Source organism: Candidatus Binataceae bacterium (genome assembly GCA_035294265.1).
Lineage (GTDB): Bacteria > Desulfobacterota > Binatia > Binatales > Binataceae > DATGLK01.
The window spans coordinates 1-57671 of record DATGLK010000103.1 but is presented as its reverse complement, the minus strand read 5'-3'; the positions used below and the strand labels follow the sequence as shown (position 1 = coordinate 57671).

The following is a 57671-nucleotide window of genomic DNA, read 5'->3' as shown; positions in this document are numbered from 1 at the left end:
GCGATCGGCAGTCGCGGACCGGGCGAGACCCAGCTGGAAATAGATCGACGCCGGTTGAGCGAGCGGCTGGTGCGCTTGCGCCGACGACTGAAGGAAGTAGCGCGGACCCGTGCCTTGCAGCGTCAACGCCGCCTGGATGTGCCCTATCCCGCAGTGGCCCTGGTGGGTTACACCAACTCGGGCAAATCTACCTTGATGAATGCGCTTACGAGCGCGCAGGTCGAGGTCGCCAATCGGCCGTTCTCGACACTGGATCCGACCATTCGGCGTCTGAAACTCCCCGGCGGTAGCAGCGTGATGCTCAGCGATACCGTGGGCTTTGTCGATCGCCTGCCCCATCTGCTGATCGAGGCCTTCAAGGCCACCCTGGAAGAAGTGCGCACGGCCAATCTGCTGCTTCACGTGGTGGATGGCAATTCGCCGCGCCTAAGCGAGCAGATTGAGGTGGTCGAAGGGGTGCTCGATGAGATCGGGGCGGGTACGACCCCGCGTCTGATGGTTTTCAACAAGGCCGACTTGGGAGCGGTTACGACGCCGTGGCTGTACCGGGAGCAGGCGGTTTCGATCAGCGCGCTGAGCGGGCAGGGGATTGACGATCTGCGAGCGTTGGTGGCGAGATTCTTCACCCGCTTGAGCGAGGAAGTAGAGGTGACGCTACCTGTCAGTCGAGGCGATCTGGTGGCGGCAGCACGCCGTGAAGGCAAGGTGCTGAGCGAAGAGTATGACGCCACGGGAGTGCGGATGCGGGCGCTGGTCACCCATTCGATGGCCGGGCGGCTGCGCAAGGCGGCGGGTCAGGCGGCAAGCTAGGAGGAGCGTGACTTCCAAGGCTCCATTGGTGCGCGCACAAGCCACGGCCGGCGGAGTAGCGCTAAGCCGCAAGTTGCTGAATCTACCCAACTTCCTGACCTTTTGCAGGATTCTGGCTATTCCCTTCTTCCTGGCTCTGTTGGAAAAGCGACGCTTGGAAGCGGCACTGATCCTGTTTCTGGCAGCTGCACTGACCGATGGCCTAGACGGGACCCTGGCGCGTTGGGGCGGCTCGCGTACCGAGCTGGGTGCCTTTCTTGATCCCTTTGCAGACAAGCTCCTACTCCTCAGCTCCTTTGTGGTACTGGCGATCGAACGGTTGATTCCGGGCTGGTTGCTTGGTGCCGTGGTCTTGCGCGACGTTGTGGTGGTCTTCGGCTATCTGATGGTCGCGTTTTTCATTGGAGAGCGCATTCCGGTACGGCCCAGCTATGCGGGCAAAATATGCACGGTGCTGGAATTGGGTTGTATCGTGGCGGCTCTGCTAGAATGGCCGCTGAGTGCACATCACCGGGTGCCCTGGCATGTTTTGATTTATGCCACGGTCTGCATGACCGCGCTCTCGGGCTTGCAGTACGTCTATCGCGGGCTGAGTATCCTTAACAGCCGCGAGCCGCAGATGTTTTCCTAACGCCGGCCGCCGAAAAAATCTTCACAAGCAGTTGTGAAAACTGCGGTTGGCTTAGATCGGACGCCGCTTGACGTAATCGATTGGCGTCGAAGATTTTGTATTCCTAGCCCACTCTAGTGCAGAGCGGGCAATCGCCGCTCGCTGAATTTGGCAACCGGCGTGACGCGTAAGCAACAAGGATGCCGCCGCTGCGCTTGGCGCCGCGCTTGTCGGGGCCACATTCAGTCCTGACGGAGCAAAAGAGCGCGGATAAAGCGTGGGTCTGGCGGCGTGGCGGCGGGTAATTCGGTTAACTCGTCCTCGAGCAGGCTCAAACAGGAATTGATGTAGGGTGCGCTGCGCTTAGCGGTGGCGGCGTCGAGATGGGCGGTCACACTTTCGTTAACCAGGGCGCGAAAGCCGGCTGCCAGGTGGGCGGGCTGATCACCGGTCATAATCCGGTTACGCACCACACCCAAGCGGGAGGCGAGGATGGGTTGGGGTGACAGGCGGCCGTCCAAGGCCTGATTGACCAAGGCGGTGAGCAGGAGTTGGCTCAGCCGGATGTCGCGGCCGGCGGTTTGAGCGCGAAAATTGGCCGCGGCGAGGTCGACCGCGAGCAGCCGGGAGAAGAGCGCGGGGAGCTGTTCGAGCTGTTCCAGGATACCGTGAGCAGTATGTAGATCGCGCATGTCGCGGAAGTCGCGCAGCACGACCGCGCCCTCGCCGTCGAGCCCCGAGAAGTAGAGCGGAGCAGGCCGCAGAAAACCTTCCAGCGCCTCGCGGTAGGGGGAATCCAGATACGGCACGCTGGTGATTTTGCCGGGAGTCAGGCCCAAGGCGCGCAGCAAAGCCTCGGCACGCTTGCGCAGGTCGATAGTAAGGCTGAGCCCCAGGCGGAAGAGCAGATGGAGATGGGTATTGCGCAGGTAGTCGATCGCGGTGCGCAAATCACCGCCGGCTAGGTGTTCGAGGCTGAGATTGAGATAATGGTGAGTGGATTCGACTGCCAGGCGCACCGCCTCGGCGTCGCCGAAGTCGATATTGCGGGCGACCAGCACCTGGTTGGTGACCAGCGCGATTTCGGTGCGGATCTGGCGCTTGCCCTGAGCGGCGAAGCCAGCCGTCAGAGCGGCGTTGAAGAGCGACCCATCGGCAGTGCCGGGCGCCACCATCGCGGTGTCCAAGGCCTCGGACTCCAAGGTGTCGCCCTCGCGATCGGGTGGGGCGTAGTCATGTCGTAAGCGCTCGAACTGGGCCGGGTCGATGTAGGCGAAGACGCGCTGGGCCTCGAAAAAATCGGGAAAGCCGCGGTCGTTGAGGCGGGCGCGGCGGAACTGATAGGCCTGTTCTTCCAGTTCGGCGTCAATACCCCAGTAAACTTCGTCCAACAGATTGCTGAAGTAATCGTAGTCGCGCTCGAAGGCCTCTTCGAGAAATTCCTGAAGCAGAGGTAGGATGTTGTCGTGGCGGATAAATTCCACCGCGTATTGCTCGTCGAAGCGTACTACTTGCTCAGAGGGAAGATCGAATTCGCTACGGTTTTCGTCGAGGCGATGGACCCGCAAATAGCGGCGCAGAAGCAGTGCCACCAGCTCCAGATCCAGTTCCATCACGGCTTCGGCCAGATGACGGCGGCCGCCCTCGGCCATCGCTTCGATCCATTCGCGCATGCGGGCGAAATTAACCCGGTCCTTGTTCCAGCAGTCGAGATCGAACAGGCCTTTGACCTGCTCGGGCGCGGCCAAGCCAAGCAGATCGCCGGCATCGGCGCTGCCAATTTCCTTGAGCGTATAGAAAAGCGTTTCGGGGGCGAAGGAGCGCACCAGCTGCTCGGCTTCGGGCGCTGACAGAATGAGGTCGCGCTTGTGGCGAGCGGGCAAGCCGTAGAGAAAATCCAGCTTGTCCTGGAAGGGCAGGTGAAGAAATTCCGATTCGCCGCGTATCGACATAAACCATCCACACCGCGCCCGCGGTAGGCCAGTTGGTAGCAGCCAAACTCTTCGTGGCCCGCATTCCTCCTAATCCACCCCGGTCAGGGCAAAAAGATAAGGAGGAAGAAGCCATTTTGCAGGTCGAGAGCCCCACGCCAAGGGGCGCTTTCAAGCGTACGGTCGCCCCGGACGGGGTTTCTCGGCATCCTGTGAGGGCAAGATACGCTCGCGCTCCGAACCTGATCAAGTCAACCTTGCAACTTCTCAAGACATCAAAACACTTGACAGCCGCATCGGCAATCAGACGCACCGAGCGGGAAAACATGATAAATTTACGTGATGACGCCTTGGGAAAAATGTCGCCGATGAGCGCCAGCCCGACCCGCCTGCCTCGAACTTGCGTACTTAGTATCGCCGGAAGCGATCCGAGCGCGGGGGGCGGCGCCCAGGCGGATCTAAAAACCCTGAGCTCGCTTGCAGTCTATGGCTTGTCGGTAATTACTCTGATCACAGCCCAGGATAGTGATCGGGTCTATACTTGGGCATCGGTTGAGCCGCAGTTGGTTAGGGCTCAGATAGAAGCCGCGGTTGGACAGTGTGCCGTGAGTGCAGTCAAACTCGGTGCCTTGGGTAATGCGGCGGTAGTCGAGGTGGTGGCGCGCGCGCTGGAGGAACAAGCGCTGGGGCCGATCGTCCTAGATCCGGTGCTGGTCTCGAGCAGCGGGATGCGGCTTAGCGAACCCGCAGGCGAAACCATTATGCGCGAGCGCCTGCTGCCACTGACGACGATCCTTACGCCCAATCTCGCCGAAGCCGAGTTGCTCAGCGCAGTGCCGGTGAGTGACATGGCAGGAATGCGCCGGGCGGCGCGGGTGCTTCATGAGATGGGGCCACACGCAATCGTGATCAAGGGGGGCCATCTGGGGGGCGAGCAGCCTGCGCTTGACCTGTACTTCGATGGCAAAAGCTTTCACGAGCTGAGTGCACTGCGGGTGCCAGGAGTCGATCCTCACGGTACGGGCTGCGCGTTTTCAGCGGCAATTGCGGCCTACCTGGCGCGCGGCGCGGATGGGTTGGAAGCGGTGCAGCAAGCTAAACAGTATATCAGTCGCGCGATCGCCTACAGCTTCTCCCTGGGCGGGCGGCGCGCGATGCTGGACCACGAGCGGGCCGGGCGCGAGCGGAGCTGAAGATCCGGCTCGGCGGACTGCGCCACGGCTAGCGGGCGTGATAGCCTGCAGGTATGGCCATCCGAGAGGAAGCTCTTATTGTCGGAGCGGGAATTATCGGCAGCGCGTTGGCGATGGCCTTGGGCGAACGGGGGATGAGCTGCTTGGTAATCGACGTCGATTTGGCGGGGCGGCTGAGCTCGAGCGAAAAAAACGCCGGTGGGGTGCGCGCGACTTGGTGGCAACCGGTCAATATCGCGCTGTGCCGGGCGTCGATCGAGTATTACGAAAAAATCGCGAGTGAGGTAGGTTTCCGGCAAAGGGGCTACCTGTGGCTGTACGACGAGCGGACCTTTAGCAAGGCGTGTGCGCATCTGACGCTACAGCGCGAGCTGGGCCATCCGATCCAGACCCTGACCGCGGCGCAGGTGACGCAGCGGGTACCGGAAATCGATCGAGTGGAGGGGATCGCGGGCGCGACCTTCTCGCCGCGTGACGGACTGATCAATTCCAACCTGTTGAAGGAGCATTACCGCGCGCGCTCGCGGGCTTTGGGAGCGCGCTACCTGGATCGGATGTTCGTGGAGAACATCGCGCTTGAAGGCGACGAGGTACGGGTTGAATGCTGGCAGGCAGCGCAGCCGCTGTCCGACGCTGATCTGAGTCGCTTGCTGGCGCCCCAGGGCAGGCCGCAGGAGCCGGCGGGGCGCAAAATTGAGTTGCGCGCCGAGCGGCTGATTATCGCAGCGGGTGCGTGGTCGCCCCAGCTTTTGAAGTTGTTGGGTGTGGAGACTCCCAGCGAAGCGGTGCGCCGCCAAGTCTGCCTGATTGATAATCGACTCACCGATTTGGCGGCGTACGGCATGATCGTGGATACCTCGGGCCTGTATTTTCACAACGAAGGAACCCATATTCTGGCCGGCTACTCGCCGCCTGAGGAACCGGCGGGCTACTCCTTTCGCTACGATGGCGAGGAGTTTTTTATGGGCGAGATCTGGCCGCGGCTGTACGCCCGCATGAGTTGCTGCGAACGGCTACGACATGTAGGCGGGTGGGCGGGCCTGTACGCCGTCAGTCCCGACCGCAGTGCGATTGTCGGCCCGGTCTGCGCACGGGTCTATGAGGCGCACTCGTTCAGCGGGCGCGGCGTGATGCAATCCTGGGGCGCGGCACAGGCGATAGCCGAACTAATCGTGCGTGGCAGTTACGGGGCGCTGGACGCAAGCGCGCTGACGCGTGCGCGCTTCACTTTAGGCCACTTGGTACCGGAGGAGCTCCACATATAGAATCGATGAGCCAGCCGGTCGGTTTACGCCAGGGAGCTGGGAGGGGCGATGTTCGGTTCCATCCAAGAAGTTATTGAACGCTTTGCCGGCGCCGGCTATATCGCCAGCGCTCGTTTGGCCACCGTGGTCTATTTGGCGGCAGGCTTGGAAAAACCGATTTTGGTCGAAGGTCCGGCCGGAGTAGGCAAGACCGAATTGGCCAAAGTGCTGGCGCGCGCGTTGGCCCGCCCGCTAATACGCCTGCAATGTTACGAGGGGCTGGATGAAAGCAAGGCTTTGTACGAATGGGAATACGCCAAGCAACTGCTCTACACTCAGATTCTTAAGGACAAGACCGGCGAGATTGTGGCCGGTGCGAGCGGGCTGGCCGAGGCGGTAGAGCGGATCGCGGCCCAGGACGAAGTATTCTTCTCCCCACACTTCATTGTGCCACGACCGCTTTTGCGGGCGGTGCGCTCTGAGCAGCCGGTGGTGCTGCTGATCGACGAGATTGACAAAGCCGACAGCGAGTTCGAGGCTTTTTTGCTCGAGCTACTGTCCGATTTTCAAGTCACCATACCAGAGCTGGGCACTCTGCGAGCGCGCCATATCCCCTTGGTGGTGCTGACTTCCAACAACGCGCGCGAAATGTCCGACGCGCTCAAGCGCCGCTGCCTGCACCTATATATCGACTTTCCCAGCGCCGAGCTGGAATTGCGCATCGTCAAGCTCAAGGCGCCGGGCGCGGCGGAGGGTTTGAGCCGGCAGGTGGTTCAGATGGTGCAGGGGCTACGTAAGCTGGAGCTCAAGAAGCTGCCGGGTATCAGCGAGACCCTGGATTGGATTCGCGCGCTGACCCTGCTCAATGTGAACTCTCTAGACGAAGGGCTGGTAGCGGAGACCCTCGATACGATCGTCAAGTACGAGGGGGACGTGCGCAAGGCCCAGCATGAACTCAAGTCTTACTTGGAGCGGGCGCGAGCGGGACGCAGCGAAGGTAGCGACGACAAGGATTTGCTCAACTAGAGGCCACGGAAAAAAAGTCCTCGCAGTCGGGTGCCCCTCTTATCTCCCTTTACGAAAGCAGAATGGGGAAAGCGGCCAGGTTTTATGCAAAGAGCTGTTTTAAGCAGCGTGACAATCCCGCCCAGAATGGCTGTTTCGACACCCTGTTGCTAGAGCGGCGGCGCTGCCATGGAAGACAAACTGGTTGAGTTTGCCGGTCTGCTGCGTCGCAATGGTGTCCGCGTCTCGGTGAGCGAGCTTATCGAAGCGGTCCGCGCTTGTGCGCTGGTGGGAGTTGGAGAGCGAGAGCTGTTCCGGGAGGCGCTGCGCGCCACGATGGTCAAGCGCGCGATTGATGAACCGCTATTCGACCAATTCTTTGAACTGTATTTTGGCGGGTTGGGTGGAGTCATCAAAAGTGCCGCGGAGGCGGCGCGGCCAGCTACGGCCCAAGGCGAGCGCGAGTTTCAGGAATTCCTGGAGCAGATTGAGCAACTGCTGGCTCGGTACCGCGCGGACCTGCCGGAGTTGGGATGGGCACTGTTGCGCGACGATAGCGGGCGGGTGGAAAAGCTGCTGCGCCAAGCAGTCACCCGCATCGCGCTGGAGCGCGCGGAAGGAGCGGATCAATTAGCGCATCTAGGGGCGGCGTTGTCCGGGGCGTTGGGAATCGAGCAGTTGCGTCTGGCGTTGGCGAGAATGGTGGCACGGTTGGAAGGGGTGGATGGGCGGGCGCAGTGGGAGGAATATGTCGGCCGGCGAATGCGGGCGCTAGAGGAAATAATCGGTCGCTACGTCAGCGGCGAATGGGCGCGGCGCGAGCCCCACGGCAGCGAGCGCTTGCGGCTACGGCAATTGGCCGAGAAAAGTTTCGCCTATCTGACCGACGAGGAGTTGGCGGAGATGAATGCCGCGGTTACCCGTCTGGCCCAACGCCTACGCAATGTGGTGGCGCTACGGCGACGGCGGGCGCGGCGAACACGTTTTGACAGTCAGCGCACCTTGCGGCGCAACCTAAGCCGGGGTGGGGTTCCTTTTGAGTTAGTGTTCAGCCGGCGTCGGCGCGAGCGGCCACAAATCGTGGTGCTGTGCGATATTTCGGACTCGGTGCGCAATGTCTCCCGTTTCATGTTGCATTTTGTCCACGCTCTGCAGGATCTCTATTCGCGGGTGCGTAGCTTTGTGTTTGTCGCGGAAATCGGCGAAGTCACCGCCTACTTTCGCGATCACCAACCGCAAGAGGCAATGGCGGCGGCGCTGAGCGGCGAGATCATCAATGTATACGCCCATTCCAACTTCGGGCGCGCATTCAAGCTCTTCGTGGAAGGGCATCTGGAGGCGATTACTCGCAAGACCACGGTGATCGTGCTGGGCGATGCGCGCAACAATTACAATGCCGTCAACGATTGGTGTTTGCGCGAGGTGCGCCGGCGCGCCCGCCAACTCATCTGGCTCAACCCGGAGAGCCACCATACCTGGGGCTTTGGCGACAGCGAGATGGCGCGCTATGGGCAATGGTGCGACGTGGTTCAGGAATGTCGTAATCTCAACCAGCTGTACCGCGTGGTCGACCGTTTAGTGGCCGCCTGAGCGCCGTTGGCACGTCCGCTTGGTTGACGGTCGGCGGAGGTTTGGTCCACAATGACGCTAGACTGGGAAGAGTGCTCAGGTTGTCGCAGGTTAGATCATGGCCGGCCATAGAGAAGATTTCATTTTAATGACGGTTGGCGCCTTGACGCTGGATCCGACCACCAAGACGCCCATCGTGGTCCTCAAGGATCCGGACAACAAGCTGAACCTGCCGATTTGGATTGGCTTGTTGGAAGCAGCGTCGATGGCCACCGAGCTGGAAGGAATCAAGCCGCAGCGCCCGATGACTCACGACCTGCTGCGCAATCTGCTCAGCGAACTTGGGGGCAGCGTGGACGCAGTGGAGGTCACCGAGCTGCGCGATAACACCTATTTCGCGCACATCCTGATCAAGACTCGCGAGGGGCGGGTCGTAGAAGTGGATTCGCGTCCCAGCGATGCGATTTCCCTGGCCCTGCGCACCAAGTCTCCGATCTATGTAGCCAAAAAGGTGCTCGAGGTATCCAGCGAGCTGCAGCAACCCAATGTCGAGGGCGACTCCAAAGATCGCAATCTGGCCGGAGTGGCACGTGACAAGTGGGCGGAGATTCTGGAAAAGATGTCGCCCGAGGACTTCAAGTATAAGATGTAGCTTACTGGCGCCGGTGCCGCAGCGGCCCGGCGGCTAACCTCATGCCGTCAAGCAGCAAAACTCAACGCCACCACATCAGTCGCAAAGAACTCAAGCAGCCCGACGAATTCATGGTGTTTGCCAGCGAGGTCCAGGACTTCGTGGCGCGCCATATCCAAAAAGTAGCATTGGGAGCGGCCGTGCTGGCGGTTCTGGCGGCGAGCGGGTTTGCGGTTTACCATTATCAGCAAGTACGCACGGCGCGCGCGGCACAGCTGTTTTACGCCGGTTTCCATGCTTTGGATGGGAAGCAGTATAGCCAAGCCGAAGCGATTTTCTCGCAACTTGCGGCGCAGCGCTCCCACAGCGAGATCGGTCGACTGGCCAACTTGTACCTGGGGCTGACCTATTTAAAAGCAGGAAAATTGGCCCAGGCACGCGATAAGCTCGTCAATTATGCTGACCAAGGGACGATATCTTCTTTCCGCCAGCTCGCGTTGCTCAACCTGGGCGTAGTGTACGAGCAGATGGGGAACCTATCCGGCGCACAGCAGGCTTATAGCGCCGCGGCCAATCTTAGCGGCCCGGCCGCCGTCGATGCGCGGTTAGCGCAAGCCCGCGTGCTGGCGGCGCAGGGTAAGAGACAGGCTGCAATCGGCGCCTACGACGCCTTCTTAGCCAGCTCGCCCGAGCCCAGCCAACGCCAGCAAGCGGTTGCCGGTTTGGCGCAACTGGGCGCGCAGGCTCCGGCGCCGTTTCCACCGCAGCCTTTTCCCTCCGCGCCCTGAACGCGTTAACCGCGCCGATTCAGGAGCCCTTGGTGCCAAGGGCGGAATCAATCACGAAATCGAAGGTCGCGGCGTCGCGGTCGCCAATTACCGGGATGCCGTTGACGAAGAAGCTTGGGGTGGAAGCAATGTGGATTCGCTGCCCGTCGGCGACGTCCTGCTCGACCTGGTTTTCGGCCTGAGCGCCCATGACGCAGGCGTGCATGATCTGGGGATCGAGCTGATGGTCGCTGACGAAACGATCGAGGTGCTGGGAAAAATTATCGGCGTTAATGGAGGATTGATCACGGTAAATGTCGTGGACGTAGTCCCAAAAGGCCGCAGGATTTTGTTCGCGCACGCATTCTCCCGCGATCGCCGCAGGCTGGGCCCAGGCGTGGCCGCGCAGCGGAAAATTCTTGAAGATCAAGCGGACTTTGCCGCTATAGGTGTTCTGCACGGCGTTTTCGACAGTTTGGATCGCGTGCGCGCAGTAGGGACATTCGAAATCACCGAATTCGATGACAGTGACCGGCGCGTCAGCCGGCCCCAGCGTTGCGCGGTCGGTCAAGTGAAGGGTGGAGAGATCAACCTTGTTCCAGGGGTCGCCGTCGAGATCTATGAGCTGGCCGGCCACGGCGTAGGTCTGGGCCGGGTTGATGTAAATGTCCATGTGCCCTTGCTGTCCGGGCGCGCTGGCCTGACGGCGATCGAGACCGCCAAAATCGGCGGGAACAGCGGGGGTGAAATCAACCTGGGTGGCGGCGGGTAGATGGAATTTGTCGCGCAGCGCGGCAAGTAGGCGTTGGTCCTCGCTGCCGTTCTTGCCCAGCTCGAGCAATTGCCCCATCAGGACCTTGCTGGAGGCAGGTAGGGTGAACAGGTCGAACCGGACTTGCTTGCCGCGATCGCCAACCATCGTGACCGGGCGCATCGTGAGCTTGGGAAAGGGCGAGGGTTGCGCTCCGTCAAGCTTAATCCGATCGGGACTAGCGATAAGAAAGCGTTCCTGAATAAACGAGACCAAGCGATGGTCCAAGGCGTTGCCCCCCTTGTCGATGGTGGAAGCCAGGAGCGATGTTCCACCACTCGCAACTGCCAAAATTAGAGTGACGATGGCAATCAGGGGAGCATAAGGGTTTATTTGCTCTGTCATAAATATACTATTGAAAATCTTCGAAGTTGGCGGCCGGTAAGTTCTCACCGATAGGCACGAAGTCTAGCCGCGCGGGCGGCTAAAAAGAAGAGGCAGCCCTACGCGGGCGGTAGGAGATTTTGATGTTTGATTTGGAGCCGACGTTTTCGCCATGCCTGAGAACCGCAACCATCTAGTAGAGCTAGGCCGCGCCTGGGCCGGAGCGAAGCGACGGCCGCGCGGCTTTCTGGCACCGGTGGCGCAAGCCAGCTAACCTGCCAGAAGCACATCGATCGACGCGACGCTTTAGCGAAATGAACCAGATCAGGTTGCTCCTTGCCAATTGCGCTTCAGGTTATAGGCACCTGCTCGCAGCGGTCTTGGTCGCGCTGGCGCTTCCAGTGGCGAATGGGTGGGCTGCGACGGCTTCGACGAGCGGCTCCGCAAGCGCGCCTGGGATACTGGCTGGGCTGGTGCTGGTAGGGTTGGTGCTATATTGCCTGTGGATTTACAGCAGGCCGCTGATGCGCGCCGGCGACTCCAGTCTAGGATGGGCTCTGCTGCTGTTGGCAGGGCTGGGGGTGCTCAAATTCGCCACTTTGCCCATCTTTCCAGGCTTGGGCATCGACGTGGGCAGCTATCAGGCGTGGGCGCTACGGATGGCCGACGGCGGCCCGGCGCGAATGTATCAACCGGGTTACTTTTTGGACTATCCACCGGGTTACCTGTACGGCTTGTGGGCGGCGGGAGCGTTGGTTCGCGAGCTGGGGATTTCGGGCGACTTGGCGCGTTGGATAATCGAAACTCCCGCCCTGATTGGCGACTTGGTCCTGGGCTGGCTGGTATTCGTTATCGTCCGCCGCCGCCAGCCAGCGATGGCATGGCTGGGGCTGATCTTGTTCGCGCTTAACCCGGCCCTGCTGTTTGACACCGTCGTCTGGGGACAGAGCGATTCGGTGTTCACTTTGATGATGCTGCTGGCGACGGTGCTGGCGATCGATGGTGAATTCGAGCTGAGCTGGGGCATGGCGGCGTTGGCGGTGCTGACCAAGCCGCAGGCCTTGGCGTTGCTGCCGATTTTGGCGTTATGGACGCTGATACGGGCGCGCCCGGCGACTTGGGGGACTTCGGTGTTGGGGTTTGCCGCGGTGGGTGTGATTGGAGCCGGGCCATTTCAGAGCGGGCGGCCGTGGAGCTGGCTGGTGTCGTTGTACGGATCGACCGCGGCCTATTATCACGAGACCTCGGTCAATGCGTTTAACTTCATGGGCTTGCTTGGCGGTTTGCGCCAGGCGGATGCCAACCGAGTGGCGGGGCTGTCGTACTTTACAATCGGGATGGGGCTGTTGGCGCTGATGTATCTGGGGCTGGCGTTGCTACTATGGCGCCGACGCTCGGCGGAAAACATGCTGGCGGTATGCTTCCTGGCCGTGTTCGGCTTCTTCATGTTCGCGCCGCGAATGCATGAGCGCTACCTATACCCGGCGTTGGTGTTCGCGGTGCCGCTAGCGGTGGAATCGGGCTGGATGCTGGCGGTGCTGGCGGTGCTTAGCGCCACCTTCCTGTTCAATCTGGCGGATGTGAAGAGTGCCCTGGAGCACAACTATTTTTTTCCAAGCCACGATCCGCTGGCGATGTTCACCGCGGTGATCAACACGGCGGCGCTAGGTGCCGCGGCGTACTGGAGCTGGATGGCGGCGCGAGCAGGGGCAGGGCCGCCCAGGGTGCCAGCTTTGTGGCAGCAGGTCCAGGCCGCAACGGGGGCGCGCCTACGTGCCGCTGAACACTCGGTGACGGGAGGCAAGTCGGCGGCGGTCGATGAGGGGCGATGTCCGCGGTGGCAGCGGCTTGATGGCTATATCGTGCTGGTGTTGGTGGTGGCGGCGGCGGTGCTGCACTTCTGGCATCTGGGGCGACCCAACGAGATCGTTTTTGATGAAGTTCACTTTGTTGGACAGGCGCGCCATTATCTGCATGGCGAACAATTCCTGGATCCCCATCCGCCGCTAGCCAAGCTGCTGATCGCGTTGGGTATCTGGCTGTTTGGCGATCACCCCTGGGCTTGGCGGCTGGGCAACGCCAGCGTGGGGACGGCCCTGGTGGCGATCACCTACCTGTTGGGCCGGCGGATGTTCAACTCCCGCATGACTGGCACTTTGGCGGCGGCGTTTGTCCTGTGCGACGGAATGTTTATCGTCGATTCCCGCATCGCCGTAGTCGATATCGTCTATCTGACCTTCGCGGCATGGTCCTACCTGCTGCTGTTTCGTTTTATCCAGACCACGGATCTGCGCGCGCGCCGATGGACCCTGCTGGCGATGGCGGTGACGTTGGGCTTGTGTCTGGGGTCCAAGCTGTACGTGCCTGCGATCACCTATTTGCTGGTGGTCGGGTTTATGACTTATGTACTGCTGAGCGAGGGACGGTCGCCTGCCGGTGGGGCAGCTCCGGGGCGTCGTCCCGCGCCGGCAGCGGTGAGGACTGCGGCCCAAATCGCGCGCGAGAAGCGGGTGAGCGGTGCGGTGGCGATGGTCACTGCGGTGGCGGCGATTTTTTATATTGGGACGTTCTTACCGCATTACCTGCTGGGCTGGTGGGGCGGCATCGCGGATCTTTTCAAATATTACAAAGACGTGATCTGGTACGAGAACAGCGTGGCATCCGCCACCCATCCCTATTCGGCGCCCTGGTGGAGTTGGCCATTGATGCTGCGGCCCATCGCCTATTGGCAGAATTTTCCGCCGGTTGGTGACGTCGCCACGATTTGGGGCGGCGGTAATCCGGCTTCCTGGTGGGGCGCGCTGACCGCCATCCTGATTGTTGGCATGCAGGCGATCGAGCGGCGCAGCCTGCCCCGAGCCTTTTTGGCGATAGGCTTTCTTTCTTACTTGCTGATGTGGGTGCCGATCGGACGCACGCTGTTTTTGTACCATTACATGCCAGCCGTATATCTGGGCTATTTGGCCTTGGGCGCGACCTTGACCGAGTGTTGGGAGGGCAAACTTTTGGTGTTGGAGAAGGTTGCCCTGCTGCTGACCCTGATGCCGCCCTTGCTGTTGGGGATCGGGGGAGCGGCGGGCGCGATCGCGGCGCTGGCGCTGCTGGCGGGCTATGCCGCCTTGTTGGGGCGGGGCCAGTGGGAAGGGCGATTTGTCTGTCTTGTCTTCGTGGGGGTGATCGCGCTCTGTTTTGTTTACTTCTTGCCGCTATGGTTGGGTATTCCGGTGTCGCGTGCCGGCTATTATGCCCGCATGTGGCTGCAAGGACCTGGACTGCGAAATTGGATATGACAGCGCACAAGCCGATGCGGTGGCTCGCGGTTTGGTTGCCAATACTGGCGGTGGCGCTGATGCTGGCGCCTCCTGCTCGCGCACAGGTGTTGGCCAACGGTGATCTGTCGATGGGAGCGGGCAATTTCCCCGACCATTGGCAGACCCAGGGCTGGCAGGAAAGCAGTGGCTACACGACTTATAAATGGCTTCACATCCCCGGACGCCCGGGCCAGCTTGAGGTCGATAACCATCAGCCCAACGACGCGCGCTGGACTCAGGAGCTGACTCTGGCTCCCGGCTGGTACCACTTCACCGCGCAGGCGCGCACCGAGAACGTGGGTCCCAGCGGCGCAGGCGCTTCGATAAGCGTGTTGGAAGATAGCATCATGTCGCGCCAGCTTTACGGAACCCAGCCCTGGCAGCGGCTTGGATTTTACCTCAAGGTGGGGCGGCGCGGTGCTGATATCCAACTGGCCTTGCGCTTGGGTGGGTTTTCCAGCACCAATACCGGCCGGGCGTTTTTTCGCGCGGTGCGGATGGACAAGACGAAGGCGGCGGGTACGGATGATCCGGCTTACGACCTGGATAGTATCCGGCGAGCCGCAGTCTCGCCCCCGGTCGGCAGCCGTTGGACCCTATACGCCACGTTCGTATTGCTGGGGCTGATTGCGGTGCTGGGCTGGCGCGCAATGGGCGACAGCGAACCGCCTGACGCTCGCGCGCAAGAAACCGTTTTGCCCAAACGGTCGGCGCGGCGCCAGCAAAGACCACCATCGGGGTTGACAAACGCGGGATGAGTCTTGATGCTCGCGGGCATGGATGGGGATAGCGCCAAGGGCGGTCAAGAGAGGGTGGTTGAGGATGAGGTGGGCGCACCGGTGCGGTGCGAGGTTTGTAGCGCGCCGATGAAGCCAATGGGTCATTGCAAATATTGGTGTTTGTCATGCGGCTTTTTGCGCACATGCAATGACCTGCTGTGAGTGGAGGTGGGCTCGAGCTTGGGACTTTGCCCTGGGGGCCTATCTTTGGCAAACTGAAAGTCAGCGTCATGCGATGTCCGATTTGCAAACGGCCGGTCGAGATTTCGCCCGCCAACCGCTATCGGCCGTTCTGTTCGGAACGCTGCCAAATGGTCGATCTGGGCTTGTGGGCCGGAGAAGAATACCGGGTCCCCGGCGGGCAAGTGGACGACCGGGCTCATCCCGACGATCGGAAAAAAAAGCTTCTCAACTAGCCCGCGGACCGATGCCTGCGAGGCTATGTGGCCGAAGGGGTGGGGCATGATCCATCCCAGCGCCGTGATCGGGCCCGAGGTCGAGTTGGACGAAGGGGTTGAGATCGGACCCTTCTGCTACCTGATGGGCCGGATCAAGCTGGGCCCCGCCAATCGCCTGATTAGCCATGTGACAATTTTGGGCGATACTGAACTAGGGCCCGCCAACGTGCTGCATTCCAACGTGGTAATCGGAGACGAGCCGCAAGATGTTGAGTACCGCGGTGGCCGGCGCGAGGTCCGAATCGGGGCGCGCAACATTTTCCGCGAGGGGGTGACAATTCATCGGGGCAGTGAGCATGGCGAGCGCACGGTGATCGGCGACGATAACTTCTTGATGCAGAATGCTCACGTGGCGCACGACTGCCGGATCGGAAACTTTACCATCATCGCCGGCGGCGCAATTTTGGCTGGGTGGGTAGAGGTAGCGGACCGAGCCATTATCTCGGGCAACTGCGCGGTCCATCAATACGTAAGAATTGGGCGGCTAGCTTTCATGCGCGGCTTGGCGCGCACCAGCCGGGACGTGCCGCCGTTTTGCGTTTTATCTGACACGCACACCGTGCGCGCGATCAATGTCGTAGGGCTGCGCAGGGCAGGATTTGCGCCCGCGACAATCGGGGCCCTGCGCCAAGCCTTCAAGATTCTCTTTGGGCGTCGCCGCAACCTCAGGTTAGCGCTCGCGGAGTTGGTCGCCCAGGGGCCACGGGGCGCGGAGGTGGACGAGCTGGTCGAATTTATTAGGCAGTCGCGCCGCGGGGTCGCCTTCGGGCCAGCCCAAGCGAGCGACGCGGCGCAAAGCGAATAGCTAAAGTTACGGCCGGAGCGCGCCGATCCTTCCTTTCCTAGCATCGTGGGGCGCGTTGCCTGCGCCGGCCAGCCATTTTCAGGGCAGCGGGAATTCGTCCAGATAGTGCCGATACTCTTCTTCGAGATCGATCTGCAGTGAAAGTAGGGTGCGCGCCGTGCCATTGTAGTGGCCAATGGCGGTGACCAGATCGACCAGCCGCTCGGGGTCCAGATGCTGGCGTAGAATCTCGAAAGTGCGATCGCTAATGGCCAGCTCGGCGGTCATCTCGCGTGCCGCGCGCAGCACTGCTCGGTCCAGGGGCGACAGGTGAGTGGACTGGCCGGCAGTTTCCTTGGCGATCGCTCGGATGTCGTCATCCGACACCCCGAATTGGCGGCCCAATTCGATATGGTGGGCATATTCGTAGGCACAGCGGGTTGAGTAGCCGACCTGAAGCAAGGCCATCTCGCGCAGGCGTGGATCCAGGCGGCTATGATGGCGGATGAACATCGCGACTTGGCTGGAGGCGCGGGCCGCGAGCGGACTGTTGACCAGGGCCTTGCGCAGATTGAGTTTGCTCTCCAGCAGATCCTGGTGTTCGGCGGGCAAGTCTTGCTTGCTCAGATAGGGGACGCGTGCCATCGGACGAGGTCCTCCTCCTGTTAGATGGTGCACCGTTACCAAGGTGCCGGCAGCTTGTGTTTTTACACCCGTGGGTGGCGTACCGCTACCCTCGGCGGCTTTGGGCTGGGCAGTGCAGGGGCGATAAACCAGGCAGGTGCCCTGCCCGGGGCAGGGTGATCGCTCTAAGATGGGCCACAGTGCTTTCGCAGGCGTGACGGTGGGATTACAATCGCAGCCCTGATGGATCGGCTACAACAGACTCTAGAATGGCTCTACGGGCTGGAAAGCCGGGGCGAAATCTACAAGCTGGAACGGATGGAGGCGGCGCTGCGGCTGCTCGGCGATCCCCATCGACGTCTGCAGGTGGTCCATATCGCAGGGACCAAGGGCAAGGGCTCGGTGGCAGCGATGGTGGATAGCTGTCTGCGGGCCGCGGGCTACCGCTGTGGGCTGTACACCAAGCCGCATTTGGTAAACCTGGCCGAGCGTACCCGAATAAATGGCGCTCAGATCCCGGCCGCCGTGCTGCTCGATTATATCGAGACGTTGCGCGCGTTGTACGAGCGAGCCGGGATGGCGCTGACGTTTTTCGAATTCACTGTGGCGCTCATGTTCCTGTATTTTGCCCAGGCCAAGGTCGACGTGGCGGTGATTGAGACTGGTCTGGGCGGTCGCCTGGATTCCACCAATGTGGTCAGTCCCGTGCTCAGCGTCATCACGCCTATCGGCTTCGATCACATGGAATACCTGGGCTATACCATCGCGTCGATTGCGGGAGAGAAGGGTGGGATCATCAAGCCCGGGGTGCCGGTGGTGATAGGTACGCGTGACCCCGAGGCGCGCCAGACGCTTACCGCGATCGCGGCACAACGCAGATCGGCGGCGATGCTGGTCGAGCGCGACTTCGATTATCGTTCGTATCCTCGGGCCCATCGATTGGATTATCACGGGTTGGGCCTGGAACTGGCGCAGGTGGAGCTGGGGCTGGCGGGGCAGTTTCAGCAGGAAAACGCAGCGATTGCGCTAGCCGCGCTGGAAATCTTGCGCGGGATGGGATGGGCGCTGGAGGAGGCGGCGATACGCCGGGGTTTGGCCGAGGTGGACTGGCCTGGGCGTTTCGACACGGTCTCACGTCGGCCGCTGGTGGTGTTGGATTGCGCACACAACGAACTGAGTATCGCGGCCTTGCTGCGCACGGTGCATGAGGAAATCGGCCAGCAGCCACGGCCACGTTTGCTCTTCGGCTGCCTGGCGGACAAGCAGTGGGCGCAGATGGCACGGCAACTGGCGCCATGGGTTAGCGATGTTACGTTGACTCGGGTCAAACCCAAGCGGCCGCTTGATCCGCACCGTCTGACCGAGCATTTCGCGCCGGTGCCGACGCGGGTCATCGAAGAGCCCGCGACGGCGATGGCCCGGCTGATGGCGGAGGCGACGCCGCAGGATTTTATTCTAGTGACCGGTTCGGTCTATCTAATCGGCGACGTGTACCCGTATTTCCTGGCGGCCAGTGGACGCCGGGGGCTTTTTCCCGAAGCGCCATGTTAAAGGGGCGCAGGGAGTAGGCCCACGCTATCCGGACGAGCATGGTTTCGGCTTGGCCAGCGCCGCACCTTATCGGCCCTGGGCGCCGGCGCGCTGGGGCTGCTGATGGCGGTCAACGCCGCCGCTCAGGCCAAAGGGGTGCTACCTACCCGGGTGCAATTGAGCGCACCGGTCCATGTGGCGGGCGAGAGCATGACTTATGACTCGCGGCTTAACCGCTTCGTGGTCGTGGGCAATTCCAGCCTGCAACAGGGACCGCGGCTGCTGACCGCGCACGAGATCGATTTTGAGCCCAGACGCCAGCGCGCACGTGCCACCGGACAGGTCCATCTAAGCGATCCGCAAGCGGATGTATATGCCAGTTGCGCGACACTGGACCTGACCAACGAGACCGGAGAGTTGGACGACGCGTTGATCCGCTCACGCAATCAAACCTTCAAGTTGCAGGGCAAACATGTCGAAAAGAAGGAGGGTCAGCGCTACCTGATCCGTAGTGGGACGTTCACTGCCTGCCAATGTGGTGAAGGGCCCCCGGCCTGGAGTATCTCGGCGCAGGAAATGGATGTCGAGGTGCCTGGGACGGCGACCGCGCGCGGCACGCAGTTCGACGTGCTGGGCTATCCGATCCTGCCGACGGCGCTGCCCAAGGTTTGGTTTCCAGTGGGCATCGATCGGGCCAGCGGCCTGCTCAGCCCGCAGCCGACGATTTCCAACTTTCGGGGCTTTCAGGTGATTCAGCCCTATTTTTTGGACATCAGCCGCAGTTCGGATGCCACCGTGGCGGCGGACGTGGAGACGTCGCAGCGAGTAGGGTTGTACGGCGAGTACCGGCTGGATAACGGGCCGGACGATTATTTCTGGATCGACGGCGGCTACTTTAACGAGTTTTTGCGCTCCAATGCCAATCGCGCCTCCTCGATTTTCGATTCTCAGTTGTATGACAAGAACATTCCAATCAATCGTTTGGACGCAATCGGCATGTTACGCCAGCATGTCGGCGACAATCTGACGGTTTACGCCGACTCGCTCAATGTCACCGATCCGTTGCTGCTGCGGGATCTGGACGTGTGGACACTTTCTAATGATTACAATTACAGCTCGGGGATAAACCTGCTGCGCTATACCACCTCGGATGTGGGAGTGATTGACGATTTTACCAACGGTTATGCGCAGGTGCGCAGCATCTGGTACCAGGATTTGATTCAAGATCCACGGCTTGACCTGCAGGAGCCCTTTGACGGGTTGGTTAGCGGCCGGGCTGCGTTGCCGGGCGATTTGAGCTTTGCTTATACCGATTATGACGCGGAGTTGGCGGACTTCTGGCGGGATCAGGGGCAGGGTGGGGCCCGGCTGAATCTGCAGCCCAGCGTGAGCGTACCCTTTCGCTGGGATCGGTACTTCTATGGCTCGGCCTCGGCAGGGATGTACAACACCTTTTACGATGTTTCGGGCCATCAGGTCGGGATTACGCCGGTGGATACCGGAGGGCGGCTGTTCAACAACGGCCTGTATTTGGGGCCGTTGGCGCAGGGAGGACTGCTGGTCCGCGACCCGATTCCATATTTCAACTTTCAGCTCTCGACTATCGTGGGCCGGGTCTTCAGTCCAAATTGGAACTCGCTTGAGAAACTGCGCCAAACTATCGAGCCGTTCGTCTATTACGCATACGTGCCCAATATTGACCAGGGCAATCTGCCGATCTTCGATGAAATCGATCGGGTGGAAGGGCGCAGTCTGGTAACCTATGGCTTTTCTACCCGGTTTTTGGCCAAATTTCCCTCAACCAACTCGCAACCGCCGCCCCTGAGCACGACGGAGACCGCCAGCTCGCAGGGGCCGTTGTTGACCGCGTTCAGTCCGGGCCGGCTGCTTGGGGTGGGCGGATTGGAAGATCTGCTGGATTTGACTGTACTGCAGTCCTACGACACTTCCCATCCGGTGGCGGCCAGTGGGTCGCATATGTCGGACCTGGAAATGTATGCTTCGTTTTTGCCCACCCGGTTGGGTTGGTTTTCAGGTAGCCTGGATTACGACGTAGCAGGGCCGCATACCCTGGATGCGGGCAACCTGTCGTTCAATTTCCAGCCGCCTTGGGAGCCCAATGTCTCTCCGGTCTACATGGGGCGATCGGTGGTAGGGTCGTTTTTCACTTTGAGTTACAGCTATCTTAATCCGAGCGCGCTTGTGTTCGCGCCCCCCAACGCGGCACGGGTGAATTATCTAACCTTCCAAACCTATTATGAATTGTTCAGGCGGGCTGGCCTGTTTTTCGGTCCCAGCTATGACTTGGCTACGCACAAATTTCTCGCCACCAATTATGGGGTGCGGCTTAAGTCACCTTGTAATTGCTGGGCCGCCGACTTTGGCCTGACGCAAACTATCGCGCCGGTCCAAACCGCCTTCACCTTCCAGATTACTCTGGGCGGACTGGGCTCGGTGGGTACCAACCCCTTTGGCTCCAATCCTTTCCAACTAAGCCCTTTCGGGGCGGTACGCAGCACCGGTTTTCTGACCGGTTACAGGTAGGTCATATGTTTGCGCTGGATAGACATAAATCGGCTAGCTTAAATCTAATGCCGCTGGTTGCAATCGTGTTGGCGACGGCGTTGAGTGGCTGCGGCTATGAGTTCGAGGCGCAAGGCCCAGGCTTGCCGGCATCGGCGCAAACCATTTATGTCGCGCAATTCGCCAATATGAGTCGCACCACCGGAATTGCCGAACCCTTCATGCGCTACGTCAAGGACGAAATCGCCAATCACGATCGCTTGACGCTGGTGGATAGTCCGGCTGACGCCGACTTGGTTTTGACTGGTACGATCAACAACGTCCAGACTGAACCCGGATCGCTCAACTCGGTAGACGAGCCCACCAATTCGATCCGTCAGCTCTCGGTCAGCGCGCAACTCACCGACGGACACAGTGGCAAGGTAATCTGGAGCGAGAACGGGATTTCCTCGACTCAGCGCTTCGCGGATGTGGCTTCGGCGCTGTTGCCCAGTTCGCCGGTTTTTCTGCAGCAAAACTTCCGCGCGCGCGATATCGGTCAGCTCACCGATATTCAGGTCGCGCAGACTCAGCAAACAATCGCTAGCCATCAGGTGATGAGCAATGTTGCTCACGAGCTGTATGCACTGATGTCGGAGGGATTTTAGCGATGGTGGCGCGGCGTGTGGCGGCGAGAACGAGTCTGAAGAGGCGATCATGGGAAAAAGCGCGCTGATAACCGGTATCACGGGGCAAGACGGTTCGTATCTGGCCGAGTTGCTGCTGAGCAAGGGCTATACGGTGCATGGTCTAGTGCGGCGGACCTCAAGCTTTGCCACCGGCCGGATCGACCATCTGCGTCGCGGTTATGACCAAGAAGCGGCACTCAAGCTGCATTACGGCGATCTGGGCGATGGAACCGGGTTGCGTCGGGTGCTGGAGCTGACGGCGCCCGACGAAGTTTACAATTTAGCGGCGCAGTCGCACGTGCGGATCTCTTTCGACCAACCCGAGTACACTGCGGACGTTGTGGGATTGGGTGCCTTGCGCCTGCTGGAGGCAGTGCGTGACCATAGCCGCAATAACCAGCGCGAGGTGCGACTTTATCAGGCGGGATCGTCGGAAATGTTTGGCCAGGCGGCGGAGGTACCCCAGCGCGAGACCACGCCGTTCCATCCCCGCAGTCCTTACGCCTGTGCCAAGGTGTACGCGCATTGGCAGGTGCTCAATTACCGCGAGGCGTACGGACTGTTCGCGGTTAATGGGATCCTGTTCAATCATGAATCGCCGCGGCGGGGCGAAAACTTCGTGACGCGCAAAATCAGTCGCAGCGCCACCCGAATTGCGGTGGGGCTGCAAAAGCGCTTGGCGCTGGGCAATCTGGAGGCGCGTCGGGATTGGGGGTTTGCGGGCGATTACGTGGTGGCGATGTGGGCGATGCTACAGCAGCCCAAGCCCGAGGATTACGTGGTAGCCACCGGCGAAAGCCATTCGGTGCGGGAATTTCTGGAGTTGGCGTTTGCTCATCTGGGATTGGATTGGCATAAGTATGTCGATTTCGATGAGCGCTTAACCCGACCGGCGGAAGTGGATCTGTTGAAGGGTGATGCGAGCAAGGCGCGGCGGGTGCTGAATTGGCGGCCGCAGGTCAGTTTTCCACAATTGGTAGCGATGATGGTCGAGGCGGATCTGGCGTTGGCGCAGCGTGAATTGAAAGCCAGCAGTTAAGTCGCGCGACGGCGCCCGCGCACAGTCGAAGCACGAGTTGAACCTCGTCATCGTTTCGCCGCCGCGCTTGCCCCCTCAAATGCAACCGTAGCCCAGGCCGGGCGCGTCATTTTTTCACATCCACATCCTCGTCGTTCTGGCACAAAGAGCCTGGCGGTTGCGCGCTTTGGGTGAGTTAGCTGCGCGGCGCCAACGGGTGTGCCAGGACAATGGCGGCGTCCAATCGTACTCCGGTGTATCTATTACAGCCCTTGCCCGAAGCGGGGCCGGCGCTGCCTTACGCTGCTACGCTGTGGCGGCGGCGCTGGTTTTTGGCCGTTACGATGGGGCTGGGTTTGCTAGCGGGTTGGGGCTTCACTGAGCTGCGAGTGGCGCGCTACCAGGCGCGCGCGGTAATTCGACCGATGGCGCCGGCGGATTTGCTCTCGCAGGTGGGGGAGAGCAGCGGGCTGTTGGGGTTGACGATGCAAGGACAGGGGGAAGCGCAGGCCTATCGGTATATCAGCATGTTGCAAAGTCGGCAGGCTGGAGGGCGCCTGCTGGCGGCCTATCCGCTCCTAAGCCGGGCGAGCGAGTATGGGGGCGGCGAGCGCGTGCTGAACTTGTGGCAGGGGCTGCGGGCGCTGACTGCCGCCGAGGAGATCGATTACGACCGGCGGGCGGGCAATATCGTGCTGAGCCTGACACTGCGCCAGGGGCCGGTGGCGCAACAAGTGTTGGGTGCGATGATCGACGACTTGCGCTCGGATTTGCGGGCGCGGGTGGTCAGCGACGCCGATGCTAGCGTGGACAGCCTGGAGCATCAGATAAACCAGACTGTCGATCCCTTGCTGCGCCAGCAGCTCTATCAGCAGGTAGCCTTCGATCTCCATCGCGCGGCCACCGCCAAAGTGCAAGCCGATTTCGCCTTCGAGGTGATTGATCCGCCCAGCTTCGACCCACGACCGGTGGGAATGGGACGGCTCGAATGTGCAGCCATGGGCCTGCTGGTGGCGGCGTTGCTGGGGGTGGGGCTGTGCTGGGGCTGCGAGCTGGCTTTGGCGCAGCGGCGGGTGCGCATGGAGCGGGCGTGATAGGACAGGTGGAAAGCCCTCGGGCCGGCTTGCTCGGTCAGGTTCTGCACAGCGCCCTGTTATTGAGCGCAGTAGGTTATCTCAGCGGATTTATCGCCTTTCCCGCCAAATTGATCCTGATTCGTCAGGTCGGACCGGCGCAGTACGGGCTTTATGCTTTGGCGGGGGCCGTGCTGCAAATCGTATACCTGTTGGGGGGCTGGAGTTTTCACTTGCGGATAGTGGCATCCACCCCCGAGCCAGCCTTGGAGGATACCGCCTATGCGCTCAGTGTGGGACTGGGGGCCAGCCTGCTGGCGGGGTGCCTGCTGGTCGCGCCTCTGGTTGCCCATCGCTTTGGGGCCGCGGTGGCATGGCTGGTATGCGGGTTGAGCGCGATCCGGCTGTTCAATCTGGCCGCCTACAGCTATGCGGCTTTGTTGGAGCGCGAATTGCGCTATGGCCCGTTCGCGGCGGTTGATGCGCTGGCCTCGTTGGTCTCCTTTGTGCCCGCGCTGGTCGCGGCGCGCGTGAACTTTGGGGCTTGGGCGTTGGTGATGCGCGAGGCTGCGATGGTGGCGCTCAGTCTGGCCGGTTACCGCTGGCTGGCGGGCCGCCGGCTGCGGCTGCGGGCGGGGCGACGCGAGGTCAACCAGCTGTTTCACTTCGGGGCGCCGCTGGCTCTGATGCAAGCTGCGATGACTGGCTTTTGGAGTACTGACCGGCTGTGCCTGGGGCTGCGCGCTGACGCTACCGCGGTTGGTATCTACAGCCAAAGCCGCGCCCTGGCCGACGCGTTGGGAACGGTCATGGGGCCGTTGGTGACTCAGGTCGCGCTGCCTGCCTATGCGCACAGCACGCGGACCAGTGGGCCGGGACCAACCAGCGCGGTTTCCTCGGGCGACCCGCTTTACGCCTGGTTCAGTTTCATCTCGGTGCGAGTGGCACTGGGGATAGCGCTGCCGATGGCGCTATTCCCCCGTCTGCTGGTGGGTTGGCTGTTGGGTAACCGATGGATGGAGGTGGCCGCACTGTTGCCGGCCTTCGCGCCCTATGTGGTGCTGCTACCTATGGTGGAAAACCAGCGCTCCCACCTACTGGGCACGCATCAGCTGCGCCGACTGGCGCTACTGAGCTGCGTGCTGGGGGCAGCCAGCGCGGGTGCTCCCTTGTGCATGTGGCTATGGCCTGGCGTGGGACCGCTGGCGCTAACCACCACTGCCGGCTTGGCGGTGGTTTGGAGCGCGGGACAAGGATTGGTGCACAGCCGGCTGAATTACCGCTGGCTACTCGGCCCCCCCACCATTGCGACGCTAGCGGCGGTAATGGTGGAGCACGGGTTGAGTGGCTGTGGGGCGTTGACGCCGGGCGGCGTGCTGGCAGTAGTGCTGGCAAGTTACGTCGGGTTGTTAGGGATTGTGGAGGGGCGACAGATCTGGCGTCTGTTGGCCTTGGCGCGAGGCCTGCCCGAAACGAGCGCCGAGCCAAGGGTGGGCCGATGACGGGGTGCGATAGGGTAATTTATCACTCCGGCGAAAGGCATCCGGCGCCGCCCGCCAAGCTCTCGCTGAGGCTGCTGCTGGTCAGCTCCCGCTGCCCTGACCCCGAGGGGCGCGCCGACCAGCGTACGGTCTATCGCCTGCTTAAGTATCTGGCCGGTCGCGGCCATCGAGTTCATCTAATTGCCTTGGACACCTGGGAGAGTCCGGTCCGCGATATGGGCGTGGTAGCCCGGTTATGCGAACGGGTCCAGGTCTATCGCCATTCACGTTGGCGCGCCTTGGCGGGATTGGTGGCAGGGCTTGGGCGCGGCTGGCCGCTGCAAGTCGCAGGGTTGTGGAATCCGGCGATGGCGCGGGCGGTGCGCCAGGCGCTGGCTGAGGAGCGGCCGGATTTAATTTACGTGCATCTCATCCGCAGCGCCGAGTATGTGCGGGGCATGGGGGGAGCGCCCAAGTTGTTGGCAATGCAGATCGCGCAAAGCCTCAATTTGCAGCGAATGGTGCGCTATCGCAACGGTATAGGCCGCTTAGGTTGGGCGTTGGAACGGCGCTTGGTTGAACGCTACGAGCGGGCGGTGGCGGCGGATTTCGAGCGCTGCGCGGTCATCTCGGTGCACGACCGTGACGCGATCGGACTGGCGCCGCAACGCACCTGGCTGGTTCCTCACGGTGTGGACCTGCAGGAGTTCCACCCCGCGCCGGCCGGCTGCCATGAGCGCGGCCCGATTATCTTCAGCGGGGTGCTCGATACCGCGCCGAATTTGGACGCGGCGCGGTGGCTGCTGGGATCGATTTGGCCGCAGGTGCTAAGGCGTCAGCCGGCGGCACGTTTGCAGATCGTAGGTCGAAATCCGCCCGCGAGCTTAATGCGGCAAGCGCGTGCGGCGGGAGTAGAGGTGATCGACTCGCCACCGCGGTTGGCGCCGTATTTGCGCGCCGGATCGATCGGGCTGGTACCGATGAGGATCGCGGCGGGTTTGCAGAACAAGCTGCTGGAAGCGCTGGCGAGCGGATTAGCGGTGGTGGCGACGCCCACCGCTAACCAGGGGATCGGGGCCGTTGACGGCCGTGAGTTGATTTTGGCCGAGGATGCGATCGGCTTGGCCGAGGGGGTAGCGCGGTTGTGGGAGGACCAGGTGGGACGCCAGCGGCTGGCGACTCAGGGGCGGCGCTTAATCGAACGCTGCTGGAGCTGGGAATATCACTGGCGGCAGTTGGAAAAGAAATTGATAAGGCTTAGCCGCAGCGGCGCCAGCGGAGTCAGCGCAGTTGCCGACCACTCCCAGGGCGCGGGCGGCCGGGACGCAGAGGAGGGTGGCAAGCGATGATGGTGCTGGGAATTCACGACGGTCACAACGCGGCAGCCTGCCTAATGAACCAGGGTGCGGTTCTGGCGGCCCATCAGGAGGAGCGCTTGTCGCGGGTCAAGAACGAAGCCGGCTTTCCGCGCCGCGCGGTGGCTAGCGTGATGGCGATAGCGGGGGTGCAGGCAGACCAAATCGAGCGGGTCGTGATGGCGGGTCGGATGCTGCATCGGACACCTCCTTCGCCCCAGAACCAGCGGCTTAACTATAAGCGGGCGTGTGATTTGACGATGCGCTGGCGACATGCGCTCAAGGGCGGGGTGGTGGACCAGATTCGGCAGGAGCGGATGATGGGGGCGCGCGCGCGGCGTGTGCGTGAGCTTGGGGTGGGGGCGCCTCTGGAATTTATCGAACATCATCAGTGTCACGCGGCGGCGGCTTACTACGGCTGGGGGCGGCTGTCGGAGGAGATACTGGTATTGACCTTGGATGGAGCCGGGGACCGGCTGTGCGCCACTGTGAATATCGGCCGCGAGGGGCGCTTGGTTCGGGTAGCGCAAGTGGCTGAAGCCTCCTCGCTGGGGCTGGTGTGGGCTAACGTGACGGCGTTGGCGGGGATGACGGCGGTGGAGCACGAATACAAATTGATGGGTTTGGCGCCCTATGCGTCGGCGGCGGCAGCCGAGCGAGTGAGCAAGCGTTTTGGCGAATTGTTTGGATTCGAGCAACCCGGGCTTACCTGGCGCTTCAACTATGGCGCGCCACCGGCCACGCGTTGTTACGAGTTCGTGCGCGAGCTGTTGGAGTTTGAGCGTTTTGATGCGATTGCGGGAGGTTTGCAGCTTTTCACTGAGCGCTTTGTGTGCAACTGGGTCCGCAACTGTATTCGCGCGCTCAAGGTGCGGCGGGTGGCCCTGGGCGGCGGGGTGTTCATGAACGTGAAGGTGAACAAGGCGGTGATGGAGCTGAGCGAAGTGGAGGATCTGTTTGTGATGCCCTCGTGCGGAGACGAAACCAATGCGTTGGGGGCTTGTTATGCGGTGAGCGCCGGTGCGCGCGTGCGCACGCGTGCGCTGGGTGAGATGTATTGGGGGCCGCGTTATGACCAGCTTGAGGTGGCGGCGGCGGTGCGGGCCCATCGTTTTGGCGCGCCGGTGGCGATTACCGAAAGTGGTCATATGGAGGAGGAGATCGCGTTGCTGCTGGCGCGGGGCGAAATCGTGGGGCGGTTTGCCGGGGGCGAGGAGTTTGGCGCTCGTTCACTGGGTAACCGGGCCTTGTTAGCGCCGCCGCGGGCCCCGGAATCGGTGCGTCTGCTCAACGACATGATCAAGCAGCGCGATTTCTGGATGCCCTTTGCCTTGTCGATTCTGAAAGAGCGGGCGCATGAGTACGTACGCAATCCACGCCAGCTTTCGGCGCCCTACATGATTTTGGCTTTTGATACGTTGGCAGCGGGGCGTCAGTTTATCGCGGGGCTGCATCCGCGCGACTTTACCGTGCGGCCGCAGATCGTCACTAGCACCGACAACCCAGCCTACCATCGGCTGTTGCGCGCTTACGAGCGGCTGACCGGCGACGGCGCGATCGTCAATACTTCGCTCAATCTGCACGGCGAGCCACTGGTTTCCTCTCCCGCCGACGCATTGCGACTGTTCGAGTTGTCGGGCTTGCGCCATCTGGCCTTGGGCGGGCTGCTGATCAGCAAGCAGGGAATGTTACCCGTACATGCGGGTGAAAGCCGGGCATGAGCAGTACCGTGGCTTGGCGTATCCCGACCAGCTTTGTCGATCTGCTGGCGAGTCCATGCCATCGCGCGCGGCTGGCGTCGGCGGGCGAAGGTGGTCCCTTGAAATGTACCACCTGTGGGCGGCTGTTCGGCGCGCATCACGGGGTGTATGACTTGCGCATTGCCAAGACCTCGGAGATCGCGTTCAGCTTCGATCATCAATGGCGCCGCTACCATCAAGGGGATTTCGAACGCGCGACCTTGTACGGCGCGGACTCGGCGGCGGAGGTGGCCAATTTTCTGCGCGCCATGGACTGCGTGCCCGAGGCGATTCACGGGCGCTGGATCCTGGACGCGGGTTGTGGCAGCGGCAGGCTGGCGAAGAGCTTGGCGGAGTTAGGTGCCAACGTCGTGGGATTGGATCTGAGCGGAGAGGTTCGCCGGCTCGGTGTCAGTGCGCCGAGCAACCTCAATTTTGTGCAGGCCGACCTGATGCATCCACCTTTTTGGGCGGGCAGTTTCGATATGGTTTGGAGCATGGGCGTGCTGCATCACACCGGGGCGCCGCGGCGTGGTTTCGAGCAGTTGGCCAGCCTGGTGGCGCCGGGTGGGAGTTTGGCGGTGTGGGTTTACAGCGCGCGCCGCAGATCGGTTTTTCTCGGTTTGCGCCGGTGGTTGCCGATGGCACGTGGGCTTCCCGAAGCTCAGATGCGCCGGCTGTGCGGTTGGCTTGCCTGGCCGCTGTTCATGGGTGGTGTGCTGGCGCCGTTGGTTGGGCGCAAGCCATTGAGTTTGGCGACGATTCGCTTTGGCCTATACGACTCGCTGGGGCCGCGTTATCAGAGCCGGCATAGCACGGAGGAGGTGCTGGACTGGTATCGGGCCTTGGGCTTTTCGCAAATGCGGGTGTGGTCCGCAGTGGGCGTATGTGGGACGCGGGGCTAAGGGATGAGAGTTCTGCACGTGATACCGGCCTTGGCGGTTCATCATGGAGGTCCCAGCTTCGCGGCGGCGGACATGGTGCAAGCGCTGCGCAACGCTGGAGTTCAAGGCGAGATCATCTGCACCGAGAGGCGGGCCGAACGCCATTACGACAACTTGTGGCCTGAAGGTCACCCGACCTGGGTGCACGTCGTGCGGGCCGGGCCGTTGGCGGGTTATGCCTACTCCGAAGCGCTCAGGCGTTGGCTGCGCGAGCGGGTCAGCAGCTATGAGCTGGTGCATATCCACGGGCTATTTCGCTACAGCACATTTGAGGCCGCGCGCCAGTGCAAGCGCGCTGGTGTCCGGTATGTGGTTACACCCCACGGCTCGCTGGATGAGTGGGGTTTGCGGCGCAAGCGCATCGCCAAGGCAATTTATCTCAGGGGGATAGAATTTCCATTGTTGCGCGAGGCCGCTGCGTTGCATTGCACTTCGCAGGCAGAGGCGCGGTCGCGGGTGGTGAGGCAACTCAAACGACCGGTGTATGTGGTACCCATTGGGGTCAGTTTGCGTCCATCGTTTCATCCCGGTTCGCCGGCGGGCGAGACCATTTTATTTCTGTCGCGGTTGGATCCTAAAAAAAGGCTGGAGATGCTTTTTGAGGGGCTGGCCTTGACCGTGCCGCGTCATCCCGATCTACGCTGCGTGGTAGCGGGCAGTGGTGAGCCCGCCTACGAGAGTCGTTTGCGGCGACTAGTGGCCCGCCTAAATCTGGAAGATCGAATCACTTTTACGGGTTTCGTCACCGGGCATAGCAAGCAGGCTTTGCTCGACAGCGCGGACATGTTTGTGTTGCCCTCACGAGACGAAAGTTTCGGGGTTGCGGTAGCCGAGGCGATGGCGGTGGGGATGCCGGTGATTGTTACGCGCGGCGTGGCGTTGAGCGAGGAGATTGAGCGCAATCAGGCCGGGCTGGTGACAGCAGATTCGCCGGCGGCGCTGGCCGAAGCGATTCATAGTCTATTGGTGGATACGGAGCGGGCCCGGCGCCTGGGACGCAATGCCCGACGCCTGATGATCGAGCAATTCGGTTGGCATACCGTAACCAGCAAACTGGTAGAGATGTATCAGCAGGCGCTAAGGTCCTGATTTAGAGACTGGTTAACAAGGTGCGGCAACTGAATCGAGGATTTGGTCAGCGGTTTTGGCCTAAAAAAAGGGTTTAGGAAGCCGGTTGTGGTGATGAAGAAGCGCGAATGGGGGCGTCCAATTGGCGAGTTGTGCGATAAACCTCGCCGCGCGGTTGCTTTTGGATGCAAACCAGTTGCGCGCTAGGGGCTTGACCCCGTGATGCCCGGTGGCGTGGAGGCGTCCGATAGATCTTATGGCGCTTTCCTTCTTCGCCTCGCTCAGGTGGTTGGGTGACACTACTACCGTCAGGGCGCGGCGCTCCCTCAGCCGGCAGCCGTGCCCTATGCGGAGGACAGTTTGTCAGCCTTCTGGCTGATGGACGCCCATCACCTCGCCCACGTTTTGGCCCGGCACCTGAGGCCTGATCCCGAGCGCCCTCAAGGCGGTATCGAAATGATGCGCCGCGTTGAGGTTCTGCCCCATGCGAATCCAGTTGATCGCTAGTCGGTAGTGAGCTTCTGCCAGACTGGTGTCTTTGCCCTCGGCTTTTGCCTTGGCAATCTGTTCAGCCACGTATTTCGCCACTGCACCCGGCCACTGCACTTCGCCACCGTAAGTCTCCATGGTGTTGCCAGGATGCTCGGCCGGATCGGCCAAGGCTGCCGAATGACCGAGGTCAGGTGCGTTAAAAGTCGCCGCCAGCAGCTTTTTCCCTAACGCTAGCTGATTTGGTTGGGCGCTGGCTGCCAGCGCCCAGTTGGGAGCGCCAGTTAAGCTCAAGGCGAGCGCTAAACCAGCCGCCATGCCTATATGCTTCATCATCAGCGGCGAGGCCTCCTTGCTTTAATCAGGATGCTTACTTATCCAAGCAAGCGCCATACCGCTACTTAGACGACTAGTTTCACAGTTTTGGCACTACCTACCCAAGAAAGCGTCGAGCGATCTGCAAAATAGATTCAATTTGCGAAGCGATTTACAAAAGCAAGGTCTGATCCTGGAAAAGCCGCTTAGCAGGCCGAAGAGTTCACCTCGGTCGCTGCCTGAAAGAAGGAGCAGTAAGTCTAAAGTATGATATTTATGGCTTGATTACAGCATGTCTGCCTTTGTTTGGCGTTAGATATTTCTTGAAAATTCAGATCAAAGCTGTTTGCAATTGCTTAACGCCTTATGCATCGTTTAGAGCATGATGACTAAAGTCGAGATAGTTCGCCGCGAATAAACGCGGAGTCGGTTTTAAGTTTCAACCCGTGCGGCGCGCAGAATTGCGAAGCCACCTTCAGCGGAACTTGGGTGCCAAGCCAAATCAATCTCACCAGCTGCAATTATGTTTCTGCCAGACCTTGTTGGGCACGCCAAGGGAAGCCTGGGCGGGGTCATTTTGCTCACCGCTTTATTGCGGTCAGCCAAATTTACGTATCTCCTTCAACCGGCTGGGAGGTGTGGGTGGCGGTTAATGTCTACCGGTGTTTTAATCCGACAAAATGAATAGCTTCGAGCTCATCTATCCCCGCGTCGTCCGTCCGAGTCCCAAGCACGTCCACCAATTCGCCGGAGTGGGAAAAAGGAGCTTTCGATGAGGTACTTCGTTCAGGACCGCATCTTTCCGCAAGGAAAGCTCGCAGCGGCGCTGAGTCGGCGAACCTTTCTTAAGGCAGCGCTGGCCACCGCTCCCTACCTCTATTTGGCCGGATGTGGTTCCAGCAGCTCTTCCAGCGCGACTTACGACAGTGTGGTGGTCGGTTCCGGAATGGCGGGGCTGGCGGCGGCCAGCACCTTGGCCGCCAGCGGGCTTTCGGTCCTGGTGCTGGAGGGGCGCAACCGCATCGGTGGACGAACCTACACTAACACCAGTACCTTCGCGGTCCCGGTAGACCTTGGCGGCCAATGGTTCCATCAATCGCCCAGCAATGCCCTGCGGGCCTATGCGGCGGCCCATGGCTACGGCCTGATGGCGCAAAGTCCGGAGCTCTTTTACAACGGCACCCAGCCGGCACCGCCCCAACAATACCAGCCGGCGGAGAGCATGATCGATGCTCTGGAGAGCGAAATTGAAACCGCCGGCGAAGCGGCTTCGCACGGCAGCCCTGACGAATCGGCTGCGCAAGCCACCGCCAATTTGGTCGGGCAGCCTTGGTATCAGCTGGGCGAGGCGTTTATCGGGCCGCTGGATTTTGCCACCGCTTTTCCGAAGCTTTCCTCGCAGGATTTCTTTAATTACAGCATCCCACAGCCTGGCGACACGATGATCGCGGGCGGGATGGGTAGCTTTGTGGCTTCCTTCGCCGCCGGGTTGAACATCCAGCTCGCCACCCCGGTCAACGCGATCGCCTGGGGCAACAGCGATGGCGTGCAACTCACCACCCCCAGGGGTACCGTGCGCGCGCGGACCGCGGTCGTCACCACACCCATGGGCGGTTTGGCGGCCGGTGTAATCGGCTTCAATCCGGCCCTGCCTTCGGCTTATCTCGATGCCATCGCCGGCCTGCCAATGGGAAATTTCGAAAAGATCTTTTTGGGCTTCTCGCGCCAGGTCTTCGACACTCCCACCAACTCGCTGCTGTTTCCGCTGGTGGATTCGCTTGAACTGGCCGCGGTCCAGGCGCCGCTATGGGGCGGCAACGTGGCGTTCTGCTTTGTGGGCGGGGCGCAGGCACGCCAACTGGTAAGCGAGGGCAGTGCCGCTATGATTGCGTTTGCGCAACAGCAGGTGTCCAACCTGTTCGGCAGCAGTATCCTGAATTACTATCAGAACGCGCTGACTACGGCTTGGCTCAACGATCCGTGGACTCAAGGCTCCTACAGCTACGCGACGCCCGGCAATGCCGGCGCCCGCCAGCAGTTGGCTCAGCCCCTGGCCGACCAGGTTTTTTTCGCCGGCGAGGCGCTATCGGTGGAGTATTGCCAGACCGTCAACGGTGCCTATCTGACCGGCCTTACGGCGGCCAACCAAGTGCTGGCGGCGCTGGGCCGGCCGTCGATTTCGCAAGCTGCCTGACCCGTGCCGTGCGCTTCGCTGTTCTATCGGTGTGGGCGAGGTTAAAGTGGGGCATGGCCTGATAGCTGGCATGTTTACGAAGCCCCCTGGAGGATCGATCGATGGCCGCCGCAAGTAGCCCAACAAACGGAGTCGGTGCGCTTTCTGCTAACGTGCGCGAGGCGATGGAGCAGCTCAACGCGCAAGCGGCGGGGTTGCATATCTGGCTGCGCACGCAGGCCAACGCGCCCGCGCAGCAACCGTGGGCGCGCGATACCGGATTGGAAGCCGGGGGCCGGGTCGCCGCCGGCCGGGTTGCCGCCGGACAGCTCAAGGCGTTACCCCACCATTGGCGCTGGCGCGAGATCTCGCCCTACCTGACCCGTATCGCGGAACTGGCGCGCAGCGGCGGAGTGTCACCGATCGAGTTCGCCGACCGCCAGCAGTTTCTCCTCACCAATCCCGGCCTGGGCGGCCGGCTCCAGGTGGCCAACGCGATCCGATGCGCGGTTTCGATCTACAATCCCGGCGACGTCGCGCCGGTCCATCGCCATACTCCCAACGCCTCGCGCACCATCCTCTCCGACAACGGCGGCTACACCACGGTGGACGGTGAACGCTGCGAGGCCACGCGGGGCGACGTGATCATCACGCCCAACGGTTCCTGGCACGATCACGGCAACGACGGCGCGACCCCGGTCATCTGGATGGATATCCTGGACTGGCCGTTGCTGGAATTCCTGGATTGCATCTGGCTGGATGACGATTTTCCTGGCGCGCGTCAGGGTAGGACGCGCGCACAAGCGGTAAGTGTGGCGGCTGGGACGACCGGCCGGCGCTACGGTCGCGGCGGGCTGGTGCCGGCGCGCCGCGACGAGCGCGCGCCAATCGCTCCGCTGATCCATTATCGCGGCAGTGAGATTCGTGCGGCGCTGGCCGACATGCGCGAGGAGACCGGCGATCCTTACGAAGGGATCAAGCTGGATCTGGTCAATCCGCGCGACGGGGCGCCACTGTTTCCCACCCTCTCATATAGCGCGCAGTTGCTGCGGGTGGGCGAGACCACCCATTTCAAACGGGAGACCGCGAGCACGCTGTACACCGTTATCGAGGGGAGCGGAGTGACCGAAGTGGCGGGGCAGCGCTTTGAATGGGAAGTCAACGACATCTTCGTGGTGCCCAATTTTCTGTGGCGGCGCCATCAGAACACGGGCGCGGGTGACGCGGTGCTGTACGCGGTGTCGGATCGGCCGCTGCTGGAGAAGATCGGCCAGTTCCGTGCGCAGGGGCGCGAGGCGGCTCAGCGCCCGATACTGGAGCTGGCTTGAGGGCGGTCAGAACCGCCTGCGGTCCGCGCGCCTAGGCGCGGGCGAAGGCGTTGAGCACGTCCAGGCTGCGCCAGTCGCGCTCGACCGGAAAATCGATCGCCAGCGCGCGGACTTGGTTATAGTCAATATTTTCCTGCCAGGGCGCCGGCTTGCCGGCCGCATAGGCACGTGCCGCTTCCATCAGGAGGCGGCGGGCGCGAATCAAAATCGTGTCGCTGGAGCCCAAATACTCACGTGTGCGATCGGTCTTGGGCCCCATCGATTCTTCGACGGTGAAATCCTCGAACGGGATATTGCGTCCCAGGCCGCTCCAATGTCCCTCCTTCATCGAGCGCCGATCCTGCTTCCACATGTCGTCGAAGCCGCCCAAGTTGGAGGCGAAATTATCCAGGTCGCCCGAGGTGTTCCACATCGCGGTGGCAATGGCTTGCTCGGTCAGCGGTGCCTTGGGGTCGTAGATGATGTACCACTCGGCGTCCCATTCATCGTCGATCGGGATGGTGGCGCGCGCTGAACAAGGGAAATTGACGTTGGCAGGAATGAAGGTGAAAAAGGGCAGCACAATCTGCCGGATGCGGGCGTACATCGTGCCGTTGCCCTGGTCGCGCAGTGCTCCTTCGCGGATTCCGTAGGGCGTGATGTCGAACTCGAAGCGCGGGCCGGTGTTGGCTGCCGACATCATCAGATCGCGCGGTGAACTCTGGGTTCCGGTCTTGATAAAGCCGCTGTGCAGGATGCCCAGATGGGAGGAGTCGATATGCGCCTCCAGCCCCTGCACCCAGTTGTAATGGAGCATCGCGCGGCGCACATGCACGTGGCCGGCAGGCAGATTGTTGTACTCGAACATAGGAAAGGGCGGCGGATCGGCGCGTTTGCCCAGATAAACCCAGACCATCAGCCCGGCCTCGCGTACTGGGTAATGACGCACGCGCACCTTGGCTGCGAATTCAGTTCGTCGCTCGGGGGGTTCAGAGGGCACTTCAACGACCTTGCCCGAGACGTCGATTTTCCAGCCGTGGAAGATGCAGGTAAGCGCGTTATCTTCGTTGCGCGCCAGCGCCAGCGAGGTGCAGCGATGCGGGCAGCCTTCGTCGAAAAACCCCACCCGCCCGTCGGTTGAACGAAAGGCGACGTAATTTTCGCCAAGCAGCCGCACCCGCTTGGGCGCGCCGTCGGCCTCCAGCGCCGCCGAGCGCACCGCCGGCATCCAATACTCGCGCAGCAGGTCGCCCATCGGCGTGCCGGCGCGCGTGCTGGTCAGGAATTCGTTGTCCTCACGGGTAAGCATGGCTCAGGTCACCTCGTTGATGGCGACAATTTCGGCGCCTTGGACAGCGCGCGATTGCCTTGTCTTGGTGAACAATATCGCCTGCTTGTTTTCTTGGTCAACCGCCCTGGCGAGCTGGAATAAGCGGCCTGCACCCGCTACGTCCGTCCCTCAACTGGTTATACCCGGCTGCGGCTCTCCCTCCTGGAGCAGCGGCAGAATTAATCTGTCCGCCGTTGCACCGCCAACCTTTCGCCGTGTGGCTCACCGGGAATCCGCCCAAAGTCGACCCGCGGTCGAGACCGCGAGCTAGGTCGTGAGGGCGCTAGTCGCCCGAAGCGGCGTCCCCAAATCGACCGCTCTGCGTTCCCTGCTCCTGAAGGGAAATGGGTCAGGTGAGAGGTGGCTCGAAAATTCCTCTGTGGACTCCAGCCCTGCTGAGCGATCAGCCTTCCTTGACTTATCGGGCGAGGCCAAGCTAGGAGTGCGGGCGATCTGGGGACATGGCAGCGCAGAGGTTTGAGGGTAGATTTAGCTGATGAGCGAGCGACAACGACAGGGGTGGTGGGTGATCGCCGCCTTTGTAATAAGCGAGATCACGGTCTATGGCACGGCGCTGGGGACCACCGGGGTCTTTATCACTCCGCTGATTCGTTATTTTCATTGGAACCACGAGCAAGTCTCGCGTATCGCCAGTTCCTGGGCCTTGCTCTATGGCTTGGGCTGCCCGGTCGCGGGGTGGCTGGTTGACCGTATCAGCGCCCATTGGATCGTGGCGAGCGGCTGCGCGCTGGCCGGCCTGGGCTACCTGACGGCAAGTCAAATTGGCTCGCTTGACGGGCTGATCGCTTGCTATGCCCTGGTAGGCTTTGGCACCGCGCTGTCGGCCGATACCGCCTTGATGGCGGTGGCGGTGAGTTGGTTTGGCGAGCGCAGCGCCCTGGCAATTGGGGTGGGTGCGGCCGGCCGTTCCATCGGTCTGGCTACGGGGCCGTCATGGGTCACCTGGGTAGTGACGCATTATGGATGGCGGGCCGGAATGGCGGCGACCGCATTACCGATGCTGGGGTTGGGAATACCGGTAAGTCTGCTCCTGATTCGTAAGGCGCCTGCTCAAGATCGTCCGGTTGCTCAAGTCCAAGAGAACACCGCGCAATTGCCCGGTTTGGAAGTCCTCCCGGCTTTATGTACGGCCGCCTTCTGGCTGATCGTAATTTCCAACTTGATTTATACTGCCGGCACTACTGGAACGGTCTTGCATTTGATCCCCTATCTGATCGGCATCGCCTATACCCCGGCAGCGGCGGCGGCGATTTTCGGCGCCCAAGCCACTTTTGCCGGGATCGGCCATCTAGCCCTGGGCTGGTTGGCTGACCGCTACGGTGCCAAGCGCACCGTGGTGGTAGCCTTTGCGATGGCGGGCTTGGCTACCATGCTGCTGCTGGGCGCGGCCAGTCCGCGTTTAGGGATTTTCGCCCTGGTCAGCTTCATCCCGCTATGGGGCTTCAGCTTTGGTGGCGATACCCTCATGTCGGTGGTGCTGGTGCAAAGCCTGGGCCGGCGCCGCTACGGCTCGCTGGCTGGGATACTCAACGCTTTCGGATCGATCGGCCACATGAGCGGGCCGCTGCTGATTGGTGTGATGTACGACCTCAGCGGCAATTATCGTGGCGCGTTCCTAACCGGGACCTGTCTGGCCCTGGTTGCCGCGATGGGCGGTAGCTTGGTGTTCCCGGTCAAAGGGCACGACCGGGTTCAGGTCGAGGCTTCAGCGTTGGCGGTGTGAGTCATTCCAGCGCCAGCTTGACCCTGGTGCCTTCGCCTGGGGGCAGAGTGCCGGTTGTCATCAGCTTGGGGCTCGTGACCAGAAGGCGGTTGGGACTGACCTTGGCGGCCAGCCAATGGCGCACCGCGGCGGCGCGCTGATTGGCCAGTGCGAGCAGGTCTTCGGGCTTGACCTGGGTATGCTCGAGCAGCAGCTTTTCCATCTCCGCTGGCGGCAGCGATTTTTCCAAGCCCAGAAAATCGCGCGGTTTTTGAAAGTCGGCGGCCTTGTAAGCCATCTTCAGATAGCGGTTGTACTCGCTGGGCGAGACCTCGATGCTGGAGCGGTCAACGCGCCGCCCCTTGCTGAGCAAGTATGCGATCTTGGCCTGACGCACCCGCTTGTCTAGCAATGCCTTGCGTGCGCCCTCGGTATCCAACGTCGGGTCGGCTCGTCCGCCGATCGCCAGGTTCAGGCTGGGCCGTTGCTCCAGGGCTTTGGCCAAAGTCGATAGCTTATCGATCGCTTGCGAGGAGAGCTGAGTGCTGCCGGGCGCAAACTGGATGTAGGACAGCTCCTTGGAGTTGCCACCGTTGAAGGCCGAGGCTAGCAGGCTGAATGGCGCGGTGGCGGCCTTGGTGATCAGGTTGCCAAAGGCGTTCAACAGGGCCTGAGTCAGGCTGAATTCGGGGTCGGACAGCGAGCCCGAGATCGGGACGTCGACCCGGATGCGACCGTTGGGGTCCTTCAGCAGCGCGACTGCCAGGCGAATGGGCAGGTTGAGCGCGCTCTTGCTCTCGACCTGCGGGCCAAAGGTAAGCTGATTTATCACTATATGGTTTTGCGCGGTCAGCTTGTGATGGTCCAGCAGGTAATGAACCTTCAGGCTAAGCGTCCCCTGTTCGATCGGGTAGCCGGTATATTTGACCGAATAAGGAGAGAGGTTAGGCAGACTGACGCCGTCGGCGTTGGCGGTCAGGTCGACGAACGCCATCGGTGCCAAAGGGCTTATCTGGCCGTCGATCGAAATGGTCGCGCTCTGGTTGATATGGCCTTGCACGCGCACCGGAGCGTGCGCGGCAGAATCGGTGGAAATCGCTCCTACGGTGCCGCGCAGGTCGGTCAGGGCGGCTGAATAATTGGGCCGAATGAAGTGATCGGTCCAGTTGATGCGGCCGCGGTCGAAAACGATCTTATCGATACTTGCGTGTGCCGGAACCTGGTGCCCTGTTTGCGCTGCGCTGTGCGTGGCCGGGGCGGGAGCGGCGGGTGCGGTGGCGAACAGATTGCGCACGCTCAATCGGCCCTGTGAGTCCAGCATCAGTTGGCCGAAGAAGCGCGATAATTCCAGCTCGCCGATTCTTGCCCGAGGCTGTCCCACGCCCACCATTACGGCTAGCCGCCGGGCCCGCAACGTACTCCATTCCAAGAACGTGATTTTGCCCTTGGAATCGATCAGTCGCACGTCGGCCAAGCTGGCATCGCCCCGGTAGCTCGCATGCAAATGGCCTCGTTCCAGCTTGGCCACGACCGTTCCGCTTTCGTCGGCGAAAGCGCTGCTGACGCGGGCGTTGAGCAGCGAAGTCAGATAGGCGTTGACCTCGTTGGCCAGGGGCAGCCGGCGCACTTGAGTGCGCAGGTCGACCCGCAACGGATTAGGTGCCACGGTTCCGCTGGCCTTGAGCTGCCCCCGCTTATCGACCGTGGTTGTCAGATTTAAGGGGACAGGGCGACTCAAGTCGGGAGTGAGGTCGTGGAGCTGCAGATTAAGCGCGGACAGCGCCAGCCGTAGCGGCTGTGGCCCGCTGTCGTCCTCGACCTGGGCTTGACCATCGCTGATGGCCGCGGTTCCGATCCGGTATTGCCAGGTTGCGGCCGGTGGTGAGGGGGTTGCCGGTCCCTGGGGCGAGGTCGGCGCGGCCTGCGCTGGCAGGTGGACCAGCGCGGCCAGGTTGAGCTTGCCGTCGTGCTGACGGTGCAATGAGACTTGTGGCTGCTCCAGGTTGACGCGGTCGACGCTAACGCGATGGGCAAGCAAATCTAGCGCCACCCCAACCACCTGCAACTGTTTCCAGCGCAGCGGACTGGGGCCATGGGCGGGGTCACGTAGTGCAACTTCGCTCAGACGTGCCGAAAAGCCTTGGGCGCGCAGCTGACGGCTGGTTCCAAACGCGACCGTGAAGTCACCCTGGCTGTCGAGGCTGCCATCTGCCAATCCAGCGCTCAAGTAAGGCTGAGACAGCGGGCTCAGCGCCGCCAGAGCGATTTGGGTAAGCGTTACATGCCCGGCGGCCTTGTTCTCCGCTAGCCCGATGGTGCCTTGCGCCGCGATCGTACCGCCGCTGGACAGGCTGGTGCCCAAGTCGAAGGGTGCCGCCGGGCTGGGGGTGTTGGCCAGGTGGCTCACGCTCAGATGGATGTCGTGCAAGGTCAGGTTGACGGGTGTGGCAGCGGCCTTGTCGGTGATCTGCAGGGTGGCGTTGGTTAGTGCCAGTCCGTCCAGCGAGAAACGCATGGGCGGTGAGCTTGTGCCGGCAGGCGCGGCGGATGGGGCCGTCAGCGCCCCAAGATTGGTAGCGCCGCCGGGCAGCAGTGTTAGGTTGGCAGTCAAGCCGTCGAAGGTGACTTTCTGCAGGTTGGCGATTTTCTCAAGCGGCTGGACGTCGGTCATCACGATTGCGCCATGCTTGAGTGCCAGCAGCGGGACCTGGGTGGGGGTGCGCAGGTCAAGCCCATCCAGCGCGATGCTGCCCGCGACCCGCACCAGCATCTGCGGCGGGTGTTCGGCGAAATCTATCTGCAGGTCGGTACTCAGGCTGCCCTGATGCAGCCGCAGCGGTATGCTGGGCGGCAGATAAGGGCTGAAGCGGATTAGGTCAAGATTTTGCCACTTGAGGTTGACGAAGGAATCGCGCGAGGCTCCAAACAGCCTGCTTTTGCCCGTTAGGCGGAAGGGGCTGCCATCCACCAGCATCGCCAGGCGCGGCTGTACGTACACCTCGACATCGGAGGGCAGGTTGGCGATGAAGGGGATGCCCAATTGCATTTGTTCGATGTGATGGCGGCTGTTGAGCACTTGATCATCGAAGCTGACACTGCCGTCCTCGAGTTCGATATTGGCCATCGCGAAGCGAAAGGTAGAACGGGAGGTGGGTGTGGGTGCGGCTTTAGGTGTAATCAGATCGGCGAAGTTGAAACCGTGCGGACCGCGCACGATCGCGACCTGAGGCCGCTGGATCGTCAGTTGTCTTACCACCAGGGCCAGATGTGTGAGCGAGGACCACGAGGCGACCAAACGCACGTGGGCAATTTGCACGAATTGGCCTGGGGCCGCGCGGTTGGCGATCGCCAGCCGATCGAGATCCAGCCGCAAGCTGTAAGGATTGAAGCGTACGTGCTTGATGCTGATCGGCCGCGCGAGGCTTCGCGCCACCCGCCCACGCAATTCGTGGCCTATCAGGAGCGGGATGCCGACGAAGCCTGCGAGGGTATAGAGCACGACCAGCACGGCGACAATCAGGAGCGCGCGCCGCACGCGGCGCCACGGTTGCGACCAGATCAGTCGGCGTAGTAAGGAATGCTCGCCTGAGTTAGCGGCGGTGGTCATTCACGTCAGTTCAGAACGCGCGACTAGTCCGACTGCTCCACCAGATAAATGGTGCCGTCGGGGAGGCGAAAGGCGTAGGTAAAGGGCGGCCAGTTGGTGACCGGTCCCAGCGGCCGTGGCTTTTGGTCGGCGCTCTCGCGCACCTCCTCCCAATCCTCGACCTCGGTATCGGGGATGCGCAAATAACGCCCCTGGCGCTCAAAGACCTGGATGCATCGAGTCATCGTTCGTCCTCGAACCGCAGAATCAGGGTAGTCTAACTGATTCCAAGCCCGCCCGCTTGTAAACTCAAATCGCCCATGCGTGGTTTTGACCACACGAGCAAGAAGCGGGCGCAATTTCCTAACAGCAAAATCCTTTGGCGGGGCCCGTCTGGGCCGCGGCCGTCAGGGTTGCGGGCTGGCCCATAATTTTATCCCGCCCAAAAGCCCCTCCAGATTGCTGACCGCCTGGACATTGGGGGGCAGCTTGACGGTGATGAATTTGTTATTGCCGCCGCCAATATACAACCGATCGGAGTTGAAAGTAGCTTGTAGCAGGGTGACCGCTTGCAACAGATGGCGGTTCCACTTCTCCACCCCCTTGCGGCGCAGCGCGGCGTGGCCCAATTCTTCTTCGTAGGTGCGGTTTTTGCGGAACGGATGGCGGCTGAGTTCCAAATGTGCCCGATGGCCATCCACGAACAGCGCCGAGCCCAGCCCGGTGCCCACGGTGATGACCAGCTCTATCCCTTGGCCGCTGACGCAGCCCATGCCCTGGACGTCGGCATCGTTGGCAACGCGCACCGGCCGGCCAAGCTGATGGCTTAGTTCGGAGGCGAGGTCGAAATGTTCCCAGCCGGGGCCCAGATTGGGGGCGCTGAGCAGCTTGCCCTCGTGTACGACACCGGGAAAGCCTACCGAGACGCGATCGAAGTCGCCCTGCAGCTTGGCCAGCTCATCAATTATGGAAATAACTTTTTTGGGAGTGGCGCGGGAAGGGGTGGGGATTCGAGCGCGCTGGGTAAGTGGCTTGCCCTCTGGGTCCAGAATGATGGTCTTGATGCCAGTGCCGCCGATATCTACCGCCAGCGTCCGTGGTCCCTGGGGGAGCGATTGTGCGTGGTCCATCGCAGCGTGGTCCTCCGTCCGCCATCTTAGTCCAAAATGGCTGCTCGCTTACCACCCCATCCGTCGGGTTTTTCCCCAAGGGCTACCCCTCCCGGGTCGGGGAACAGGAGGGATGGGCAGAGGATGGTGAGAGCTTTGGTGGAGGTCCCTAGCTCCTTGACGTATCTCGTGCCGCGCTTTTCAAGGTTCCACTCAAGTCTAGCACTGAAATCAATTTCTCACGGCCGCGAAGTTGGTCTAGGTCGTTAACCGCGTCCGGGAACCCGGCTCTAACCGACCAATGGCTTTGACCGTCGAACTAGGGTGGCTAGGTGCGCAATTTATTGACTCGGCGTCCCCGGCACGATGAAGTGTCGGCCGTGGAGCTTTATCTGGTCCGCCACGGAATTGCCGAAAAGGGTGGCGACATGGGAGATGTTCAGCGCGCGTTGACGCCCAAAGGGCGGGCCCGGATGGAGGCTATCGCGCGCGCCCTGCGAATCCTTGAGGTACGCCCCGACCTGATTCTGACCAGCCCCTTGCGCCGCGCCCAGGAAACCGCCGCTATCTTGGCGCGCGGGTTGGGTAACGTCGAGCTGACCGAACTCTCCCAGCTTGCCCTAAACGGTGCGCATCCGTCCGAGCTGAGTCATCTGTTGAGCGGCTATCAGGGAGTTGAGACGCTGATGGTGGTGGGTCATCAGCCCAGCCTGGGAAAATTGGCATCGTTCCTGCTCTGTGGGTCGCCCGAGGGATGCGAGCTGGAATTCAAGAAAGGTGGCGTGGCCCGGTTGTACGCGCAGACCGGTGGGGAGGCGGTTCGCTATCGACTGGAATGGCTACTCGGTCCTCGGGTCATGCGAAAGATTTGATTGTTTATAGAGCGCAGTGCGTGACAGAGCGCAAAACTGCTCGAAATTGGGTTACCGGTTCCTATTGAACCATCAAGCGTCATAACCAACAATGAAACCGGGTTGGACGCCAATACTGGCGCAACGGCTGGGAAGGCACGGATGAAGTTTTTGACACGAGCAGGGTTACAAATGAGGGTGTCGATGCTGGTGACGGCGTTGCTGGCGGTGTGTTGGGGCAGCGCCAATTGCGCGATAGCACCCCCGGCAATGCCTGCGGTTAAGAGCCTTGGCGCGCAAATTTTGGCCATGGCGCGAGACCCATCTTGCCAGAAGCAGCGCGAATCCTGCCGTGCCCGCCTGCGCGCTATCATCGAGCAGCATTGGGATAGCACGGAGATGGCAAAGTCGGCGTTAGGCATCCACTGGCGCACCCTGACCCCGGCCCAGCAGGCTCAATTCACCGCTCTGTTCACTCAGTTGACGGAGTCGATTTATCTCTCACGTTCGAGTTTTTCAAAAGCCCAGAGCTATGCCAGCACCGTTCACATCAATTACCTCAAAGAAATCCCACAAGGCGACGGTTATTCGCAGATTAACACCACGGTTTTGCTCAAGCCCGGCGAGCAGCCGATCAGCGTCGATTATCGCTTGCGCTGGGTGGACGGGACTTGGAAAGTCTACGACATAATCGTGGCAGAAATCAGCTTGGTGGGTAACTATCGCAATCAGTTTAATCGCATCATCAATCGAAGCGGTTACGACGATTTGGTTAAAGCCTTGCAGCAGAAGATTCAGCAACTCAATTCGGAAAACGCATGATTGGCGGGGAGCTTGAAAGTTCTTCCATTGCTGTGGCACCCCCTGACAAGAATTCCTAGCCCGTAGGTGGCCCAACGCCCAGCCACTCATCTAACTCACGCACCACCAGCAGGCCGCAGCTCCAACTGCCGTTCCAAGGCGATCCAAAGGTCCGCCGCCAGCGGCGATGGCCAACGCCAACCTGGAGCGCAACCTAAGCGAGCTGCTCAAGCGGCTAGTGGAGAGGTCGAGCCGCAAGCCGCGGGTCCGCTACCAGAGCTTTCTCTATCAAGCGGGGAGTTGGAAGCGAGCGCGGCGGGTAGCGTTTCCGATGGGCCGCGGACAGATGGGGAGATTGAGTGGTCTTTTTTAAATCAGGGTTCAGATGAGCCGGAGCACGGTTCCGGCGCAAACGAAATGATGGAATTGGGCGGCTTCGTGGGCTACCTACAGCCACAATCGACGAAAAAATTCGAACCATTGAGTTACAGCGCGCGGTTGGCCTATAAACGCCTTGATTCGGGAGGTCAAAAAGGAAATCCCGGCTGAGCTAATAGGTCATGCCGCTCGGATACACGTGGGTTAGTCAGGGCGAGTAAGGGTGCGGAGTTGTCATCGACAGGATTATCGTGGAGGGGCAACATGTTACGGGTTTGGATTCTCGGAGCTGCGCTCCTAATCCCTCTATGCACGGGCGCGTGGGCAGCGGAGCCCGGCGGCATTCCCGCCGGCACCGTGATAACGCAGGAAAATTGGCAGCAGTACAAGGACTACATGAACATTCCGCTGCAGCATATGTTCATGAGCACCAGCCCGGTTTCCGGCTGGCCGCACGGGGCGCGGGCGGTTGTCGGCCCAACGATCTCATATCCGCCGCCCAGCGCTTACATCGCGGCGACCGAGAAGTATTCCAAGCAGGTCAAGCTGGTCAAGGTGCCCAACGGCAGCTATGCGGTCGAGGGCTATGTCGCCGGGCAGCCATTTCCCAATCTAGATCCCAGCGATCCATTGGCCGGCTATAAGCTGGTTTACGATTTCTATTACGCGCATGAAGTAACGATTCGGGTGGCGGTTCGCTACCAGGTCTTCGATTTCGATCGTTACGGCAATGAATCCCCGTTGCACGCGCTGGTTACCAACTATCAGTGGATGCACAATATCGACGCCGGCTATCCCATGAACCTACCCGGGGCCAATTACTATCAAAGCGGTGTCGCCGAGCAGTTGGATCCCGAACAGATAAAATATATCACCGCCTTGACTATCGTGTGGGACAACCCAGACCGCTTTCCCGATGCTTATGTCTTCTTGCCCAGCTTGCGGCGTTCGCTGCGATTGTCCACAAATGCCCGTTGCGCGCCGTTCCAGGGGCAGGACTTCTCCAACGACGATGTCACCCCGGTGCCGCTGCCACCAACCTGGTTCAAAGCCGAGTTTTCGGGTTCGCGCCGACTGCTTCAATTTATCTTCAAGCCCGACCCCAAGACCAGGCGCGCGTCGGAAGAGCGGGCGAACTATTATTTCACCAAGGGCAACTTCGTGCCCAAGGACAGTCTGTTTGGCGCCGGCTGGCAGTTGCGCGACACTTACATTCTCAGGATGCAGCGCCTGCCGCAGTACCAGCGGGGTTACTGCTACTCCGATCGAGTCCAGTATCTGGACAAGGAGAGCGCGGAGAATCTGACCGCGTACGGTAATTGGGATCAAAACGGCAAGTTCTGGCGAGCCTTTATAACTTTCGCGATGCCGACCAAGGAAGACGACGGATGGTATCTGTTTCCCGGCAGCGCCTGGTCGCACGACAATTGCGATTACCAGAGCGACCATTGCAGCAACATCCTGGCTCCCGCCGACGGAGCCTTCATCAACCATGAAGTGCCGACGCAATATGCCAATCGCACACTCTACGGCACGCCCCAGGGATTGCAGGAAATCATGCGTTAGAAAAAGGCGGCGGGTGGTCAGGTAGCTCCAGGTTCGGTCGGCTGCGGTATTCTCGCACCTCTTCGCGCCGGCGTGCGCTGCGCGGTCAAGGCCGATAGTTAATCTGCGTTACAGGGGGACGGCGAGTTCAGCTTCTTTAGGATTGGTGTTGGGTAAGTCGATGCAGTTGCCCCTCACGTCGAACTTCCAACCGTGAATCCAACACCGCCGCGCGACCTCGACGACCTGCGCGCCTTCGCTGGGTAGCGGACCCCGACTCGGTGACTGCCGCAGCAAGATTTTGTCGGCAAGAGCAGGGGCTCGGTCAGTCGCCGGACAAGCCGCTTGGAACGCGCGCTCGGCGTCGCCCTGATTCTCCGCAGCCCGCGGGCGGTGAAAGCGAGTAAGACCGGACTTGCCTATTAAACTATTGATGACTGCGCCGTGAAGTTTTTTACTCACGGAGGGCAAGTCGCGGCCGCTTGGTGTCATCGCGGTAAGCTGGGTATGGCTGTTTTGAGGTCTAAGCTGCCAGCTTGTTCGGCGATAGGCGATTGCTTGTGGGCGGAGGGCGGTTTGCTGGAAGATAGAACTAACAAGCTTGGCGTTGCGCCATGACAGTTTCCAATCCTGACCAACTAGCAGCCGATTCTCGGGCCTCAACCTCGATTCGGCCGGATCTTTTGGGGTCAACCCCGAGAGCGGCGTCGGATGCTAGCTCTAGCAACGGGCAAACATTTTCACCTGACGTCAGCGACGCATTGGATTGGCAGCGCGTCGGCAGGTTGCTGACTCGCCAAACCCAGAAGTTTCAGCAGTTATTGGCACGGGTGTTGAGCGCAGAGGGCGGCGACGCGGTTCACGATCTGCGGGTTTGCACGCGGCGGCTTCAGCAGATTCTGACGGTGCTAGCCGCCGGGACGTCGACCCGCGGGCGCGGTTTGCGGCGTGAGTTGCGAGGAGTGCGCGCGGCGGTGGGGAATTGGCGCAATTGCGACGTAATTCTACAGCGGGTGGAGCGGCAGGAGAGGGCGGCGCGCAGCCGAACCAGGCGTGCGGGGTGGAATTTGTTGCGCGAGGCGCTCGAGCAGCGCCGCCGCCGCCAAATCCGCCGCGCCCAACACAAATTGCTTAAACCAGGCCTGCTTGCAGTGGCCGATAGCGCGGCCCGGATCCTGGCTGCCGCGCGCACCCAGCGCGGCGCGCCCGCGCTGCGTGAACGGGTGCGGATGGCGCTGGCCAAGGCCCATGAGCGCTGGCAAGCGGCGGTCGCCGCCCTCGAACAACAGCCCTCCGACGAGAATTTCCATCTTTTGCGAATCAAGACCAAGAGCTTGCGCTATCGTATCGAATTGGCCGGCGAACTGGGCCTGCCCGCGGCCGCGGTGCAAATCGCCTGGCTTCGCGGGCTGCAGGATCGGCTAGGGCGCTGGCATGATCGCCGTGAATTGAGCCTCAGCATCGCTCGTACCCTGGCCAAGCCCAAGGTGCTGTTGGCGCAACCGCGGCTAGCGGCCGACCTGCTGCGCGAAGTCGAGCGCCAGCAGCGCCACGGGCAAGCCGAAATGGACCGCATTCTCGATCAAGCCCGACATTCTCCGGGGTCAGCCGCATTGCAGCGCTGGATCAAGGATCTGTCGCAGGCGGCGCCCTTATCCGATCAGCTTGGCGATAATTCTTAGGGTCCGAAGCTTGCGCCGACCGCGTAACTGACCGCAGCCGAGGCGGTGAGCAGCTCGGCTTTGCTCTGAATCAGGGTATAGCGTGCGCCGGCCAGATCGCGGGCGGCAGTCAGCAATTCCACGATTGTGCTCAGCCCCTGGGCATAGGTCTGCAAATTGGCCTGATAGGCCTCCTGCGAGGCTGCGAGCAAAGAGCGGGCGTAAGTAAATTTCCTGAGCGCGGCCCGAAAATTGTAGTAGGCTTGCCAAACCTGAGCGCTGGCGTCGATTGCGGCCGCTTGCAACTGCGCACGCGCGCGTGCGGCGTCGGCGCGCGCCTGAGCATCGGCGTTAAGTCGGTCGAAGCCGGTGAAGATGTCCCATTGCAGGGTGAGCAAGGCTGAGTACTGAGGCGAGTTAGTATCGACCGTAGGCGGCCCGTTCCATTGATAGGCCAAGTCGCTTTCGCCGTACGCACCGCTGAAGCTGAGGGTTGGCATCCAGGCTGCACGGGCTTGGTGCATGCGCGCCTCGCTGGCCCGTACCAGTGCCATCTGGGCTGCCAGGTCGGGGCGCTGGCGCAGCGCGGTGTCGATGAGCTGATCGACTTGTGCCGGCAGGTTCGAGGCCACTCGCTGCGCTTGCAGGCTTTGCACTTGCAAAGCGGTATCGGCCCGGATTCCCAGCGCGATAGCGAGGTGGGCTTGCGCATCGCGCACCATCACCCGAGCGGTTTCCAAATCGTAGACCGACTGCGCTTCAACCTGTATGGCCAGCAGGGCCTGGGGCTGGGTCGCTAAGCCAAGGTCGCGACGCTGTGTCACTGCCCTGCGATTGGCCTGGGCCAGCGCCAGGTTGCGTTGTGCGGCGATCACGCTGGCTTGTGCTGCTCCCAGTTCATAGAAAGCTTTCTCGACCGTGAAGACCAGGTCTTGCAGCTTGCGGTTGAAGCTAAAATTAGCGGCAATCGATTGCTGGCGCGCGGCCTGGCTGGCGGCGCGCCGGCGGCCGAAATCGAGCAGGACGTAGCTGAGCTCCACCTGCGGTGCGAATTGCCATTGGGTGATTGCCCCGGGAGAATTGGGGGCCTGGAATACCAGGCGCGAATAGCCGCCTTGGGCAACGCTGGTCAGATAAGGATAGTATGCCGCCCGTGAACGCCCATAGGCCGCCGCGGTCGCGATTGCCTCCTGCCAGGCGGCGCGGGTTTGTGGATTGCGTCGCAGCGCCAGATCGATCAGCTCGAGCAGATCATAGGGACGGCCCTGCAAGGTCGGCGGAGGTGGCGGCGGTAGGGTCAGATGGGCCGGCAGGGCGGCATCAGCCGGCTCCCGCCAAGCCTCGACCGCGGTAGCGGGCGCGAAGCGCGTGGGCGCGAGCTCGGGTTGTTGGGCCCAATAGCTACAGCCGAAAGCTGTGAACAAGCCGCCCAGCAACGCGATCCGCGCCGGCCACTGCCCGCCTCGCGGCAACCACAAGCGATCAATGGTCCGGCCGCTGTTTGAACTGCTTGCTTGCATAGATGCTACCCGATGTGGCGCCGCCGCGCAGAGGCGGCGCAGATTGGCTGATTGAAACCACGGTGAGAGTTGCGCAAAATACCTCAGGGTTGTTGCAGTATGCTATTGCGAGCAATGGATTCAAAGGGGCGATTCGTCCTCCCGCTCTTGCTCGTGACTCTGGCCGGCTGCGCGCCGGTGATCGATCTGGCCGGCGCCGACTTCCCGGCTTGGATGTTGTGCGGGATGGCCGGCGCGGTTTTGACCGGCGTGCTCCGACCGCTCTTCGTGGCCTTGCGCCTGGAACCTCATCTCGGCCCCTTGGTCGTGATCTATCCCTGCCTGGCGTTGCTGTGGGCGTGTCTCATCTGGCTAGCGTTCTTCAATCGAATTTGAAAATCTGCCGCCGATGGAGCACAAGGAGCTTGTGGTGCGGGGTCCAGTGATGGCGCGGGCGGTGGGCCGGCTACTGGGCTTGGTGATTGTACTGGCGACCATCGTCGTTACCGCGCTGGTAATTCGCCTATATTATCTGTACCCGCGTACCGACGACGCCTACGTGCGGGCCAACACCGTGGGGGTCGCGCCCCATGTCAGTGGCCCGATCGTTTCCTTGCCGGTAGTGGACAATCAGCATGTGGCTGCGGGCGCATTGCTGTTCATCGTCGATCCGCGCCCCTATCAAGCCGCTCTGGATCAGGCCCAGGCCCAGTTGACCCTGACCAACCTTCAGATCAAGTCGCTCGAAGACACGATTGCCGCCGCACGCGCGCAACGCACTCAGCTGGAGGCCAACGCAGCATACGCCAAACAGTACTTGGCCCGAATCCAGCCCTTGCTCAGCCGCCACTTCGTTACCGCCAACGACGTCTACAACGCGCGCACCAATTACCAGGCCGCGCAGGCCGCGGTTGAACGCGCCAATTCCCAGCTTGCCTCCGCGATCAAAAACCTGGGCCAGTTGGGCGACGTCAACGCGCGTCGGCAGGCGGCCCAGGCTGCGTGGGTCAACGCCAAACTCAACGTGGGCTATTGTTACGTGCGCGCGCCCTTCGATGCTTATGTCACCAATCTCAATATCGCGGTGGGGCAGTACGCCAACCAGGGCCGGAGGGTTCTTACCCTGGTCGATAACCGAATCTGGTATGTGATGGCCAACTTCCGCGAAAACTTCATGGAGCACATCAGGCCTGGGATGAGGGCGCAGGTTTATTTGCTGAGCTACCCCGACCATCCATTCTATGGCCATGTGCAGGGAGTGGGATGGGCCTTGTATCAAGGCAACGGCGCTACCGTGGCAGGCTTGCCGCGGGTGGAACCGACTCTTAACTGGGTGCGGCTTTCGCAGCGCTTTCCGGTGCGGATAGTGCTCGATCGGCCGCAGTCCGATTATCCCTTCCGCATGGGACTGACTGCGATCGTTACGATCCAGGGCTATCACCCTACCGCTCATCGACCCCTCTGGTTTGCGCGCCAGCTCTGGGCTCCGCCCGATAATTGATTTTGGCCTCGGCCTGCGATGCTAAGATGCCCCTTATGAAGAGCGTGCGCTTATCCGATGGGCGCGAGGTTCCGGCTCTAGGTCAGGGTACTTGGCGAATGGGCGAAGATCGCCGGCAGCGGGCCCAGGAAATCCAGGCTTTGCGCGCCGGGATCGATCTTGGCCTAACCCTGATCGACACGGCCGAGATGTACGGCGATGGTGGCGCCGAAGAAGAAGTTGGTGAAGCGATCGCCGGCCGCCGGGAGGAAGTCTTCATCGTCAGTAAGGTGTTGCCGTCAAACGCTACCCGGCGTGGCACCGCGCAAGCCTGCGAGCGTAGCCTGCGCCGCTTGCGTATCGAATGTATCGATCTTTACCTGCTTCATTGGCGCGGCTCGACGCCGCTGGCCGACAGCCTGGAGGCGCTGACGGCGCTCAAGCAGGCGGGGAAGATTGCGGCCTTTGGCGTTAGCAATTTTGATGTTGATGATCTGGAAGAGGCCTGGCAGTTGGCACCCGGACAAATTGCCACCAACCAGGTGCTCTACAACTTAAGCCGCCGCGCCGTGGAGCAACGTGTGCTGCCGCTGTGTCGTCGCCATGCCATTCCCTTGATGGCCTATTCGCCAGTGGAGCAGGGGCGCCTGCTCGGCCATCCGCAGCTGGGTGCAATCGCTCACCAGCGCGCGGTCACCCCCGCTCAAATCGCGCTGGCGTGGTTGCTGGACAAGTCCGACGTGATTGCGATTCCTAAGGCCGCCCAGCTTTCTCATCTCAAAGAAAATCGCGCGGCCGCCGAACTGGTCTTGAGCGACCAGGAGCGCGATGCGTTGGACCGGGCCTTTCCCGTACCCCGCCAGCCCAGGTCGCTGGAGATGCTCTGAGCCGGCCCGAGCCGGACTGCTCATTACAGCCCGACGGCGCTATAGTGCGTCGAGAGGTAACGCAAGATGGAAGCGCGATTAGATTACCGCAAGCTGCACCCGGAGTTGGTTGCTGCGATGGTCGAGTTGAGCCGGCTCGTTTCGCAAAGCGGGCTTGAGCCGGCGCTTTTGGAATTGGTGAGGCTGCGTGCTTCGCAGATCAACGGCTGTGCCTTTTGTGTGGACATGCATACCAAGGATGCGCGCGCGGCGGGTGAGGAGGAGCAGCGGCTTTACGCGGTCGCGGTGTGGGAGGAGGCGCCCTTTTTCACCGCCCGCGAGCGGGCCGCCCTGCGTTGGACCGAGGCCGTCACACTGCTCAGCGTCGATCACGTCCCCGACCAGGTCTATGACCAAGTGCGCGAGTTCTTTTCTGAGGAGGAGACCGTGGCTTTGACCTGGGCCGTAATCGCGATCAACAGTTGGAATCGCATCGCGCTGGCTTGCCGCACTCCTGCGGGCAGCTATCAGCCTGCGCGCGGATCACAACAGTCAGCGGTGAAAAAGTGAGCGCCAGATTAACCTCTCAAGCGCAGCGCGCCGAGCATTTTCATAGCCTCCATCACGGAGACAGGCCGCTGGTAATTCTCAATGCCTGGGATGCCGGCAGCGCACGAATCTTTGAACGCGCCGGCGCCACGGCAATTGCTACGACCAGCAGCGGAGTTGCGTGGACGCGAGCCTATCCTGACGGACAGAAACTACCCTTAGATCAACTTGCGGCAGCGGTGCGCGAGATGGCCGCAGCCGTCGAAATTCCTCTCAGCGTCGATTTGGAGGCTGGCTTCGCCGCGCGTCCCGAGCAGGTTGCACGAAACGCCGAAGCGATGGTGGAGGCGGGCGCCGTCGGGATCAACCTGGAGGACGGCGCCGAGGCGCCCGAGTTGCTAGCCGAAAAGATCCGGGCGGTGCGCGAAATGGCGACAAGTCGCGCAGTGCCGGTTTTTATCAATGCTCGCACCGATGTGTTCTTGCACGCGATTGGCGATCCCGCGACCCGGCCCGAGGCCGCTCTGCGGCGCTTCGAACTCTACCAATCCGCTGGCGCCGACGGTGTCTTTGCAATTGGCCTGACTCAGGTGCCCACGATCGCGCGGCTGGCCCGAAGCTGTGCGCTGCCGCTCAACGTGATGATTCAGCATAATTCGCCGCCGCTGGCCGAACTGACCGAGGCCGGGGTGCGCCGGATCACGATCGGGGGCAACGCTGCTGCAGCCGCGCTGTCGCTGGTGGATCGGATCGCGCGGACGATTTTGGAAGCTGGCAATTTCGCCTTGCTGTTCGAAAATCAGCCGTTGATTTATCCGGCGCTCAACCAAATGTTCGCACGTCGCCAGCGCACCGACTGAAACAGCGCGCGCCACAAAACCTTGATGGCGATTTTCTTATTCGCCCTGCGCCCGAAACCTACGCGTCGCTTTACCCCGGCGCTGCGCGCTACTATCCAGGCGCAAGGCGACCTAAAGTGGGAAACGGGCGGCGGAAATTTTGTCCACACCCTGCGGATAGCATAAATGGCACAGCTGGCACACAAGCGGCAAAGAGATACCCGCTCAGCCGAAATGACTGATCGAGGAAAAATCGGCCTTGGCCGCGCCGCCCACCACGGTAACCCCGCTGGCCTCCAGCCACGCATGTGCGAGGAGCGTGCCGCGACCGTCCTTGGCTACCCCTAGGTGAAGCGTGGAGGCGCAGCCGCGTCTTGCCAGCATAAGCTTGGCCGTCATCGCCTGCGGCAAGCAAACCGCGTTCCAAGGCACGTTGCGGGCGGCAATTGAGACGGCGCGGCGGATCTGACAATAGTTCGCGGAAGTGGCTTTCGTGCTGGCGCGCGGGCGGCGTTCGAGCCACCGGGCCAGTTGGCGAAAGGGCATTATCATCAACGCGAGACGGGAAAGCCCCAGGAACCAAGCCGCCTCCAGCAGCAGCCCGCGTTCAGCCCAACTCATCGCGGTGATGCGAGCGAGTTTGAGGCGCCAAGCCATCGTCTATCTGCCCGCCCGGCCTAACTCACGTCTGACCTTCACAGCGGCTGCGCGCAGCTTGAATGAGTTGTAAAACTGGGCAAATCTACTCCGCCCTTACCCATTCTGGCGATTACCCAGTCGGGTAGCGTGTCCGAGATCGGATTAGCTCCGAGCGCTCCCGGGGTTACGCTGCCCTCTAGCGCGGCGGCTCCGGCCGAGTTATCGGCGCTGTGGATATCGACGTTTTTGTACAACCGCATGTTGATCGCTGGATTGAAGGGACTCAGTCGGGCCGCCGTTGGTGTCTCGGTCAGGCCACGCGTATCGATTACGGTGAAATCCTTGACAGTTGCCGGCCAGGGATTTTGAGTTCCTAGGTGGACGGTATATTCGATGATCGGAATCGCGATTGCGCGCTTGTCGAAATCAAGGTGAATGTGCAAATCGGGCCGATTGATCAGCACCCGTTGGAAACGATTTACAAAGGGCAGGTCGATTGTCAGATAGCGGTTGCTGGGATACCAGGCCCATCCGACGTTGAAACTGGAATCGATGGTGCGGCTGCCGGTGGGAAATGCGATGGTCAACGGGGCGGCGTTGGTCAGTGTCGCGGGCCGTCCGAAGACCTGAACCGCCGTCGCCAGCCGAGTCGGATTAGGGCCGTTTCTCACAGTGGCCTCACCCGCGATGTAGGAATTGGTATAGGCGCCGTCAGGTGTGATCGACCATCCCTCCAACGGATTGTTGAACGCAGCGGCACCGCCCGGGCCGCCCTCCAACCAGCCATAGATTTTGTTAGGATCGATCTGGGCGACGGAAGGCACGCATGGTGGGCGCATTCCAACCGGTCCGGGTTGTGCGCAAGCGGGCGCTCCCGGCCGGGGTGTGAAGTCAACGCGCCCCAGGCCGGCGCCAAAGAAATTCATAAAAAAGGTGGTGGTGAAGCTTCCCGGCAGCGGATCGTCGGACAGAGCGTAGCCGGCGCGCGCCAGGTTGGTCAGACGCAGTCGGGCGTTGAAGGCGTCCGCCTGGGGTCCGCCGGCGGCGTCGCCAGGTAGCCTGAAAATGGATTCCTGATTGGGGCTGAAGTCGGCTGCCATCAGGGCGATCGAGGCAGGAATCGCCACGCTGGCGCCGGGACTGAGCAGGCTGTGTCGGTTGGGGTCGTCGATAAAGGGCGGAATACGGCCGGCGCGAATGGCGCGGACCTGTTCGAGATAGGCGGCAATGTCGGCTGCGGTTGGTTGGCCACGTCCGATCGTATCCCGGCTAAGCTGGCCTTCGATCACGATGAGCCCGGCTAGCTCCTGATACCCACGCTTGCCATCGCGCAGCCGGAAGCCGGCAAACTGCGCGGGGAATTCACCTCCGGGCGAGGCGCTATAGAGAAAGACGTTGGTGGCACGCTGGGCGGGCGCAATTACATCGAGCAGGCTTTCGACATCGCGATTCAGCACTTCGGCGTCCCAGTCAGCCAAAAAGGGAACATCTTTTGGTTGCAGCTCGCGGAAGCTGGCGCCCGCGCCGCCCAGAGTGCCGGCGAATTTACCCGCGCGATCGAGAAACCGGCTACCGTAGTAGTAGTGCAGGGCCAGCGCCGGGTCGCGCCGGGCATAGGCCTCGCGCAGGCCGACCATGTCCTGAAGATTTTTCTCGCGCCGCTCGATTCCCCAGACCTCGAAGTTTTTGCCCCGCCGCGCCGCCATCTCGACTAGCTGCGCGGCGGATTCGCTATAGGATGACGCGCCGTTGGGAATGGCCTGGATCAAGATGGCGTCGGCGTGACGCGGATCGGCCGAGCGCAACCGTACGCGCAGGAAATTGGTTTGATTGAGTTCACTGGGCGTGCCCGCCGGCCGCGCCGCCGAAGGAAGGCGAATGTATTCGGTTACCAGATCACGGCGCGCGCCCGGTTGCCCGGCCAGGCCGGGACAACGATCGATATCGAGTCCTTGCGCGGAAGCGGCTTTGCCTCCGGCCAGCAACATGGCAACCAATATGAAGGTCCAGCTCGCGCGCATCGCAGGCTTCTCCGCTCCGTTAGATTCTTTCTTCCAGCTTCGCTGGTCATGGCACAAGCGCCGCTTAAGCGCAAACCACTTGATAACGGCTCAAGAGCAGGGTGCGGAAAAGCCAGGTTTTGAATGAGTGGAGGCGGCGCTGAAAGCCACATCCCACGTGAGAGTAGCTTTTCCTAACCTTCGCCCTCTCCCCACCAGGGGTAGAGAAGAAGGGGGGAGCAGGCCGCGGAGACTTTTTCGGCAAACGGTCTACTCCGCGGTCACAGGCTGCTTGCGGTTCTCCAACGGCTGAAGATCGCGCCCAGATTGAAATATTGCTGCAGATAACCGAAGACCCGGTATTGAGTGGCCAGGCGTCCGGCACCGTAGAGATCCTGGAAGGCAGGGAGTTGCACCACCGCGCCGGTTTGCAGGGAGGGCGTCACGAAGATCAGGCCGGGGTCCAGAAACCACAGCACGCCTCCGGAATTCGCCGCTCTGCGTCCGTCTAGATAGCCGCGCTGACTCCATATCAGGTTGGTTTCCAAATCGAGGTCAAAGAAATTGGGTAGCCCGAAATCTGGTATGCGCCAAGGCAGAATCCGGTATTGAAACGCGGCGTCGGTTTCAAGCACATCACCCGGACGGGTTGAATTGTCTGCCAACGAATTGACCCGATAAGCAAAATCCCAGTGAAACTCGTAATCGAGATCGAATGTGGTAAGAGCGGTGCCAAGGTACGGATCGACCGCGCCCGAGCCGGTTTGCATTTTAGCGGTCAAGCGGCCCAGGGAGTCCGACTTCTCGTCGCTGCCGGTGGGTAGATAGAAGCCAGCGAATGGGGCCATGCGAAAGGTTTTCGTGAGCCAGTCGAAATGGAACAGAGTATAGCGCAGGAAGACTAAAGTATCATCGAAGCCGCTGGAACTCCGGGTAGCGGTTTCGGCCGACGTATTATCCGACAGAAAATAGGCCGACATGGGAACGGTCACGAACAGTGTGAATTTACTGCGCCAGCCGTATGCAAAGACGGTGGGAAAGTCCAGTCCAGCCAGCTCCCGGTGGGATGAGCCGGCACTGTAGCCGTCGCCCAGCTGAAGCCGAGTAACGGCCTCGCCCTGAGCCACCGGGATGGCGGTGGTGAAGGTCACATCTTGCGCTCGCGCGCGCGGCGTCAGCGTTAACGCCCATGTCAGGCCCAGGAACAAGATACAGCCGGCCGCGAGTGGAAAGGAAACGACGGGTTTTTTCCAAGCGGCCTGCTGTGCGAAACCGCGTGAACTACACCGTTTTCCCCAGCATTTGCAGCGCCCCGCACCGACTTCCGGCGGCTTCGCGGCCATCATCCGCCGGCGAGCACTTTAGTGGCCTGGTCGAGTCGGTCGCTGTAGGCGTCAAGCGCATCGGCCGTGAGTTTGACGTAGCGATTGGCATCCGCCCAGCGCCGCTCTTCGATTGCCTCGCGCACGCCCGGCAAGGTCTTGGCTCCGTAGCCGGTGTAACGCCCGGGCGCATATACCAGATTGAGATACCATTGCCGTCCCGGCAGCCCCACGTCGGCAGGTGCCAGAGTCTGATCGACGGTCAGCATCAAGGCCTGCAGGCGGGCGAGCCGGGCGGCAGAAAGATTGGTGGAATTCTTTGCCGAGGCGGTGTCGTAGGCCTTGGCGCTGCGCTTGAGGCGAGCGACGGCATTCTCCAGGGGTGCGAATTCCAGATATGGCACGCGGCTGAGCGGGGGCGGCGGCAGTTCCTTCTTGGTCGGATCGGCGGCCAGGGCAAAAGCTCGGATGCGCAGCAGGCGATCGCGAGTCTCGGCCTGCGCGCGTTCGGTCTGCGCCAAGGTTTTCACTTGATTGAGGTAGTCCGACACCATCTCCGCAAAATCGCTCGGCGACTGCTGTGGAACCGTACCTTGTGCAGCGCGCAGCACCAGGCGTCCGATGGTTTTGGCCAGCAGCGCGTCATAGACGAAGCCAGGGTCGACGAAGCGGCTGTGATGCTCGAAGGTATCGTAGCGAGAATGGTAAACGCCGCGGGTGATTCCTTCTTGGCCAAAGCTGATATCCAGGGCGGGTACACCCAGATGGTCGATGAAGACCGAATAGTCCGAGCCCGATCCCAACGGGCGCAGTGGAATGTCGTGATCGGGGTCGGCGACGATTTTGGCCGCCTGCTCGATATCCTCGCGAAAGGCGAGAGGGATGTGCGATGGGTCTGCCGCCTCGACCATAATCCGGGCGCGCAGCCGCTGCCCGATCGAAACCCCGGTTTCCGGATC

Annotated in this window: 48 protein-coding genes (1 of these 48 running past the window's edge); 35 read left to right on the top strand and 13 right to left on the bottom strand. The window is 61.4% G+C overall.

Annotated elements, in window-relative coordinates:
* Both hflX and VKV28_16275 read left to right on the top strand, forming a co-directional pair.
* On the top strand, positions 1–810 hold the 3' portion of the coding sequence (gene hflX, locus VKV28_16280; protein HLH78362.1) for a GTPase HflX. Its footprint begins 489 nt before the window's first position; the window shows 810 of its 1299 coding nt (coding positions 490–1299); its start codon lies beyond the left edge, outside the window; the stop codon is at positions 808–810.
* 7 nt (positions 811–817) lie between these two features.
* Positions 818–1441 (top strand): CDP-alcohol phosphatidyltransferase family protein, encoded by a 624-nt coding sequence (locus VKV28_16275; protein HLH78361.1) that lies wholly within the window; start codon positions 818–820, stop codon positions 1439–1441.
* 221 nt (positions 1442–1662) lie between these two features.
* On the opposite strand, the gene VKV28_16270 is transcribed toward VKV28_16275, so the two are convergent.
* Positions 1663–3372 (bottom strand): DUF6178 family protein, encoded by a 1710-nt coding sequence (locus tag VKV28_16270; protein ID HLH78360.1) that lies wholly within the window; start codon positions 3370–3372, stop codon positions 1663–1665.
* Positions 3373–3677: 305 nt separating this feature from the next.
* On the opposite strand from VKV28_16270, the gene thiD reads away from it, so the two are divergent.
* From thiD to VKV28_16240, 6 genes are all read left to right on the top strand, one after another.
* Positions 3678–4544 (top strand): bifunctional hydroxymethylpyrimidine kinase/phosphomethylpyrimidine kinase, encoded by an 867-nt coding sequence (thiD, locus tag VKV28_16265; protein HLH78359.1) that lies wholly within the window; start codon positions 3678–3680, stop codon positions 4542–4544.
* Positions 4545–4597: 53 nt separating this feature from the next.
* Complete coding sequence (locus VKV28_16260) at positions 4598–5809, top strand: FAD-binding oxidoreductase (protein HLH78358.1); 1212 nt, start codon at positions 4598–4600, stop codon at positions 5807–5809.
* 48 nt (positions 5810–5857) lie between these two features.
* Complete coding sequence (locus VKV28_16255; protein ID HLH78357.1) at positions 5858–6814, top strand: MoxR family ATPase; 957 nt, start codon at positions 5858–5860, stop codon at positions 6812–6814.
* A 168-nt stretch (positions 6815–6982) separates the two neighbouring features.
* Positions 6983–8383, top strand: a complete 1401-nt coding sequence (locus VKV28_16250; GenBank protein HLH78356.1) for a VWA domain-containing protein — start codon at positions 6983–6985, stop codon at positions 8381–8383.
* A gap of 97 nt (positions 8384–8480) precedes the next feature.
* Positions 8481–9014 (top strand): bifunctional nuclease family protein, encoded by a 534-nt coding sequence (locus VKV28_16245; GenBank protein HLH78355.1) that lies wholly within the window; start codon positions 8481–8483, stop codon positions 9012–9014.
* Between the two features lie 41 nt (positions 9015–9055).
* The gene (locus VKV28_16240; protein HLH78354.1) at positions 9056–9781 is read left to right on the top strand and encodes a tetratricopeptide repeat protein; all 726 of its coding nucleotides are present in this window, start codon (positions 9056–9058) and stop codon (positions 9779–9781) included.
* Positions 9782–9800: 19 nt separating this feature from the next.
* On the opposite strand, the gene VKV28_16235 is transcribed toward VKV28_16240, so the two are convergent.
* Positions 9801–10916 carry a thioredoxin domain-containing protein gene (locus VKV28_16235; GenBank protein HLH78353.1) on the bottom strand — a complete coding sequence of 372 codons (1116 nt, stop codon included), beginning with the start codon at positions 10914–10916 and terminating at the stop codon, positions 9801–9803.
* A gap of 452 nt (positions 10917–11368) precedes the next feature.
* On the opposite strand from VKV28_16235, the gene VKV28_16230 reads away from it, so the two are divergent.
* From VKV28_16230 to lpxA, 4 genes are all read left to right on the top strand, one after another.
* A complete protein-coding gene (locus VKV28_16230; GenBank protein ID HLH78352.1) occupies positions 11369–14185 on the top strand; it encodes a phospholipid carrier-dependent glycosyltransferase in 2817 nt (938 codons plus the stop codon).
* Positions 14182–14964 carry a hypothetical protein gene (locus VKV28_16225; protein HLH78351.1) on the top strand — a complete coding sequence of 261 codons (783 nt, stop codon included), beginning with the start codon at positions 14182–14184 and terminating at the stop codon, positions 14962–14964. Before VKV28_16230 ends, VKV28_16225 begins: the two co-directional genes overlap by 4 nt.
* Positions 14965–15215: 251 nt before the next feature.
* Positions 15216–15401 carry a DNA gyrase inhibitor YacG gene (locus VKV28_16220; protein HLH78350.1) on the top strand — a complete coding sequence of 62 codons (186 nt, stop codon included), beginning with the start codon at positions 15216–15218 and terminating at the stop codon, positions 15399–15401.
* Positions 15402–15447: 46 nt separating this feature from the next.
* On the top strand, positions 15448–16248 hold the full coding sequence (gene lpxA, locus VKV28_16215; protein ID HLH78349.1) for an acyl-ACP--UDP-N-acetylglucosamine O-acyltransferase: 801 nt from the start codon (positions 15448–15450) through the stop codon (positions 16246–16248).
* A gap of 78 nt (positions 16249–16326) precedes the next feature.
* On the opposite strand, the gene VKV28_16210 is transcribed toward lpxA, so the two are convergent.
* Positions 16327–16872: a carboxymuconolactone decarboxylase family protein gene (locus VKV28_16210; protein HLH78348.1), complete on the bottom strand. Its 546-nt coding sequence runs from the start codon at positions 16870–16872 to the stop codon at positions 16327–16329.
* 222 nt (positions 16873–17094) lie between these two features.
* Here VKV28_16210 and VKV28_16205 point away from each other — a divergent pair, with 222 nt between their 5' ends.
* The 10 genes from VKV28_16205 to VKV28_16160 all read left to right on the top strand — a co-directional run bounded on the left by VKV28_16205 (position 17095) and on the right by VKV28_16160 (position 30271).
* A complete protein-coding gene (locus VKV28_16205) occupies positions 17095–18402 on the top strand; it encodes a folylpolyglutamate synthase/dihydrofolate synthase family protein (protein ID HLH78347.1) in 1308 nt (435 codons plus the stop codon).
* A gap of 102 nt (positions 18403–18504) precedes the next feature.
* Positions 18505–20925, top strand: coding sequence for an LPS assembly protein LptD (gene lptD, locus VKV28_16200; protein ID HLH78346.1), 2421 nt, complete (start codon positions 18505–18507; stop codon positions 20923–20925).
* Positions 20926–20972: 47 nt separating this feature from the next.
* A complete protein-coding gene (gene lptE, locus VKV28_16195; protein HLH78345.1) occupies positions 20973–21551 on the top strand; it encodes an LPS assembly lipoprotein LptE in 579 nt (192 codons plus the stop codon).
* A gap of 49 nt (positions 21552–21600) precedes the next feature.
* Positions 21601–22611, top strand: coding sequence for a GDP-mannose 4,6-dehydratase (gene gmd / locus VKV28_16190; protein ID HLH78344.1), 1011 nt, complete (start codon positions 21601–21603; stop codon positions 22609–22611).
* A 209-nt stretch (positions 22612–22820) separates the two neighbouring features.
* On the top strand, positions 22821–23684 hold the full coding sequence (locus tag VKV28_16185; protein HLH78343.1) for a hypothetical protein: 864 nt from the start codon (positions 22821–22823) through the stop codon (positions 23682–23684).
* Complete coding sequence (locus VKV28_16180) at positions 23681–25165, top strand: oligosaccharide flippase family protein (GenBank protein ID HLH78342.1); 1485 nt, start codon at positions 23681–23683, stop codon at positions 25163–25165. Before VKV28_16185 ends, VKV28_16180 begins: the two co-directional genes overlap by 4 nt.
* Positions 25162–26493 carry a glycosyltransferase gene (locus VKV28_16175; GenBank protein ID HLH78341.1) on the top strand — a complete coding sequence of 444 codons (1332 nt, stop codon included), beginning with the start codon at positions 25162–25164 and terminating at the stop codon, positions 26491–26493. Before VKV28_16180 ends, VKV28_16175 begins: the two co-directional genes overlap by 4 nt.
* A complete protein-coding gene (locus VKV28_16170; protein ID HLH78340.1) occupies positions 26490–28220 on the top strand; it encodes a carbamoyltransferase C-terminal domain-containing protein in 1731 nt (576 codons plus the stop codon). Before VKV28_16175 ends, VKV28_16170 begins: the two co-directional genes overlap by 4 nt.
* On the top strand, positions 28217–29143 hold the full coding sequence (locus VKV28_16165; protein ID HLH78339.1) for a class I SAM-dependent methyltransferase: 927 nt from the start codon (positions 28217–28219) through the stop codon (positions 29141–29143). Before VKV28_16170 ends, VKV28_16165 begins: the two co-directional genes overlap by 4 nt.
* A gap of 3 nt (positions 29144–29146) precedes the next feature.
* Positions 29147–30271, top strand: coding sequence for a glycosyltransferase (locus VKV28_16160; protein HLH78338.1), 1125 nt, complete (start codon positions 29147–29149; stop codon positions 30269–30271).
* A gap of 342 nt (positions 30272–30613) precedes the next feature.
* On the opposite strand, the gene VKV28_16155 is transcribed toward VKV28_16160, so the two are convergent.
* Positions 30614–31075, bottom strand: a complete 462-nt coding sequence (locus tag VKV28_16155) for a hypothetical protein (protein ID HLH78337.1) — start codon at positions 31073–31075, stop codon at positions 30614–30616.
* Between the two features lie 751 nt (positions 31076–31826).
* On the opposite strand from VKV28_16155, the gene VKV28_16150 reads away from it, so the two are divergent.
* Both VKV28_16150 and VKV28_16145 read left to right on the top strand, forming a co-directional pair.
* Complete coding sequence (locus VKV28_16150; GenBank protein HLH78336.1) at positions 31827–33248, top strand: NAD(P)/FAD-dependent oxidoreductase; 1422 nt, start codon at positions 31827–31829, stop codon at positions 33246–33248.
* A gap of 101 nt (positions 33249–33349) precedes the next feature.
* The gene (locus VKV28_16145) at positions 33350–34555 is read left to right on the top strand and encodes a cupin domain-containing protein (GenBank protein ID HLH78335.1); all 1206 of its coding nucleotides are present in this window, start codon (positions 33350–33352) and stop codon (positions 34553–34555) included.
* A 31-nt stretch (positions 34556–34586) separates the two neighbouring features.
* On the opposite strand, the gene VKV28_16140 is transcribed toward VKV28_16145, so the two are convergent.
* Positions 34587–35843 carry a Rieske 2Fe-2S domain-containing protein gene (locus VKV28_16140; GenBank protein HLH78334.1) on the bottom strand — a complete coding sequence of 419 codons (1257 nt, stop codon included), beginning with the start codon at positions 35841–35843 and terminating at the stop codon, positions 34587–34589.
* A gap of 517 nt (positions 35844–36360) precedes the next feature.
* On the opposite strand from VKV28_16140, the gene VKV28_16135 reads away from it, so the two are divergent.
* Complete coding sequence (locus tag VKV28_16135) at positions 36361–37608, top strand: MFS transporter (protein HLH78333.1); 1248 nt, start codon at positions 36361–36363, stop codon at positions 37606–37608.
* Position 37609: 1 nt separating this feature from the next.
* Here VKV28_16135 and VKV28_16130 read toward each other — a convergent pair whose 3' ends face one another.
* The 3 genes from VKV28_16130 to VKV28_16120 all read right to left on the bottom strand — a co-directional run bounded on the left by VKV28_16130 (position 37610) and on the right by VKV28_16120 (position 42303).
* Positions 37610–41194, bottom strand: coding sequence for a DUF748 domain-containing protein (locus VKV28_16130; protein ID HLH78332.1), 3585 nt, complete (start codon positions 41192–41194; stop codon positions 37610–37612).
* A gap of 23 nt (positions 41195–41217) precedes the next feature.
* The gene (locus VKV28_16125; GenBank protein HLH78331.1) at positions 41218–41418 is read right to left on the bottom strand and encodes a hypothetical protein; all 201 of its coding nucleotides are present in this window, start codon (positions 41416–41418) and stop codon (positions 41218–41220) included.
* A 162-nt stretch (positions 41419–41580) separates the two neighbouring features.
* Positions 41581–42303, bottom strand: a complete 723-nt coding sequence (locus tag VKV28_16120; GenBank protein HLH78330.1) for an ROK family protein — start codon at positions 42301–42303, stop codon at positions 41581–41583.
* A 311-nt stretch (positions 42304–42614) separates the two neighbouring features.
* Between VKV28_16120 and sixA the strand changes: the two genes are divergently transcribed.
* The 5 genes from sixA (at position 42615) to VKV28_16095 (ending at position 47539) form a co-directional block, all read left to right on the top strand.
* Entirely contained in the window at positions 42615–43154 is a 540-nt protein-coding gene (sixA, locus tag VKV28_16115) for a phosphohistidine phosphatase SixA (GenBank protein HLH78329.1), read from the top strand.
* Positions 43155–43325: 171 nt separating this feature from the next.
* Complete coding sequence (locus tag VKV28_16110; GenBank protein ID HLH78328.1) at positions 43326–43955, top strand: ABC transporter substrate-binding protein; 630 nt, start codon at positions 43326–43328, stop codon at positions 43953–43955.
* Between the two features lie 279 nt (positions 43956–44234).
* Positions 44235–44483 carry a hypothetical protein gene (locus VKV28_16105; protein HLH78327.1) on the top strand — a complete coding sequence of 83 codons (249 nt, stop codon included), beginning with the start codon at positions 44235–44237 and terminating at the stop codon, positions 44481–44483.
* Positions 44484–44576: 93 nt separating this feature from the next.
* A complete protein-coding gene (locus tag VKV28_16100; protein ID HLH78326.1) occupies positions 44577–45878 on the top strand; it encodes a DUF1329 domain-containing protein in 1302 nt (433 codons plus the stop codon).
* Between the two features lie 764 nt (positions 45879–46642).
* Complete coding sequence (locus tag VKV28_16095; GenBank protein HLH78325.1) at positions 46643–47539, top strand: CHAD domain-containing protein; 897 nt, start codon at positions 46643–46645, stop codon at positions 47537–47539.
* On the opposite strand, the gene VKV28_16090 is transcribed toward VKV28_16095, so the two are convergent.
* The gene (locus VKV28_16090; GenBank protein ID HLH78324.1) at positions 47536–48996 is read right to left on the bottom strand and encodes a TolC family protein; all 1461 of its coding nucleotides are present in this window, start codon (positions 48994–48996) and stop codon (positions 47536–47538) included. The two genes, VKV28_16095 and VKV28_16090, sit on opposite strands and share 4 nt — an antisense overlap.
* 141 nt (positions 48997–49137) lie before the next feature.
* Between VKV28_16090 and VKV28_16085 the strand changes: the two genes are divergently transcribed.
* From VKV28_16085 to VKV28_16065, 5 genes are all read left to right on the top strand, one after another.
* Positions 49138–49413, top strand: a complete 276-nt coding sequence (locus VKV28_16085; protein HLH78323.1) for a YtcA family lipoprotein — start codon at positions 49138–49140, stop codon at positions 49411–49413.
* Positions 49414–49426: 13 nt separating this feature from the next.
* Positions 49427–50518 (top strand): biotin/lipoyl-binding protein, encoded by a 1092-nt coding sequence (locus VKV28_16080; protein HLH78322.1) that lies wholly within the window; start codon positions 49427–49429, stop codon positions 50516–50518.
* Positions 50519–50553: 35 nt separating this feature from the next.
* Positions 50554–51384, top strand: a complete 831-nt coding sequence (locus VKV28_16075) for an aldo/keto reductase (protein ID HLH78321.1) — start codon at positions 50554–50556, stop codon at positions 51382–51384.
* Positions 51385–51450: 66 nt separating this feature from the next.
* On the top strand, positions 51451–51933 hold the full coding sequence (locus VKV28_16070) for a carboxymuconolactone decarboxylase family protein (protein ID HLH78320.1): 483 nt from the start codon (positions 51451–51453) through the stop codon (positions 51931–51933).
* The gene (locus tag VKV28_16065) at positions 51930–52772 is read left to right on the top strand and encodes an isocitrate lyase/phosphoenolpyruvate mutase family protein (protein HLH78319.1); all 843 of its coding nucleotides are present in this window, start codon (positions 51930–51932) and stop codon (positions 52770–52772) included. Before VKV28_16070 ends, VKV28_16065 begins: the two co-directional genes overlap by 4 nt.
* 204 nt (positions 52773–52976) lie before the next feature.
* On the opposite strand, the gene VKV28_16060 is transcribed toward VKV28_16065, so the two are convergent.
* The 4 genes from VKV28_16060 to VKV28_16045 form a co-directional block, all read right to left on the bottom strand.
* Entirely contained in the window at positions 52977–53408 is a 432-nt protein-coding gene (locus VKV28_16060) for a lasso peptide biosynthesis B2 protein (GenBank protein HLH78318.1), read from the bottom strand.
* A 38-nt stretch (positions 53409–53446) separates the two neighbouring features.
* Positions 53447–55411, bottom strand: a complete 1965-nt coding sequence (locus VKV28_16055) for a hypothetical protein (protein HLH78317.1) — start codon at positions 55409–55411, stop codon at positions 53447–53449.
* 260 nt (positions 55412–55671) lie between these two features.
* Positions 55672–56736, bottom strand: a complete 1065-nt coding sequence (locus VKV28_16050; GenBank protein ID HLH78316.1) for a hypothetical protein — start codon at positions 56734–56736, stop codon at positions 55672–55674.
* On the bottom strand, positions 56733–57671 hold a 939-nt coding region (locus VKV28_16045; protein ID HLH78315.1), incomplete at its 5' end, for a transferrin receptor-like dimerization domain-containing protein. The genes VKV28_16050 and VKV28_16045, both read right to left, overlap by 4 nt.

What these genes read in the sequence shown, in the direction of transcription:
- VKV28_16085 (HLH78323.1), top strand. Translation starts at nt 49,138, where the DNA reads ATGCTATTGCGAGCAATGGATTCAAAGGGGCGATTCGTCCTCCCGCTC.
- VKV28_16075 (HLH78321.1), top strand. Translation starts at nt 50,554, where the DNA reads ATGAAGAGCGTGCGCTTATCCGATGGGCGCGAGGTTCCGGCTCTAGGT.
- VKV28_16210 (HLH78348.1), bottom strand. Translation starts at nt 16,872, where the DNA reads ATGGCACGCGTCCCCTATCTGAGCAAGCAAGACTTGCCCGCCGAACAC.
- VKV28_16220 (HLH78350.1), top strand. Translation starts at nt 15,216, where the DNA reads ATGCGATGTCCGATTTGCAAACGGCCGGTCGAGATTTCGCCCGCCAAC.
- VKV28_16135 (HLH78333.1), top strand. Translation starts at nt 36,361, where the DNA reads ATGAGCGAGCGACAACGACAGGGGTGGTGGGTGATCGCCGCCTTTGTA.
- thiD (HLH78359.1), top strand. Translation starts at nt 3,678, where the DNA reads ATGATAAATTTACGTGATGACGCCTTGGGAAAAATGTCGCCGATGAGC.
- VKV28_16235 (HLH78353.1), bottom strand. Translation starts at nt 10,916, where the DNA reads ATGACAGAGCAAATAAACCCTTATGCTCCCCTGATTGCCATCGTCACT.
- VKV28_16130 (HLH78332.1), bottom strand. Translation starts at nt 41,194, where the DNA reads ATGACCACCGCCGCTAACTCAGGCGAGCATTCCTTACTACGCCGACTG.
- VKV28_16100 (HLH78326.1), top strand. Translation starts at nt 44,577, where the DNA reads ATGTTACGGGTTTGGATTCTCGGAGCTGCGCTCCTAATCCCTCTATGC.
- VKV28_16055 (HLH78317.1), bottom strand. Translation starts at nt 55,411, where the DNA reads ATGCGCGCGAGCTGGACCTTCATATTGGTTGCCATGTTGCTGGCCGGA.
- VKV28_16245 (HLH78355.1), top strand. Translation starts at nt 8,481, where the DNA reads ATGGCCGGCCATAGAGAAGATTTCATTTTAATGACGGTTGGCGCCTTG.
- VKV28_16270 (HLH78360.1), bottom strand. Translation starts at nt 3,372, where the DNA reads ATGTCGATACGCGGCGAATCGGAATTTCTTCACCTGCCCTTCCAGGAC.
- VKV28_16140 (HLH78334.1), bottom strand. Translation starts at nt 35,843, where the DNA reads ATGCTTACCCGTGAGGACAACGAATTCCTGACCAGCACGCGCGCCGGC.
- VKV28_16225 (HLH78351.1), top strand. Translation starts at nt 14,182, where the DNA reads ATGACAGCGCACAAGCCGATGCGGTGGCTCGCGGTTTGGTTGCCAATA.
- VKV28_16255 (HLH78357.1), top strand. Translation starts at nt 5,858, where the DNA reads ATGTTCGGTTCCATCCAAGAAGTTATTGAACGCTTTGCCGGCGCCGGC.
- VKV28_16080 (HLH78322.1), top strand. Translation starts at nt 49,427, where the DNA reads ATGGAGCACAAGGAGCTTGTGGTGCGGGGTCCAGTGATGGCGCGGGCG.
- VKV28_16170 (HLH78340.1), top strand. Translation starts at nt 26,490, where the DNA reads ATGATGGTGCTGGGAATTCACGACGGTCACAACGCGGCAGCCTGCCTA.
- VKV28_16240 (HLH78354.1), top strand. Translation starts at nt 9,056, where the DNA reads ATGCCGTCAAGCAGCAAAACTCAACGCCACCACATCAGTCGCAAAGAA.
- VKV28_16070 (HLH78320.1), top strand. Translation starts at nt 51,451, where the DNA reads ATGGAAGCGCGATTAGATTACCGCAAGCTGCACCCGGAGTTGGTTGCT.
- VKV28_16160 (HLH78338.1), top strand. Translation starts at nt 29,147, where the DNA reads ATGAGAGTTCTGCACGTGATACCGGCCTTGGCGGTTCATCATGGAGGT.
- VKV28_16250 (HLH78356.1), top strand. Translation starts at nt 6,983, where the DNA reads ATGGAAGACAAACTGGTTGAGTTTGCCGGTCTGCTGCGTCGCAATGGT.
- VKV28_16110 (HLH78328.1), top strand. Translation starts at nt 43,326, where the DNA reads ATGAGGGTGTCGATGCTGGTGACGGCGTTGCTGGCGGTGTGTTGGGGC.
- VKV28_16175 (HLH78341.1), top strand. Translation starts at nt 25,162, where the DNA reads ATGACGGGGTGCGATAGGGTAATTTATCACTCCGGCGAAAGGCATCCG.
- VKV28_16205 (HLH78347.1), top strand. Translation starts at nt 17,095, where the DNA reads ATGGATCGGCTACAACAGACTCTAGAATGGCTCTACGGGCTGGAAAGC.
- VKV28_16165 (HLH78339.1), top strand. Translation starts at nt 28,217, where the DNA reads ATGAGCAGTACCGTGGCTTGGCGTATCCCGACCAGCTTTGTCGATCTG.
- VKV28_16145 (HLH78335.1), top strand. Translation starts at nt 33,350, where the DNA reads ATGGCCGCCGCAAGTAGCCCAACAAACGGAGTCGGTGCGCTTTCTGCT.
- VKV28_16155 (HLH78337.1), bottom strand. Translation starts at nt 31,075, where the DNA reads ATGATGAAGCATATAGGCATGGCGGCTGGTTTAGCGCTCGCCTTGAGC.
- VKV28_16150 (HLH78336.1), top strand. Translation starts at nt 31,827, where the DNA reads ATGAGGTACTTCGTTCAGGACCGCATCTTTCCGCAAGGAAAGCTCGCA.
- gmd (HLH78344.1), top strand. Translation starts at nt 21,601, where the DNA reads ATGGGAAAAAGCGCGCTGATAACCGGTATCACGGGGCAAGACGGTTCG.
- lptD (HLH78346.1), top strand. Translation starts at nt 18,505, where the DNA reads ATGGCGGTCAACGCCGCCGCTCAGGCCAAAGGGGTGCTACCTACCCGG.
- VKV28_16060 (HLH78318.1), bottom strand. Translation starts at nt 53,408, where the DNA reads ATGGCTTGGCGCCTCAAACTCGCTCGCATCACCGCGATGAGTTGGGCT.
- VKV28_16260 (HLH78358.1), top strand. Translation starts at nt 4,598, where the DNA reads ATGGCCATCCGAGAGGAAGCTCTTATTGTCGGAGCGGGAATTATCGGC.
- VKV28_16050 (HLH78316.1), bottom strand. Translation starts at nt 56,736, where the DNA reads ATGATGGCCGCGAAGCCGCCGGAAGTCGGTGCGGGGCGCTGCAAATGC.
- lpxA (HLH78349.1), top strand. Translation starts at nt 15,448, where the DNA reads ATGATCCATCCCAGCGCCGTGATCGGGCCCGAGGTCGAGTTGGACGAA.
- VKV28_16125 (HLH78331.1), bottom strand. Translation starts at nt 41,418, where the DNA reads ATGACTCGATGCATCCAGGTCTTTGAGCGCCAGGGGCGTTATTTGCGC.
- VKV28_16185 (HLH78343.1), top strand. Translation starts at nt 22,821, where the DNA reads ATGGCGGCGTCCAATCGTACTCCGGTGTATCTATTACAGCCCTTGCCC.
- lptE (HLH78345.1), top strand. Translation starts at nt 20,973, where the DNA reads ATGCCGCTGGTTGCAATCGTGTTGGCGACGGCGTTGAGTGGCTGCGGC.
- VKV28_16120 (HLH78330.1), bottom strand. Translation starts at nt 42,303, where the DNA reads ATGGACCACGCACAATCGCTCCCCCAGGGACCACGGACGCTGGCGGTA.